General features: G+C 72.2%; 54 protein-coding genes and 1 tRNA gene (2 of these 55 running past the window's edge). 40 read left to right on the forward strand and 15 right to left on the reverse strand.

Annotated features, from left to right (window positions below):
• Nucleotides 1–357, forward strand: the end of a protein-coding gene (locus RB608_RS02460; RefSeq protein WP_308086186.1) for a glycosyltransferase family 1 protein. It extends 798 nt beyond the left edge of the window; only the last 357 of its 1155 coding nucleotides appear in the window; its start codon lies beyond the left edge, outside the window; the stop codon is at nt 355–357.
• Here RB608_RS02460 and RB608_RS02465 read toward each other — a convergent pair.
• Nucleotides 338–1294 (reverse strand): Rossmann fold nucleotide-binding protein, encoded by a 957-nt coding sequence (locus RB608_RS02465; protein ID WP_308086187.1) that lies wholly within the window; start codon nt 1292–1294, stop codon nt 338–340. The two genes, RB608_RS02460 and RB608_RS02465, sit on opposite strands and share 20 nt — an antisense overlap.
• 124 nt (nt 1295–1418) lie before the next feature.
• Here RB608_RS02465 and RB608_RS02470 point away from each other — a divergent pair, with 124 nt between their 5' ends.
• From RB608_RS02470 to RB608_RS02480, 3 genes are read left to right on the forward strand one after another with little or no spacing between them, the layout of a single operon-like run.
• A complete protein-coding gene (locus RB608_RS02470; protein WP_308086188.1) occupies nt 1419–2705 on the forward strand; it encodes a PLP-dependent transferase in 1287 nt (428 codons plus the stop codon).
• 31 nt (nt 2706–2736) lie between these two features.
• On the forward strand, nt 2737–3822 hold the full coding sequence (locus RB608_RS02475; RefSeq protein WP_308086253.1) for a homoserine O-acetyltransferase: 1086 nt from the start codon (nt 2737–2739) through the stop codon (nt 3820–3822).
• Between the two features lie 22 nt (nt 3823–3844).
• Nucleotides 3845–4891 (forward strand): maleylacetate reductase, encoded by a 1047-nt coding sequence (locus tag RB608_RS02480; RefSeq protein WP_308086189.1) that lies wholly within the window; start codon nt 3845–3847, stop codon nt 4889–4891.
• A 9-nt stretch (nt 4892–4900) separates the two neighbouring features.
• Here the strand turns inward: RB608_RS02480 and RB608_RS02485 are convergent, their stop codons facing one another.
• Complete coding sequence (locus tag RB608_RS02485) at nt 4901–5764, reverse strand: RIO1 family regulatory kinase/ATPase (protein ID WP_308086190.1); 864 nt, start codon at nt 5762–5764, stop codon at nt 4901–4903.
• 178 nt (nt 5765–5942) lie between these two features.
• Here RB608_RS02485 and RB608_RS02490 point away from each other — a divergent pair, with 178 nt between their 5' ends.
• The 7 genes from RB608_RS02490 to RB608_RS02520 all read left to right on the forward strand — a co-directional run bounded on the left by RB608_RS02490 (nt 5943) and on the right by RB608_RS02520 (nt 12191).
• A complete protein-coding gene (locus RB608_RS02490; protein ID WP_308086191.1) occupies nt 5943–7421 on the forward strand; it encodes a M1 family metallopeptidase in 1479 nt (492 codons plus the stop codon).
• Nucleotides 7422–7569: 148 nt separating this feature from the next.
• Nucleotides 7570–7740, forward strand: coding sequence for a hypothetical protein (locus tag RB608_RS02495; protein WP_308086192.1), 171 nt, complete (start codon nt 7570–7572; stop codon nt 7738–7740).
• 12 nt (nt 7741–7752) lie between these two features.
• Nucleotides 7753–8310, forward strand: a complete 558-nt coding sequence (locus tag RB608_RS02500) for a PH domain-containing protein (RefSeq protein WP_308086193.1) — start codon at nt 7753–7755, stop codon at nt 8308–8310.
• Between the two features lie 152 nt (nt 8311–8462).
• Complete coding sequence (locus RB608_RS02505) at nt 8463–9605, forward strand: LLM class flavin-dependent oxidoreductase (protein WP_308086194.1); 1143 nt, start codon at nt 8463–8465, stop codon at nt 9603–9605.
• Nucleotides 9606–9607: 2 nt separating this feature from the next.
• Complete coding sequence (locus RB608_RS02510; RefSeq protein WP_308086195.1) at nt 9608–10153, forward strand: flavin reductase family protein; 546 nt, start codon at nt 9608–9610, stop codon at nt 10151–10153.
• Entirely contained in the window at nt 10150–10740 is a 591-nt protein-coding gene (locus tag RB608_RS02515; RefSeq protein ID WP_308086196.1) for an NADPH-dependent FMN reductase, read from the forward strand. The genes RB608_RS02510 and RB608_RS02515 overlap by 4 nt, the downstream gene beginning before the upstream one ends.
• Complete coding sequence (locus RB608_RS02520; protein WP_308086197.1) at nt 10737–12191, forward strand: aldehyde dehydrogenase family protein; 1455 nt, start codon at nt 10737–10739, stop codon at nt 12189–12191. Before RB608_RS02515 ends, RB608_RS02520 begins: the two co-directional genes overlap by 4 nt.
• Here RB608_RS02520 and RB608_RS02525 read toward each other — a convergent pair.
• Genes RB608_RS02525 through RB608_RS02540 form a run of 4 tightly spaced genes read right to left on the reverse strand, consistent with a single transcriptional unit; the run spans nt 12163 to nt 15960 of the window.
• Complete coding sequence (locus RB608_RS02525) at nt 12163–13263, reverse strand: AraC family transcriptional regulator (protein ID WP_308086254.1); 1101 nt, start codon at nt 13261–13263, stop codon at nt 12163–12165. The genes RB608_RS02520 and RB608_RS02525 overlap by 29 nt on opposite strands.
• Before the next feature lie 53 nt (nt 13264–13316).
• Nucleotides 13317–13967: a maleylpyruvate isomerase family mycothiol-dependent enzyme gene (locus RB608_RS02530; RefSeq protein WP_308086198.1), complete on the reverse strand. Its 651-nt coding sequence runs from the start codon at nt 13965–13967 to the stop codon at nt 13317–13319.
• Nucleotides 13964–14800: a fumarylacetoacetate hydrolase family protein gene (locus RB608_RS02535; RefSeq protein WP_308086199.1), complete on the reverse strand. Its 837-nt coding sequence runs from the start codon at nt 14798–14800 to the stop codon at nt 13964–13966. The genes RB608_RS02530 and RB608_RS02535 overlap by 4 nt, the downstream gene beginning before the upstream one ends.
• Nucleotides 14797–15960 carry a cupin domain-containing protein gene (locus tag RB608_RS02540; RefSeq protein WP_308086200.1) on the reverse strand — a complete coding sequence of 388 codons (1164 nt, stop codon included), beginning with the start codon at nt 15958–15960 and terminating at the stop codon, nt 14797–14799. Before RB608_RS02540 ends, RB608_RS02535 begins: the two co-directional genes overlap by 4 nt.
• Nucleotides 15961–16052: 92 nt before the next feature.
• Between RB608_RS02540 and RB608_RS02545 the strand changes: the two genes are divergently transcribed.
• The 3 genes from RB608_RS02545 to RB608_RS02555 all read left to right on the forward strand — a co-directional run bounded on the left by RB608_RS02545 (nt 16053) and on the right by RB608_RS02555 (nt 18871).
• Nucleotides 16053–16820 carry an IclR family transcriptional regulator gene (locus tag RB608_RS02545; protein WP_308086201.1) on the forward strand — a complete coding sequence of 256 codons (768 nt, stop codon included), beginning with the start codon at nt 16053–16055 and terminating at the stop codon, nt 16818–16820.
• Between the two features lie 84 nt (nt 16821–16904).
• Complete coding sequence (locus tag RB608_RS02550) at nt 16905–17861, forward strand: tetratricopeptide repeat protein (protein WP_308086203.1); 957 nt, start codon at nt 16905–16907, stop codon at nt 17859–17861.
• 230 nt (nt 17862–18091) lie between these two features.
• Nucleotides 18092–18871 carry an EI24 domain-containing protein gene (locus RB608_RS02555; protein ID WP_308086204.1) on the forward strand — a complete coding sequence of 260 codons (780 nt, stop codon included), beginning with the start codon at nt 18092–18094 and terminating at the stop codon, nt 18869–18871.
• Between the two features lie 24 nt (nt 18872–18895).
• Here RB608_RS02555 and RB608_RS02560 read toward each other — a convergent pair whose 3' ends face one another.
• Complete coding sequence (locus RB608_RS02560; RefSeq protein ID WP_308086205.1) at nt 18896–19786, reverse strand: LysR family transcriptional regulator; 891 nt, start codon at nt 19784–19786, stop codon at nt 18896–18898.
• A 73-nt stretch (nt 19787–19859) separates the two neighbouring features.
• Between RB608_RS02560 and RB608_RS02565 the strand changes: the two genes are divergently transcribed.
• Nucleotides 19860–20843, forward strand: coding sequence for an EamA family transporter (locus tag RB608_RS02565; protein WP_308086206.1), 984 nt, complete (start codon nt 19860–19862; stop codon nt 20841–20843).
• Here the strand turns inward: RB608_RS02565 and RB608_RS02570 are convergent.
• Both RB608_RS02570 and glgB read right to left on the reverse strand, forming a co-directional pair.
• Entirely contained in the window at nt 20767–21561 is a 795-nt protein-coding gene (locus RB608_RS02570; RefSeq protein ID WP_308086207.1) for an NUDIX domain-containing protein, read from the reverse strand. The two genes, RB608_RS02565 and RB608_RS02570, sit on opposite strands and share 77 nt — an antisense overlap.
• Before the next feature lie 4 nt (nt 21562–21565).
• Nucleotides 21566–23503 (reverse strand): 1,4-alpha-glucan branching protein GlgB, encoded by a 1938-nt coding sequence (glgB, locus tag RB608_RS02575; RefSeq protein WP_308086208.1) that lies wholly within the window; start codon nt 23501–23503, stop codon nt 21566–21568.
• A gap of 197 nt (nt 23504–23700) precedes the next feature.
• On the opposite strand from glgB, the gene RB608_RS02580 reads away from it, so the two are divergent.
• Nucleotides 23701–24951 (forward strand): multidrug effflux MFS transporter, encoded by a 1251-nt coding sequence (locus tag RB608_RS02580; protein ID WP_308086209.1) that lies wholly within the window; start codon nt 23701–23703, stop codon nt 24949–24951.
• A 220-nt stretch (nt 24952–25171) separates the two neighbouring features.
• Here RB608_RS02580 and RB608_RS02585 read toward each other — a convergent pair whose 3' ends face one another.
• Nucleotides 25172–25552 carry a hypothetical protein gene (locus RB608_RS02585; protein ID WP_308086210.1) on the reverse strand — a complete coding sequence of 127 codons (381 nt, stop codon included), beginning with the start codon at nt 25550–25552 and terminating at the stop codon, nt 25172–25174.
• Between the two features lie 117 nt (nt 25553–25669).
• On the opposite strand from RB608_RS02585, the gene RB608_RS02590 reads away from it, so the two are divergent.
• Nucleotides 25670–26692, forward strand: coding sequence for a hypothetical protein (locus tag RB608_RS02590; protein ID WP_308086211.1), 1023 nt, complete (start codon nt 25670–25672; stop codon nt 26690–26692).
• A 4-nt stretch (nt 26693–26696) separates the two neighbouring features.
• Here RB608_RS02590 and RB608_RS02595 read toward each other — a convergent pair whose 3' ends face one another.
• The 4 genes from RB608_RS02595 to glp are packed head-to-tail and all read right to left on the reverse strand — an operon-like array spanning nt 26697 to nt 33094.
• Nucleotides 26697–28079 (reverse strand): hypothetical protein, encoded by a 1383-nt coding sequence (locus tag RB608_RS02595; RefSeq protein ID WP_308086212.1) that lies wholly within the window; start codon nt 28077–28079, stop codon nt 26697–26699.
• A complete protein-coding gene (gene treS, locus RB608_RS02600) occupies nt 28076–29797 on the reverse strand; it encodes a maltose alpha-D-glucosyltransferase (RefSeq protein ID WP_308086213.1) in 1722 nt (573 codons plus the stop codon). Before treS ends, RB608_RS02595 begins: the two co-directional genes overlap by 4 nt.
• Complete coding sequence (locus RB608_RS02605; protein ID WP_308086214.1) at nt 29794–31818, reverse strand: alpha-1,4-glucan--maltose-1-phosphate maltosyltransferase; 2025 nt, start codon at nt 31816–31818, stop codon at nt 29794–29796. The genes treS and RB608_RS02605 overlap by 4 nt, the downstream gene beginning before the upstream one ends.
• Before the next feature lie 34 nt (nt 31819–31852).
• Complete coding sequence (gene glp, locus RB608_RS02610) at nt 31853–33094, reverse strand: gephyrin-like molybdotransferase Glp (protein WP_308086215.1); 1242 nt, start codon at nt 33092–33094, stop codon at nt 31853–31855.
• Nucleotides 33095–33404: 310 nt separating this feature from the next.
• Here glp and glgP point away from each other — a divergent pair, with 310 nt between their 5' ends.
• The 8 genes from glgP (at nt 33405) to RB608_RS02650 (ending at nt 43631) form a co-directional block, all read left to right on the forward strand.
• Nucleotides 33405–35990: an alpha-glucan family phosphorylase gene (gene glgP / locus RB608_RS02615; RefSeq protein WP_308086216.1), complete on the forward strand. Its 2586-nt coding sequence runs from the start codon at nt 33405–33407 to the stop codon at nt 35988–35990.
• Between the two features lie 236 nt (nt 35991–36226).
• Nucleotides 36227–36700 carry a DUF3830 family protein gene (locus RB608_RS02620; protein WP_308086217.1) on the forward strand — a complete coding sequence of 158 codons (474 nt, stop codon included), beginning with the start codon at nt 36227–36229 and terminating at the stop codon, nt 36698–36700.
• A 4-nt stretch (nt 36701–36704) separates the two neighbouring features.
• Entirely contained in the window at nt 36705–37496 is a 792-nt protein-coding gene (locus tag RB608_RS02625) for an IclR family transcriptional regulator (RefSeq protein WP_308086218.1), read from the forward strand.
• Entirely contained in the window at nt 37493–38377 is an 885-nt protein-coding gene (locus RB608_RS02630) for an ABC transporter substrate-binding protein (protein WP_308086219.1), read from the forward strand. The genes RB608_RS02625 and RB608_RS02630 overlap by 4 nt, the downstream gene beginning before the upstream one ends.
• Before the next feature lies 1 nt (nt 38378).
• Complete coding sequence (locus tag RB608_RS02635; protein ID WP_308086220.1) at nt 38379–39326, forward strand: amino acid ABC transporter permease; 948 nt, start codon at nt 38379–38381, stop codon at nt 39324–39326.
• Nucleotides 39323–40102 (forward strand): amino acid ABC transporter ATP-binding protein, encoded by a 780-nt coding sequence (locus tag RB608_RS02640; protein ID WP_308086221.1) that lies wholly within the window; start codon nt 39323–39325, stop codon nt 40100–40102. Before RB608_RS02635 ends, RB608_RS02640 begins: the two co-directional genes overlap by 4 nt.
• 45 nt (nt 40103–40147) lie before the next feature.
• Complete coding sequence (locus RB608_RS02645; protein ID WP_308086222.1) at nt 40148–41302, forward strand: aminotransferase class I/II-fold pyridoxal phosphate-dependent enzyme; 1155 nt, start codon at nt 40148–40150, stop codon at nt 41300–41302.
• A gap of 4 nt (nt 41303–41306) precedes the next feature.
• On the forward strand, nt 41307–43631 hold the full coding sequence (locus RB608_RS02650; protein ID WP_308086223.1) for a pyruvate dehydrogenase: 2325 nt from the start codon (nt 41307–41309) through the stop codon (nt 43629–43631).
• Nucleotides 43632–43750: 119 nt separating this feature from the next.
• Here the strand turns inward: RB608_RS02650 and glgX are convergent, their stop codons facing one another.
• Nucleotides 43751–45871, reverse strand: coding sequence for a glycogen debranching protein GlgX (gene glgX, locus RB608_RS02655; protein ID WP_308086224.1), 2121 nt, complete (start codon nt 45869–45871; stop codon nt 43751–43753).
• A gap of 141 nt (nt 45872–46012) precedes the next feature.
• On the opposite strand from glgX, the gene RB608_RS02660 reads away from it, so the two are divergent.
• The 15 genes from RB608_RS02660 to RB608_RS02730 form a co-directional block, all read left to right on the forward strand.
• Complete coding sequence (locus RB608_RS02660) at nt 46013–46798, forward strand: enoyl-CoA hydratase-related protein (RefSeq protein WP_308086225.1); 786 nt, start codon at nt 46013–46015, stop codon at nt 46796–46798.
• A 5-nt stretch (nt 46799–46803) separates the two neighbouring features.
• Complete coding sequence (locus tag RB608_RS02665) at nt 46804–47187, forward strand: hypothetical protein (RefSeq protein ID WP_308086226.1); 384 nt, start codon at nt 46804–46806, stop codon at nt 47185–47187.
• Nucleotides 47188–47343: 156 nt separating this feature from the next.
• Nucleotides 47344–48144 (forward strand): electron transfer flavoprotein subunit beta/FixA family protein, encoded by an 801-nt coding sequence (locus RB608_RS02670; RefSeq protein WP_308086227.1) that lies wholly within the window; start codon nt 47344–47346, stop codon nt 48142–48144.
• A gap of 37 nt (nt 48145–48181) precedes the next feature.
• Entirely contained in the window at nt 48182–49144 is a 963-nt protein-coding gene (locus RB608_RS02675) for an electron transfer flavoprotein subunit alpha/FixB family protein (protein ID WP_308086228.1), read from the forward strand.
• A gap of 231 nt (nt 49145–49375) precedes the next feature.
• Nucleotides 49376–50599 carry a phospholipase D-like domain-containing protein gene (locus RB608_RS02680; RefSeq protein ID WP_308086229.1) on the forward strand — a complete coding sequence of 408 codons (1224 nt, stop codon included), beginning with the start codon at nt 49376–49378 and terminating at the stop codon, nt 50597–50599.
• Nucleotides 50600–50618: 19 nt separating this feature from the next.
• Nucleotides 50619–51869: a glutamate-5-semialdehyde dehydrogenase gene (locus RB608_RS02685; RefSeq protein WP_308086230.1), complete on the forward strand. Its 1251-nt coding sequence runs from the start codon at nt 50619–50621 to the stop codon at nt 51867–51869.
• 73 nt (nt 51870–51942) lie between these two features.
• On the forward strand, nt 51943–52590 hold the full coding sequence (locus tag RB608_RS02690; RefSeq protein ID WP_308086231.1) for a CDP-alcohol phosphatidyltransferase family protein: 648 nt from the start codon (nt 51943–51945) through the stop codon (nt 52588–52590).
• On the forward strand, nt 52587–53048 hold the full coding sequence (locus tag RB608_RS02695; RefSeq protein ID WP_308086232.1) for a hypothetical protein: 462 nt from the start codon (nt 52587–52589) through the stop codon (nt 53046–53048). The genes RB608_RS02690 and RB608_RS02695 overlap by 4 nt, the downstream gene beginning before the upstream one ends.
• 149 nt (nt 53049–53197) lie before the next feature.
• Complete coding sequence (locus RB608_RS02700; RefSeq protein WP_308086233.1) at nt 53198–53362, forward strand: hypothetical protein; 165 nt, start codon at nt 53198–53200, stop codon at nt 53360–53362.
• Between the two features lie 25 nt (nt 53363–53387).
• Entirely contained in the window at nt 53388–54017 is a 630-nt protein-coding gene (nadD, locus tag RB608_RS02705) for a nicotinate-nucleotide adenylyltransferase (RefSeq protein WP_308086234.1), read from the forward strand.
• Nucleotides 54014–54418, forward strand: coding sequence for a ribosome silencing factor (rsfS, locus tag RB608_RS02710; RefSeq protein ID WP_308086235.1), 405 nt, complete (start codon nt 54014–54016; stop codon nt 54416–54418). Before nadD ends, rsfS begins: the two co-directional genes overlap by 4 nt.
• Before the next feature lie 7 nt (nt 54419–54425).
• The gene (locus RB608_RS02715; protein ID WP_308086236.1) at nt 54426–55025 is read left to right on the forward strand and encodes a histidine phosphatase family protein; all 600 of its coding nucleotides are present in this window, start codon (nt 54426–54428) and stop codon (nt 55023–55025) included.
• An 83-nt stretch (nt 55026–55108) separates the two neighbouring features.
• Nucleotides 55109–55181, forward strand: a tRNA-Ala gene (locus RB608_RS02720).
• A gap of 164 nt (nt 55182–55345) precedes the next feature.
• Nucleotides 55346–55831 (forward strand): DUF1877 family protein, encoded by a 486-nt coding sequence (locus RB608_RS02725; protein WP_308086255.1) that lies wholly within the window; start codon nt 55346–55348, stop codon nt 55829–55831.
• A gap of 24 nt (nt 55832–55855) precedes the next feature.
• Nucleotides 55856–56341: the 5' end (the start) of an FAD-dependent oxidoreductase gene (locus RB608_RS02730; protein WP_308086238.1), read on the forward strand. It continues 897 nt past the right edge of the window; the window shows 486 of its 1383 coding nt (coding positions 1–486); the start codon lies at nt 55856–55858; its stop codon lies beyond the right edge, outside the window.

A 56341-nucleotide genomic window follows, 5' to 3' on the forward strand; every position in this document is an offset into this window, starting at 1 on the left:
GACCTGAGCCGGGCCTACGCCTCCCTCGACCTCTTCGTCCACACGGGTCGCTACGAGACCTACTGCCAGGCGGCCCAGGAGGCGCTGGCCTCGGGCGTCCCGGTGGTCGCCCCGGCGGCCGGCGGGCCGGTCGACGTCGTCGCGCACGGCGCCTCCGGCCTGCTCTACCGGCCCGGCGACGGCACGGACCTGGCCGCCGCGGTCGCTCGGCTGGCCGGCGACAGCGACCTGCGGGGCCGGATGGCCGCGACCGCACTGCGGGCGGTGCAGGACCGGTCCTGGTACGCGATCAACGAGCAGCTGGTCGCGCACTACCGCGCGGTGGCCGGGGGAGAGGTCAGCGCCCGCGCGGCGTGACCAGCGCCGCGGCCTCCTCGACCGTGTCGACGAGATGGACGTGCTGCTCCATCGCGCGGCCCCGGGCGAGGGCCCGCAGCAGCGGCCAGGCCGGGAGCTCCTCGGTCCAGTAGCGGCGCCCCACGAGCACCATCGGCGCCACGTCCTCGTCGGCGGCGTAGTAGTTCTCGCAGGCGTCCTGGAAGATCTCCTGCACCGTGCCGCCGGCACCGGGCAGGAACACGATCCCCGCGTCGCAGACCATGAGCAGGATCGCCTCGCGCAGGGCGTTGCGGAAGTACTTCGCGATCGCCGTCGCGAACAGGTTCGGCGGCTCGTGGCCGTAGTGCCAGGTCGGTACGCCGAGCGACGGGCTCGGGTCCGGCGCAAGGGCGAGTGCCTCCCGGGCGGCGGCGGCCCAGTCGTCCACGGAGGGCCGGAAGGACGGCACGTCGGCCACCCGGCGCAGGGCCTCGGCGAGGGCGGCCGGGGGAGCGGCGGCCATCCGGCCGCCGAGGTTGGCGGCCTCCATGGCGCCGGGCCCGCCGCCGGTGGCGACGACGTGGTCGCGGCCGAGCAGGGCTCCGAGGCGCGCGGCGTCGTCGTACGCCGGGGTACCGCGGTCGGCCGCGTGACCGCCCATCACGCCGACCAGCCCGCCCGTCCCGCTCGCGGCGACCCAGCTGCCGAGGGCGGTGTCGATCGCCTGGTCATGCAGCACCTCGGCGAGGGCGTCGGCGGGCCCCGAGGTCGCGAGCGCCCAGTGGTAGGCGCGGCTGTCGAAGGAGTCGGCGTACGCGGGCGCGTCGTAGAGCTCGCCGGGCGTGTAGAGCCGAGTACGGCCGATGTCGAGGCCGGCGACGTGTCCGGTCGCCACGGCGCCGGCCCCAGCCTCGAGGGCGCGGTCGTCGTCGGTACGGCACTCGACGACGACGCTCCGGGCGCGGGTGCTTCTCACGGCCCGGACGCTACCCCGGTGGTGTCTGCTCTGTGGGATGCCTTTTGTCTAGTGCCTAACATGACTTTAATCTTGGTGAGACATCCCCCCGTGTGATCGCAGGGGCCAGCGACAGGAGCCACCGATGACCTATCGTCCCGAGACCCTCGCCGTCCACGCCGGCCAGGAGCAGGCCGACCCCGCCACCAACGCGCGGGCGGTGCCGATTTACCAGACGACGTCGTACGTCTTCAACGACACCGAGCACGCCGCCAACCTGTTCGCGCTCGCCGAGCCGGGCAACATCTACACGCGGATCATGAACCCGACCCAGTCGGTCTTCGAGGAGCGGCTGACCCAGCTCGAGGGCGGCGTCGGCGCGCTCGCCACCGCCTCCGGCTCTGCCGCGACGACCTACGCCGTGCTCAACCTGACCTATGCCGGCGACAACATCGTCGCCCTCTCCACGCTCTACGGCGGCACCTACGCCCTCTTCGCGCACACGCTCCCGCAGTTCGGCATCGAGGTCCGCTTCGTCGACCCGGAGAAGCCGGAGGATCTCGCGAAGCACGTCGACGAGAAGACCAAGCTGGTCTTCGCCGAGACCGTGGGCAACCCGAAGATCAACGTGGTCGACGTCCGGGCCTGGGCGGACGCGGCCCATGCGCAGGGCCTGCCGCTGATCGTCGACAACACCGCGCCCACGCCGTACCTCGCCCGGGTCTTCGACCAGGGCGCCGACGTGGCGGTGCACGCCGCGACCAAGTACATCGGCGGCCACGGCACCTCCATCGGCGGCATCATCGTCGACTCGGGCAACTTCGACTGGGCGGCCCACTCCGAGCGGTTCCCCGGTCTCACCCAGCCCGACGGCGCCTACCACGGTGTGGTCTGGACCGAGGCCGTGGGCAACCTCGCCTACATCATTCGGGCCCGGACCGTGCTGCTGCGCAACACCGGTGCCGCCGTCGCGCCGCTCAACTCCTGGCTCTTCCTGCAGGGCCTGGAGACCCTCCACCTGCGCATGGAGCGGCACAGCGCCAACGCGCTCGCCGTCGCCGAGTACCTCCAGGGCCACGACGCGGTCTCCTGGGTGAGCTACCCGGGCCTGGCGGACAGCCCCTACAAGGCCGTCGCCGATCGCACCTTCACCGGCAAGGGGTACGGCGGCCTGGTCAGCTTCGGCGTGAAGTCGGGGCGCGACGGAGGCAAGCGGTTCGTCGAGGCCCTCGACCTGTTCAGCCACCTCGCCAACATCGGCGACACCAAGTCGCTGGCGATCCACAACGCCACGACGACCCACTCGCAGCTCACGCCCGACGAGCTCGAGGCGGCCGGCGTGCCCGAGGACATGGTCCGGCTCTCGATCGGCATCGAGAACGTCGAGGACATCATCGCCGACCTCGAGCAGGCCCTCGCCGCGTCCAAGTGAGGCGCCGGTAGGTTCATCGCCCGTGGGGACGATGGGATATGTCGAGACGCAGCGGGTCGTGCTCGCCACCGAGCGCGACCCGCTGGTCCTGACGGGCGGGTCGACGCTGGAGCACGTCGAGGTCGCCTACGAGACCTATGGCGAGCTCGACGCCGCGCGGGACAACGCGGTGATGGTGTGCCACGCGCTGACCGGCGACGCCCACGCGGCCGGGCTGCACCTCGGCGCCAAGCGGCGCGGCTGGTGGGACAACCTGATCGGCCCCGGCAAGGCCGTCGACACCGACCGGTTCTTCGTCGTGAGCGCCAACCTGCTCGGCGGCTGCTCCGGTACCACCGGGCCGTCCTCGATCGACCCGGCGACCGGACGCGCCTACGGGCCGGACTTCCCGGTCCTCGACATGGCCGACTTCGTCGCCGTCCACCGGCGGCTGCTCGACCACCTCGGCATCCACCGGTTGCACGCGGCGGTGGGCGGCTCGATGGGCGGCATGCAGATCCTCGAGTGGGCGCTGCGGGAGCCCGACCGGATCGACCGCGCGGTCCTGGTGGCCGCGAGCTCCCGGCTGACCACCGAGAACATCGCGTTCTCCTCCGTCGCGCGGGCCGCGATCATGGAGGACCCCGACTTCCACGGCGGCCGGTACGCCGAGCACGGCGTCACGCCGCGACACGGGCTCAAGATCGCCCGGATGATGGCCCACATCACCTACGTCTCCGACGGGTCGCTGGACACGAAGTTCGGCCACCGGCGCGACACCACCGGCCTGGACCGGCGCCTCGGCAGCGACTTCGAGGTGGAGCACTACCTCCAGCACCAGGGCGAGAGCTTCCTGGACCGGTTCGACGCGCTGTCGTATCTCCACCTGACCCGGCCGATGGACTACTTCGACCCGTTCGGCACCCACCCGGACGCCGTACCGGAGACGCGGTTCCGGCTGGTCTCCTTCGACTCCGACTGGCGCTTCCCGACCGCTCACTCGCTGCGGATCCGCGACCGGCTGGCGGCTCGCGGCGTCAGCGTGGACCACACCGAGCTGGCCTCGCCCTGGGGCCACGACTCGTTCCTCCTGGAGCCGCCCGGCTACCACGATCTGGTGCGATCCTTCCTCGACTGACGTCGTCCGGCAGACTGGCGACGTGTTCGTCCATGACGCCCAGCCCATGCGGGTGGTCTTCGGGGCCGGAGCCGTCGACCGGGTGGCCGAGGAGACCGATCGTCTCGGCCTGCGCCGGGTGCTCGTCCTCTCGACGCCGCGGCAGGGAGCCCTCGCGGCCCGGGTCACGGCGCTGCTCGGCGGCCGGGCGGCCGGCACGTTCGACGGCGCCCGGATGCATGTCCCGGTGACGAGCGTCGCCGCTGCCGAGGCGGCGGTCGCCGCGACCGGCGCGGACGGCTGTCTCGCGATCGGCGGCGGCTCCACGATCGGGCTGGCCAAGGCGCTGTCACTGCGCCTGGGCCTGCCGTCCGTGGTCGTCCCCACGACCTACGCCGGCTCCGAGATGACCCCGATCTGGGGGCTGACCGAGGACGGCCGGAAGACGACCGGCCGGGACCCGGTCGTGCTGCCGCGCGCGGTCGTCTACGACCCGGACCTCACCCACGCCCTGCCCGCCGCCGTGTCCGGGCCGAGCGGGCTGAACGCGATCGCGCACGCGGTCGAGGCGCTCTACGCCCCCGACGGCACGCCGGTCGTCAGCGCGCTGGCCGAGCGCGGTGTCCGCGACCTGGCCTCCGCGCTGCCCGTGGTCGTCGCGGACGGCACCGACGCCGACGCGCGGAGCCGGGCGCTGGAGGGCGCCTGGCTGTGCGGTGCCTGCCTCGGGGCGACCACGATGGGCCTGCACCACAAGCTGTGCCACGCCCTCGGCGGCATGCTCGACCTGCCGCACGCCGAGACCCACGCGATCGTGCTGCCCCACGTCGCCGCCTACAACCTGCCCGTCGTGCCCGAGGCGGACGCGGTGCTGCGCCGCGCGCTCGACACGGACGACGTCGCCGCCGCGCTGCGTGACCTCGCCCGTCAGGTCGGGGTCCCCGACGGCCTGCGCGCACTGGGGGTCGACCACGCCGACCTCGCCCGCGTCGTGGACGAGGTCCTGGCGGCGCCGTACCGCAACCCGCGCGCGCCGACCCGAGGCGACCTCGAGACGCTGCTCGAGGCCGCCTGGCGGGGCGGTTCCTGACCCGACGGCTCAGAACGCTTGGGCCATCAGCTCGCCGAACAGCTCCTGCGGATCGATCTCCAGGCCCCGGCGGGCGAACCACCCGCACACGTTGGTGCAGTCGCGCAGCAGGAAGTCGAAGCCCTGCGCGTTGCCGGCCAGGTCGACCAGCTGCGGCAGGTCGATGACGACCAGCCGTTCGCCGGCGGCCAGGATGTTGTAGGCGGACAGGTCGCCGTGCACGAGCCCGTCCTCGACCAGGGTGAGCAGGACGGCGCGCAGCTGGTCGAAGTACGACGCCAGCAGCGCCGGCTCCGGCCGGGTCTGCGCCAGCCGGGGGGCCGTCTCGCCGTCGACGGTGATCCACTCCATCAGGATCTCGGTGCCGTCGATCTGCACGGGATAGGGCACCGGCAGGCCGAGCGACCAGCAGCGGTTGAGCGCGGTCCACTCCGAGACCGCCCACTCGCCGGCGGCGACCTCGCGGCCGAAGGTGCTCTTGCGCTTGATGGCCCGCTCGTCGCGGGAGCGCTTCATGCTGCGGCCCTCGGTGTAGGTCGCCGACCGGTGGAAGGTGCGGTGCTCGGTGGAGCGGTAGCGCTTCGCCGCCATCACCACGCTCTGCGCCGGGTCGTGCGGGTCGGTGCGGTCGAGGAGGAAGACGTCGGCCTCCTTGCCCGTCTTGAGGATGCCGAGGTCGGTGTCGATCGCGCCCTGGGACGTGACGACCCAGTCGGGGCGCGGCTCGGGACCGCGGGACAGCGGCTCGACGTCGAGCCAGGTGGACCAGCGCTGGCCGTCCTCGAGGTCGTCGTAGGCGACGTAGTCGAAGACGAAGCGGGGGTCGAGATCGGGGTCGAGCTCAGAGTCGGGAGAGAGGTTCTCCTGGGACACGGTGGTTCCTTGGGGTCGAGAGGATGCGGTCTGAGGGCAGGCCGACGACAGCGATCGACATGTCACACTCCTCTCGACGGGTCCGCGGGATCGCGCGGACGGACAAGGACACCCTGGAGGACGCGCGGGCGGTCCCGCAAGTGGTTTACCGACGGGTCCCGCGGCGTACATTGACCCGGTGCGCCGACTCTCCGCTCCACTGGTCCTGCTCCTCGTCGTGTTGGTGGGCCTGACCGGCCTCACCACGATGTCCGGCCTCCCCGTCGCCCGGGCCGAGCAGCCCGACCGGTCCGAGCGCACCGCGCAGCCCGGGCCCGGCGCGGCTGAAGGCACCGACCCGTACTGGCCGCAGGACGGCAACGGCGGCACCGACGCCCAGCACTACCGGATCAAGGTGGGCTACGACTTCGCGAGCGGGAAGCTCACCGGTCGCACCGCGATCACCATGACCGCGACGGCCGACCTGAGCAGCCTCTCCCTCGACCTGCTGCTGCCGGCCACCGCGGTGTGGGTCGACAACCGGGCCGCGAAGTTCCGCCGGGCGGGCAAGCACGAGCTGCGGGTCACCCCCAAGCGGCCGATCGCGGCCGGCGCCCGGTTCAAGGTCGTCGTGAAGTACGCCGGGCGGCCGGCGCGCTTCGGCTACGCCGGTGAGCGCAACTGGCTGGCGAACGGCGCCGAGGTCGTCGCCATGAACCAGCCGCACATGGCGCCGTGGTGGTTCCCGTCCAACGACCACCCCAGCGACAAGGCGACCTTCGACATCCGGGTCACGGCGCCGAAGGGCAAGCAGGTCGTCAGCAACGGCGTGCGCGCGGGCCGCAAGGTCAAGGGTGGCCTGGCCACCACGCGCTGGCGGATGACCGACCCGATGGCGACCTATCTCGCCTTCTTCGCCGCCGGTTCCTACGCCATCGACCAGGGCACCACCGCCGCCGGCATCCCGTTCTACAACGCGGTCTCCAAGGGGATCGGCGCCGCAGAGCGCCGCCAGGTGCGCCGCACCCTCGCCCGCACCGCCGGCATCACCGACTGGCTGCAGACCCGGCTCGGGCCCTACCCGTTCGCCACCACGGGCGGTCTGGTGACCGGCCTCGACGTCGGCTTCGCCCTCGAGAACCAGTCGCGGCCGACGTACGGGCGCTGGATCTATCCCGGCGTCGTCGTCCACGAGCTGGCCCACCAGTGGTTCGGCGACAGCGTGGCCGTGCAGCGCTGGCGCGACATCTGGCTCAACGAGGGCTTCGCGACCTATATGGAGGCCGAGTACGCCGCCGCGCACGGCGGGGTGAGCGTCGAGACCTACCTCGACCGGATGTGGGCCCGCTCCTGCCGCACGCCCACGTCCCCGTTCTGGACCCTCGACCTCTCGAACCCCGGGCCGGCCCAGATCTTCGCGGAGCCGGTCTACGACCGGGGCGCCATGGTGGTGGCCGCGCTGCGCAACCGGATCGGCGTCGCCGACTTCGACGCGCTGCTGCGCCGGTGGGTCGCGGAGCACCACGACGGCAACGCGACCGTGGAGCAGTTCCAGGCCCTGGCGAAGACCGTGTCGGGTGAGAGCGACCTGGACGGCTTCTTCGACGCGTGGCTGCGCGGCGGCCGGGCGCCGGAGGCGACGCCGGCCAACGGGCTCGGCACCGCCGTCTGCCCCTGAGCTGCGCCGACCCGTCGCGTCCGAACGGGACGGGTCGGTCCTGAGAAGGCTCTGGCGCGCCTCCCCTGTGGCAGGTGGTGCCTTTGGTACGAATGTGGGGATCTGTGCCCTCGCGGGCACGCCCGCACCTGGATGGAGACGCCCGCACATGGACGCCAAGAAGCTGATCGCGCTCGTGGTGATCGTGTTCCTCGGGTTCTGGATGTTCACCGACCCCTCGGGCCTGGCCGACACCTCGAAGTCGGCGGCGACCAACGGCTGGGATCTCGCGACCAAGGCGTTCGACGGGGTCATCGACTTCGTCGGCGCGATGGACTGACGCGTCGCCGCCATGCCCTCCCTGCCCGCGGTCTCCGGGGCCGTCCCCGGCCTCGTGGCCCGGCTCGGCGACCCGAAGATCGGCAAGCACCTGCTGCGCGACGAGGGTGAGGTCGTCGTCGACGAGGTGACCCACCACTGGTTCGCCTACGTCCGGCCCGCCCTGCTCTCCACACTCGCGACGGTGCTGCTCGTCGCGAGCTGGTTCGTCTCGGTCCAGATCGCCTGGTTCCTCATCATCGTCGCGGTGATCCTCCTGACCCGCGCCGGCTGGGTCGCGCTCGGCGTGCTCCGCGACCGCTTCGTCATCACGAACATGCGCGTGTTCCGCGTGCACGGCGTGCTCTCTCAGAGCCTGGCGACCATGCCGTTGAGCCGGATCCTCGACATCTCGGTGAAGAAGCCGCTGCACGGCCGGATCCTGGGCTTCGGCCACTTCTGCTTCGAGTCCGCCGCCCAGGAGCAGGGCCTGCGCGACATCAGGTACGTCGGGCGAGCCGACGAGCGCGACCTCGCCATCCAGCGGGTCGTCCAGCGCTCCGGCCTGCGTGGCCCCCGGGTCCCCAACTGACGAGAGCCTCCTCCCGCTGCGCAAAGCGGCTATCCGCCGGGCGCGTTGACGGATAGTCCGGCCCGCCGGACCGCTCCTACTGTGGCGCGACCCGGTGAAGGTGACGGCTGTCATAGGCCACCTGGCCGGCGCCGTCAGACGAAGGAGGAGCAATGACCGTCAGCACCGTTCGCCCCGATCTCTCCTACGAGGAGCTGGTCGAGGCCCGACGAGCCAGTGGCGTGGCGATGTACAACCGGAACAAGATGAAGCTCGGCATCTTCGGTTCGAACTGCAGTCACGGCCTGATGGCCACCCATGCGGAGAGCAGCTACGAGCTGAGCTGGGAGCACACCCAGCGGATCGCCCAGATCGCCGACGGGCTGGGCTTCGAGGCGATGCTCCCGGTGGCGCGCTACCGCGGCATGGGCGGCGACACGAACTTCAACGGCGAGAACTACGAGACCCACACGTGGGCGGCCGGCATCGCGCAGGCGACCGAGCAGATCATGGTCTTCTCCACCACCCACGTGCCCACCAAGCACCCGATCGTGGCGGCGAAGGAGTCGGTCACGGTGGACCACATCTCGGGTGGGCGCTTCGGGCTCAACATGACCATGGGCTGGTACCAGGCCGAGATGGAGATGTTCGGCGGCACCCAGCGTGAGCACGACTCCCGCTACCGGTTCGGCTCGGAGTGGATCGAGATCGCCAAGCGGATGTGGACCCAGGACCGGGTCGACTTCTCCGGCGAGTTCTTCGAGATCAAGGACGCGATGTCGGATCCCAAGCCGATCCAGGAGCCGTGGCCGGTGCTGGTCAACGCCGGCAACTCGCCCGCCGGGCTGGAGTTCTGCGCCCGGGAGTGCGACTTCAACTTCATCGCGTTCGCCGATGTGGACGAGGCACGCACCACGGCGGCACAGGTGCGCGGGATCGCGCAGGCGCAGGGCCGGGACCTCGGCATCCTGGGCTACGGGAACATCATCTGCCGCGACACGGAGAAGGAGACCCGGCAGCTCCTCGACCACATCCTCGAGAAGGGCGACTGGGCCGTCGCGAAGATGGTCTCCGCCGGCCTGGGCTCCGAGAGCGGCTCGTTCGACAAGGTCAAGGCGCTCCAGGAGCGCTTCATCCTCGGGTACGGCGGCTATCCGCTCATCGGCACGCCGGAGCAGATCGTCGAGCAGCTCCTCGAGCTCGAGCAGGCGGGGATCGGCGGCATGATGGTCGGCTTCCTGGACTACGTCGAGGAGCTGCCCTACTTCGGCGAGGCCGTGCTCCCGCTGATGCGCGAGGCGGGACTGCGGGAGTGAGCATGGCCGGCGTACTGCGGGCCGGGCCGGAGCAGGACGTGCGCTCCGGCCGGGCCCCGGGTCGCGGTGCTCCGGACCCGGAGACGTACAAGGACGTGCTGGGACGCTTCTGCACCGGCCTGACCGTCGTCACCTCGCTCCACGACGAGGAGCCGGTCGGCTTCACCTGCCAGGCGTTCAGCGCGCTCTCCCTCGACCCGCCCGAGGTGCTGATCAGCGTCCAGCGGACCTCGACGACGTGGCCGAGGATCCGGCAGTACGGTCGCTTCGGGGTGGGCGTGCTGGCCGCGGGGCAGGACGAGCTGGCGCGGGCCCTGGCCCGCAGCGGCACCGACAAGCTCCGTGACGTCGCCTGGCGGCCGTCCTCGACCGGTCTGCCGCGCCCCGAGGGGCTGCTCGCATGGATCGAGTGCGAGCTGGTCCGGGAGGTGGACGCGGGCGACCACCTGCTGGCGATCGCCGCGGTCAGCACCCTCGAGGCGGGGCCGGCCACGACGCCCTTGCTCTACTTCCGCGGCGACTTCCTCGCCACCGGAGGTGCGTCGTGAAGACCCTCCTCACGATCTACGGGAGCCCGACGCCCCCGGGGAAGCTCGCCCGGGCGCTGGACGCGGCCGAGGAGCACGCGACCGGCCACCCCGGGTGGCGGGCGGTCCGGCTGAGCCCGCTGACCCCGACCGTGTGGCCCGAGGACGCCGCCGAGCAGGTCGCGGCGGCGTCCGGCGTACTGGTGGCGAGCCCGGTCTTCCGGGCCTCGTTCCCGGCGACGCTCAAGCTGCTCTTCGACCAGCTCCCCGTGGCGGCCTTCGGGACGCGGCCGGTGGCGATCCTGACAGTGGCGGCCGCTCCCGAGCACGCGCTGGCCGCCGAGCGGCACCTGCGCGACGTCCTGGCCTGGTTCGGCGCGCTGACCGCACCCCACCCGCTGTTCCTCGCCGACCGGCTGCTGTCCGGCGCGCCGCTGGACGCCGACGTCCGTGCGGATCTCGGCGCCCTGGTCGACCAGGTCGTCTCGCTCACGGCCCTCCCGGAGGGGACCCGGCTGGGTCCCACCCCGCTGGCCGCTCGGCGAGGGCCCCGGACCGGTCGGCCCCCGCACCCGCACACCGATTCCCGAAAGGAACCCACGACATGAGCCTCACCCTCGAGCACGTGCCCGCCGCCCACCTCGTCGACGGACGGTGGCTGACCTCCGGCGTCACGGCCACCTCCCACGCACCCGCGGACGGATCGATCCTGGGGGAGTACGACGACGCCCAGCTGCCCCTCGGCGAGCAGGCCGTCGCCGCGGCGCGCCGCGCCTTCGCCACCACCGACTGGACGCGGGACCGACAGCTCCGGGCGAAGGTCCTCAACGAGATGGCCGACGCGGTCGAGGCCGCGACCGACGAGCTGGCCCTGGCGCTGGCTCTGGAGAACGGCAAGATCCTGCCGGAGGCGCACTTCGAGCTGAGCCTGACGCCGTCGAAGCTGCGCTACTACGCCGCGATGGCGCTCACCGGGAGCGGACGGGGCGACCAGGCGAAGGCCGGCGTGCTGTCGACATTGGTCCCCGTGCCCGTCGGTGTCGCCGGGGTGATCGTGCCCTGGAACTCACCGGTGGTGCTGGCCGTGCGCTCGTTCGCCCCGGCGCTGGCGGCCGGCTGCACCGTCGTGGTCAAGATGGCGGCACAGACGGCACTCGTCAACGCCCGCCTGGCCGAGATCCTGGCGGGCTGCCCCTCGCTGCCGCCGGGCGTCCTCAACATGGTGACCGAGTCGGGCAGCGACATCGCGAAGCACCTCGTCGACTCCCCGGAGGTGGACGTGATCAGCTACACCGGGAGCACCGCGGTCGGCCGCCAGATCATGGCGGCGGCCGCGCCACGGCTCAAGCGGGTCTCCCTCGAGCTCGGCGGCAAGACGCCCATGATCGTCTTCGACGACGCCGACCTCGACCGGGCGGTCGGCACCATCGTCGCCGGCATCACCACCTTCAGCGGGCAGTTCTGCATGACCGGGAGCCGCGTGCTGGTGCAACGCGGGGTCGCCGACGAGGTGCGGTCCCGGCTCGCGGGGGCGCTCGCCGCGGTACGGGTCGGCCCCGGCGACGACCCGGAGTCCCAGATGGGCCCGATGATCGACCGGGCCAGCCGGGACCGGCTGGCCGCCCTCGTCGAGGACCACCTCGGGGACGCCACGGTGCTGGTGCCCGGCGGGGTGCCGGACGAGCCGGAGCTGGCCGACGGTGCCTACTGCCGGCCGGTGCTGCTGGAGGTCGCCGACGTGGACTCGCCGCTGGTCCAGCGTGAGCTGTTCGGGCCGGTCGCCACCTTCGAGGTGTTCGACGACGAGGCGGACGCGGTGGCGCGGGCCAACGCGACCGAGTTCGGCCTGGCGGCCTCGGTCTGGACGGCCGACGGGCAGCGCGGGCTCCGGATGGCTGACGCGCTGGAGGCGGGGACCGTGTGGCTGAACGCCTGGGCGCTCGTGCTCGACCAGTTCGAGGAGGGCGGCGTCAAGCAGAGTGGCCTGGGCCGGCTCAACGGGCACCGTGCGATGGAGGAGTTCCAGGAGGTCAAGCACCTGGTGCAGGTGCTGGGCTGAGCAGCGCGACGTCGCGGGGCGGCCGGTCGTCGTCGACCGGCCGCCCCGGCACGTGTCCGCGCAGGCCGCGCTCCAGGGTCTGCGAGGGCAGCTCTCCGAACGTCGCCCGGTACGTCGAGGAGAACCGGCCGAGGTGGTAGAACCCCCAGCGGGTGGCCACGTCGGTGACCGTCGCGGTGGCCGACCGCGGGGCGTCCAGCTCCGCCCGGACGCGGCGCAGCCGCTCCTGGCGCAGGTACTGGATCGGTGTGCAGCCCATCGTGGCGCGGAACTGGCTCTGCAGGGTGCGGGCTCCGACGCCCGCGACGGCGACGAGGTCCGCCAGGGTCGGGAGGTCCGCGGCGCGGGCGTCGATGTGCTCGCAGACCGCACGGACCACCTCGGGCCGGCTGGTGGACTCCTCCTCCAGCACGCTCTGGTGCGGGCCGGTCGAGGCCAGCACGAGACTGCTGAGCACCAGCGACTCCAGCTGTCGGCGGGCCAGGGCGTTGTGCGCCATCAGGCCGTCGGCGTCCCACTCGGAGACGACGAAGTCCAGCGCCCGGAGCAGTCCGCGTCCGGCCGGCGTGGTGAGGTCGACGTTCAGCCCGAGCTCCAGTGGCCCGTCGACGGGCCGCTGGAGCAACGTGGCCACCTGCGCCTCGAGCGCCTCGCGGGGGATGCGTACGGCGAGCTGCTCGGTGTCGGCGTTCCAGGCGATGGCCTGGCGGTGGTGCGGCAGGAGCACCGCCGCGCTCCTGCGGCCCGTCGTGGCGGTCGTGGAGCCGTCCGAGCGGGTCACGGTGCTGTCGCCGCGCAGGGTGACGTTGATGTGGTACCAGCTGTCGTTCGGCGGGAGGTCGATGCCGGCTGCGAGCCCGTAGGTCAGGTACCCGATCGTCAGCTCGCCGCTCTGGACGGCGTTCATCCGGGCCCGGAGCGTGGTCGAGCGGTCGGGGGTGAGCACGTGCGGCTCGTACACGTCGGCGACGACGTGCTGCGCCTCGTCGGGATCGCTGGTCCGCAGCCGCCCGTACTGGTGGAGCGGCTCGTGGTCCGGTGCGGTGGCCTGCGCCTCCACGATCTGGTGCATCACCGGGATCTCCTCTCAGCCCGTGCCTCGTGCGGTGCGCACAACAGGCAGTGTCACAGCCACGGCCCCAGGTCGGGTGCCGGCGTGCCGTCCGGTCGGCTCAGCCCGCCCGGACGGTGCGGCCGGCCGGTCAGCCAGGCGACCCGGTCGGCGAGCGGGCCCGTCACCTCGGGCAGATCCGGGCCGCGGCGGGCGCTCACCTCCGCGTCCAACGCCGCCAGGACGTCCGCCGGCAGGTCCGCGAAGGTCGTTCCGAGGTCGAGGTCGACGGCGTGCACCATGACCTCTCGGGTTCGCAGCCAGGGGATCTCGGTCGCGGGCACGGTCCGGCCCTGGGCGGTGCGCACCTCGCGGCACCACTGCTCGTCGGTGAGCTCGCCCAGCGCGGCCGCCAGGGCGTCCGCCGAGCGGGCCTGCCAGCCGGCGAGCCGCGCCGGGGGCAGCACGCCGCCCCGGGCGATGCCCGCGGCCCGCTCCTCGGGGGAGGCGTACATCGGGATCTCGGTCCCGCTGCTCGCCCAGCGGGCCAGGTTGAGCAGGGCATCGGCATTGGCGGCGACATGGGCGAGCACGTGGCCCCGGGTCCAGGTCGGCAGCGTGCTGGGGGCGGCGCAGGCCGCGGCGTCGAGCCGCGCCGCGGTCGCGTCGAAGAGCTCCTGCCCCTCGCGCATCCAGCGCAGGAGGTCGGCCGGCGTCCTGGTCATTCCTTCACGATCCGATTGCGGCAGGCGCCGAGGCCCTCGATGTGCGTGGTGACGGTCTCGCCGCCGACGAGGTAGACCTTCGGGTCGCGGGCGTGGCCGACGCCGGCAGGGGTGCCGGTGGCGATGAGGTCGCCGGGGTTGAGCCGGGTGATCGTCGAGACGTACCGGACGAGGTGGACCGGGTCGAAGAGCAGGGTGGCGGTGTCGTCGGACTGCATGGTCCGGCCGTCCACGGTGGTGGTGACCGCCAGGGCGGGGCGGACACCGCCGGGGAGCTCGTCGGGGGTCACGAGGTAGGGGCCGACCGGGGTGCTCGAGTCCCAGATCTTGCCCTGGGTCCATTCGATGGTGCGGAACTGCCAGTCGCGGACCGAGATGTCGTTCATCACCGTGAAGCCGGCGATCGCGGCCTCGGCCTCGGCCTCGGTGGCCCGTCGTACCTGCTCGCCGATGACGACGACGAGCTCGACCTCCCAGTCGAGGGCGTCGGTCTCGGCGGGCTTGACGATGTCGTCATGCGCACCGACGAGGGTGTCGGCGAACTTCGGGAAGAGCGTGGGATAGGCCGGGAGGTCGCGGCCCATCTCCTTGATGTGGTTGGTGTAGTTGTGTCCGACGCAGATCACCTTCGACGGGTGCGGTACGACGGGCGCGAAATCCGCGCCCGCGACGTCGTACGTCGCGGCGTCGGGGAGCGGGTCGGGCGATCCCGCCGCCAGATAGGTGCCGAGGTCGCCGTGGCCGAGATCGACCAGCACGTCGCGTCCGTCGCGACGGTCGAGGCGGACCGCGCGGGTGCCGGCGGCGGTGCGGATGGTGGCGAGCCTGGTCATGAGGTGAGGTCCTGTCGGTTGAGCCGGAGCGCTTCGAAGACGGGTGCGTCGCAGAAGCGGAAGAGGTCGAGGGTGCCGCCGCCGACGCCGGTGTCGGAGTCGGTGGTGCCGGCCTCGGAGCGGGCGGAGAACGGCTGCCAGGAGGGGACGACGAAGAGGTCGCCGCGGATGACGGTCCAGGCGTGGTCGCCCACGGTGACGGTGCCGGAGCCGTCGAACACCTGGTAGACCGACGATCCGGTCTCGCGCACGGGTGCGGTCTCGTGACCCCGGACGATGCGGTGCATCTCGGCCCGGATGGTGGGCAGGACGTCGGCGCCGGTGGCGGGGTTGGTGAACCGGACGGCCGCGTGTCCGGGCTCGACGGTCCCACCGTGGCCCTCGCTCTCGACGGCGAGCTGGTCGTTCAACGCCCGGTCGGTGTGCTCCCACCGGTAGGCGAGCAGCGGCGTACCCGGACCGGCCGGGGGCGCGGGCGTGGCGCCGAGGGGCCGCAGACCCGGGTGCGCCCAGAGCCGCTCGGAGCGGGACCGGTCGGGCGTGGTCCGTTCGGCGGCGGAGACGGTGTCGCGCCCGAACTCGAAGAACTGGGTCTCGGTGGCGTACTGGAACGGGATGTCGAGGCCGTCGATCCAGGCCATCGGCTCGGCGGTGGCGTTGTGGTGGGCGTGCCAGTTCCAGCCGGCCTGGGGCAGGAAGTCGCCCCGGCGCATGGGGACGGGGTCGCCGCCGACGACGGTCCACACGCCCTCGCCCTCGACGACGAAGCGGAAGGCGTGCTGGGTGTGCCGGTGCTCGGGCGCGTCCTCGCCGGGCATGAGGTACTGGATCGCGGCCCACAGGGTCGGGGTCGCGAACGGTCGCCCGTCGAGCCCGGGGTTGGCCAGCGCGATCGCGCGGCGTTCGCCGCCTCGACCGACGGGGACGATGTCGCCTGCCTGGGCGGCCAGGGCGCGGAGGGTGTCCCAGCGCCACCGGTGGGGGACCGCGCGGGACCGCGGCTGGGCGGGCATGAGGTCGCCGATCTCGGTCCACAGGGGCACCAGGAGCTCTCGCTCGAAGCCGCGGTACAGGGCCTCCAGGGCGGGTGTCACGTCCGGTTGGTCGGGACCGTCGACGGCGGTGAGCCGGACGGGAGTGGGGGCATGGGTCGCACTCATGTGTGCAAGAGTTCTCCATCGCCGAACACAGGCTCGCCATGTTCTGCTGACCAGAACAAGTGCGGTATGTCGCCACCCGAGGAGAGATGCGCGTGTCGTCGGATCCCGAGATGCGGACCCCGCCGCCCTATGCGGTGTCCAGCGTCGACCACGCGCTGCGGATCGCGGTGATGCTGCAGATGGAGGGCAAGGTCAGCGTCACCCAGGTCGCGGCGCGGCTCGGGGTGGCCCGGTCGACGGCGCACCGGCTGCTGGCGATGCTGGTCTACCGGGACTTCGCGATCCAGGACGAGAGCCGCACCTACCGGGTGGGGCCGGTGCTGCGGCTGCCGGAGCACTCGCGCTCCCTCACCGCGCGGATGCGCGAGGCCGCCTTCCCGCACCTGCGGCAGGTGGTCCGGGACCTGGGCGAGTCGGCCAACCTGTTCATCCGCGCGGGCGCCACGTCCCGCTGCATCGCGAGCGTCGAGTGCGGCCGTGCCCTGCGGGTCAGCTCACGGGAGGGCGTGGTCTTCCCCGTGCACCGCACGTCGGCCGGTCTGCTCCTCCTCGCCGAGCTCGCGCCGGAGGACCTCCCGTCGGTCTTCGCCGACGAGGACCCCGAGGACCGGCCCGACCTGGCGCGGCTCGGCGCCGAGCTGGCCCGGATCCGGCGCGCCGGGTTCGCCGTCAACCGAGGGCGCTCGGAGCGCGGCATCGTCGCGGTCGGCGTACCGCTGCGTGCTGCGGACGGCGAGGCCGTCGCCGGCCTGTGCGTCTCGATGCCGAGCGTGCGCTACGCCCGCGACGCGCTGCCGCGGATCGTCCAGGTGCTGCGCGACGCCGCGCACGCCTGCGCCGCCGACCTGGGCTATCGATGAGGGCACGGGCGTCGACAGCACGATCCGGCACGTCCCCGTCCCCTCCGGATGAGACGCCTCGGTCGCTTTCGTAGGATTGCCCCCATGACGCAGCAGCCGTTCTCCCGTCCCGGCGCGATCGACCTGTCCGCCCTCAAGCGGACCCCGCCGCCCGCGGGTGGCGCGCCGGGTGCGCCCGCCGGCGGTGGCGGCGGGTCCACGTCGGCCTACTCCGTCGCGGTCGACGAGGCCAACTTCCAGTCGGTGCTCGAGGCGTCGATGACCGCCCCGGTCGTGCTGGTCTTCACCTCGCCGTCCCAGTCTCCGGAGAGCGCCCAGCTCGCACTCGACGTGGCGACCGTCGCCGACGAGTACGACGGCCGGTTCCTCGCGGCGACGATCGACGTGGACGCGGTGCCGCAGATCGCCCAGGCGATGCAGATCCCGCAGGTGCCGCTGATGCTGGTGCTGCTCGACGGTCGCCCGGCGACGCAGCCGATCCCCGGCGCGGCGCCCATCGACGACATCCGGGCCCTGTTCAACCAGCTCGCGCAGCAGCTGACCGCCCAGGGCATCACCGGCCGGCACCAGCCCAACGCCTTCGGTGCGGCTCCCGGTGGCGAGGTGGCCGAGGGCGAGGAGGCCGACATCGATCCCCGCTACGTCCCGGCACAGGACGCGCTCGCGGCCGGCGACATCGACGCCGCCGTCGCGGAGTACCAGAAGCTCGTCGACGCCAACCCGGTCGACCACGAGGCGGCGGCCGGACTGGCGATGGCGAAGGTGCTGCAGCGCACCCAGGGCGCCGACCTCAACGCGGCCCGCGCGGCGGCCGCCGCGAACCCCGACGACGTCGACGCCCAGACCCTGGTCGCCGACCTCGACATGCTCGGCGGCCACGTCGAGGACGCCTTCGCGCGCCTCGTCGAGCTGGTCCGGCGCACGGCCGGCAAGGAGCGCGACAAGGCCCGCGAGCACCTGGTCGGCCTGTTCGGGGCCGTCGGCAACGACGATCCGCGGGTGCTCAAGGGCCGTCAGGCCCTCGCCTCCGCGTTGTTCTGAGTTGATGAGCCGAGCGTGTCGCAGACGCCGCTTGCCGCACGGACCTCGCTCCGCTCGGCCCGCGGGCGGCGCACCGTGCCGCTGCGCGGCCGTGCGCCACGCTGCCGGCCGACGTGACCTGATGGGCCGAGCGTGTCGCAGACGCTGCTTGCCGCACGGACCTCGCTCCGCTCGGCCCGCGGGCGGCGCACCATGCCGCTGCGCGGCCGTGCGCCACGCTGCCGGCCGACGTGACCTGGCTGCGTGGTGACATGGGGTTCGGGCGCGGTGCCGGGTTCCTGCTCCGCGGGCTGCGTCTGTGGCGGGAGCGGCCGCGGCTGATGCTGCTGGGCATCCTGCCCGCCCTGGTCGTCGGCGTCGTGGTGCTGGCGCTCCTGGTCACCCTGGTCTTCGTCGCCGACGACGTCGTCGGCTGGGCCACCCCGTTCGCCGACGACTGGGACGAGTCGGTGCGCGGCCTGTTCCGCGGCGCGCTCTACCTGCTGGTGCTCGCCGGTGCGTCGATGCTCGCCATCGTCACCTTCACCGGCCTCACCCTCGCCGTGGGCGACCCCTTCTACGAGAAGATCTGGAAGGAGGTCGAGCTCTCGCTCGGTGGCGAGGTCCCGGACCGGGGTGTCGGCTGGGGCCGCGGCGCGATCGACGGGCTGGTGCTCGTCGTCCTCGGCCTGCTCACCGCGATCGGGGTCTTCGTGATCGGCCTGCTGCCCGTCGTCGGCACCGTCGTCGGCGCGGTGCTCGGCCTGGTCGTGGCCGGGCGCCTGCTCGCCGGCGAGCTCGTGTCGCGTCCGCTCGAGGCGCGCGGCATGGACCGGGCCGCCCGCGCCGCGCTGATGCGACGCCACCGCGGCGCGATGCTCGGGTTCGGCGTGTGCGTCCAGGCCTGCTTCCTGGTGCCGCTGGGCGGCATCCTGGTGATGCCCGCGGCGGTCGCCGGCGCGACGTACCTCGCCCGGGCCGCCCTGGACGGCGGTTCACCTACCGAAATTGTCGAGAACCGGCCGCTCTGAGGACAAATTCGGTAGGTGCGTGGCTCAGATCCGGGCGAACGCGTCCAGCACCGCCCGCACGGCAGGCGAGTCGGCCATCGTGCGCCGGTGCAGGGCGTCGATGAGGCGCACCGGCTCCGGCTCGGCCACCGGTACGGCGACCAGGTCGTCGCCGAGCCCCGCGCGTCCCATCCGGGGGATCAGCGCGACCCCGAGCCCGGCGCGGACCAGGGCCAGGTGGGACTCGAACTCCGCCGAGACATGCGCGATCCGCGGCGGACGGCTGGTGCCGTCGTACATCCGGGAGAGCCACTGGCGGCAGATCGTGCTCTCGGGGGTGGCGATCCAGCCGACATCGAGGAGGTCGTGCGGCGTGACCCGGTCGCGCCGGGCCAGCGGGTCGTCGCGGTGGACGATCAGGTCGGCGACGTCGCCGGGCAGGGGAGTGGCGGCGACGTGGTCGGGCACGGCGAGCGGGACCCCGCCCCAGCGGTGCACGATGCCGAGCTCGACCTGGCCGCTGGCGACGAGCTCGACGACGTCCCAGGGCTCCGCCTCGCGCAGGGTGAGGGCGAGACCGGGGTGGGCGTCGCGCAGGCTGCGCGCGATCGGGGCGACCAGGCCGCGCATCGCGGTGGAGAAGGCGGCCAGCCGGATCCGGCCGGTGACGACGCCCGCCCGCTGCTGCAGGGACGTCTCGAGCAGCTCGAGGTCGGCGAGGACCCGTTCGCCGGCGTCGACCAGGTGGCGACCATGGCTGGTCAGCATCACCCCGCGACCGACCCGCTCCAGCAGCGGGACGCCGGTCTGCCGCTCGAGTCGCTTGACCTGCTGCGAGATCGCGCTCGGGGTGTAGCCGGTCGCCGCCGCGGCGCCGACCACGGAGCCGTGGGTGGCGACCGCGCGGAGGGAGACGAGCGCATCCAGGTCGATCATGCAACGACGCTACATCATCCAGTGCACTTCTCTTCGCTGGTGCTTCAACGTTGTGACGGGGATGCTGGACGGCGTGAGCCGCCGCGACCAGTCCCTCGCCGCCCTCGTGGCCGTGATCTGGGGCTTCAACTTCGTCGTCATCGACTGGGGCATGGGCGAGGTGCCCCCGCTGCTGTTCCTCGCCGCCCGCTTCCTCGCCGTGGTCCTCCCGGCGGTCTTCCTGCTGGACCCGCCGCCGGTGCCGTGGCGCACGGTGGCGGCGGTCGGCCTGTTCATGTCGCTGGGCCAGTTCGCGTTCCTGTACGTCGCGATGGACGCCGGGATGCCGCCCGGGCTGGCCGGCCTGGTGCTGCAGGCCCAGGTGGTGCTGACCATCCTGCTGGCCGCCGCGGCGCTGCACGAGCGGCCGACCCGGCCTCAGGTCCTCGGGGTCGTGCTCGGCGTCGTCGGGCTGGTGGTCGTCGGGCTCGGTCGCGGCGGCCACGTCCCGGCGCTCGCGCTGGCGCTGTGCCTGGCCGCCGCGCTGATGTGGGCGATCGGCAATGTCGTCTCGCGGGCCTCGGGCGCGACCGGCGGGCTCTCGCTCACGGTGTGGTCTGCGCTCGTCGTACCCGTGCCGCTGGTGCTGCTCTCGCTCGTGCTCGACGGCCCGGCCGCGGTGGCCGACGGGATCGCCGCCTTCGGCGGCCGCGCCGCGCTGTCGACCCTCTACACCGCCGCTCTCGCGTCGCTGGTGGGCTACGGCATCTTCAACGGCCTGCTCTCCCGCAACCCGTCGGCGGCCGTCGTGCCGTGGATCCTGCTCGTCCCTCCGGTCGCCATCGGCTCGGCCTGGGCGCTGCTCGACGAGGTGCCCTCGGCCGGCGAGCTCGTCGGGGGAGCGGTCCTCGTGCTCGGGGTGGCGGTGTCGTCGCGCACCTACCGGAATCGTCGTGGATCCGCTGGATCCGCGACGATTCCGGTAGGTGAACCGTCGACCCTCAGCGACCCGACTCGGTGTACGCCGGACCCGTCCCGGCCAGGCTCGCCAGGGCGGCCCGCACCCGCCGGGCGGTGAAGTCGGCCGCGCGCTCGTCGATCTCGGCGAGGGTGAGGAAGTCGGCGGTCTTGATCTCCCGGGCCTGTGGCACGACCTGCTGCACGATCGAGGCGGGGTGCACGCCGCCGTCGAAGACCAGGCAGAGCGCGTCGTCCCAGCCGCCCCAGGGCGGCAGCCAGTCGGTGAGCAGGAGGGGACCCGCCTCGATCGTGAGGTCGAGCTCCTCCTCGACCTCACGGGCCACCGCGACGCACGGCGACTCGCCCACCTCGACCACGCCGCCGGGCAGGTCCCAGTCGGCCTTGTAGGTCAGGTTGCACATCAGCACCCGCGGCGCGGGGCCGTCCGCGCCGGCCAGCTCGGCGTCGCGGATCAGCATCTGGCCGATCCCGCGCTTGCGCGGCAGGAACGAGTTGAGCAGAGCCCGGAAGCCACCCGGCTCGTGCACGGGAGTGTCGTCGACCAGGCGGGCGTAGACCACGACGTCACCGGCCCGCCCCCGCTGCACACCCTCGCGCCGCAACCCCGACCAGGTCGCGATCCGCTGCGCGTCGGTGTCGTCGATCGCGACCTTGACCTCGACCCGCTCGTGGTCGGTCAGGGCGTCGGCCACCTGGCGGCGCACCACGTCGACGGCGGCCTGCCAGCCGCGCTCGGTGAGGTCGGAGGTCCAGGTCAGCCGGGCGGTGCCGTCGTCGACCGTCCGGTGGCTGATCTCGGGCTCGGGCGCGGGCACGGGGTCACCCTACGGGTGAGCGCAACCACAGGGTGGCGAGAGGGGGCACCACCAGGTCGGCGTACGCGGGACTGCCGCCGGGGGCGCCGGACTCCAGCGGCCCGGCCGCCCGCGCGTGGACGACCCCGAGGTTCCCGACCCCGCTGCCGCCGTACGCCGTGGCGTCGGTGTTGAGCAGCTCGACCCACTCGCCGGCGACCGGCAGCCCGAGCCGGTAGTCGTGGGGGACCGCCGCGAAGTTGGTGACGCAGACCAGGTCCGGCGTCCCGGCGTCCCCGGAGCGGCGGACGAAGGAGAAGACGTTGTGCCCGGCGTCCTGGGCGTCGATCCAGGCGAATCCCGCCGGGTCGTTGTCGAGGCGCCACAGGGCGGGCTCCTCGCGGTAGCGGGCGTTGAGATCGCGCACGAAGTCGCGGATGCCCGCGTGCTCGGGCTTCTGCAGCAGCCACCAGTCGAGCTCGCGGGCCTCGGCCCACTCGGTCTCCTGGCCCAGCTCGGTGCCCATCATCACCAGCTGCTTGCCGGGATGGGCCCACATGGAGGCGAGATAGGCGCGCAGCGTGGCGAGCTGCTGCCAGCGGTCGCCGGGCATCTTGCGCACCAGCGAGCCCTTGCCGTGGACCACCTCGTCGTGGCTGAGGGGGAGCACGTAGTTCTCGGAGAAGGCGTAGACGAGCGAGAAGGCCATCTCGCCGTGGTGGTACGCGCGGTGCACGGGGTCGTGCGCGAGATAGCGCAGGCTGTCGTGCATCCAGCCCATGTTCCACTTGAACCCGAAGCCGAGCCCGCCGCCCGACGTCGCTCCCGTCACACCCGGCCACGCGGTCGACTCCTCGGCGATCGTGACGATGCCGGGCACCCGCTTGTAGGCGGTGGCATTGAGCTCCTGCAGGAACTGCACCGCCTCCAGGTGCTCGTGGCCGCCGTACCTGTTGGGGGACCACTCGCCGTCCTTGCGGCCGTAGTCGAGGTAGAGCATCGAGGCGACCCCGTCGACGCGCAGGCCGTCGACGTGGAACTCCTCGAGCCAGTAGAGAGCGTTGGCGACCAGGAAGTTGCGGACCTCGGGACGGCCGAAGTCGAAGATGTGCGAGCCCCACTCGGGGTGCCAGCCGCGCTGCGGGTCGGCGTGCTCGTAGAGAGGGGTGCCGTCGAAGCGGACCAGCGCCCATTCGTCCGTCGCGAAGTGGCCCGGGACCCAGTCGAGGATCACGGCGATGCCGGCGGCGTGGAGGGCGTCGACGAGGCGGCGGAAGCCGTCGGGGTCGCCGAAGCGCGCGTCCGGTGCGAAGTAGCCGGTGACGTGGTAGCCCCAGGAGCCGCCGAACGGGTGCTGCATGACCGGCATCAGCTCGACGTGGGTGAAACCGAGGTCGGCGAGATAGGCGGGGAGATCCGCGGCCAGCTCGTCGTAGGTCCAGAAGGAGCCGTCGGGGTGGCGCTTCCACGAGCCGAGGTGCAGCTCGTAGGTCGCCATCGGCTCGCGCACGGGTTGCCGGTCCGCGCGGGCGGCGAGCCAGGCGTCGTCCTGCCAGACGTGGCGGCTGGTGAACACGCGTGACGCGGTCGCGGGAGGGACCTCGGCGTGGGAGGCCATCGGGTCGGCCTTGTGGCGCCAGATCCCGTCGGCGCCTTCCACGACGTACTTGTAGGAGGCGCCCGAACCGACCCCGGGGACGAAGATCTCCCAGAGGCCCGAGCCGACGGCCGTCATCCGGTGGGCGTTGCCGTCCCATCCGTCGAAGTCGCCGACGACGCTCACGTTGCGGGCGTTCGGGGCCCAGACGACGAAGTTGGTCCCGGGCTCCCCGCCGTCCTCGCCGGCGTCGTGGACATGGGCGCCGAGGACCTGCCACAGGAGCTCGTGTCGACCCTCCGCCACCAGGTGGAGGTCGACCTCCCCGAGTGTCGTTGCGGACGTGCTGCGCTCAACGGGCGGCATCTCCCCGAGTCTAGGCCGTGTCTCCCAAGTCCGCGCCTGCTGCGCGACGTTTCCGACTCGATCTGGCTGCGTTGGGGCCGCTCGACGTGCGACCCGGCATGCCTTCGCGTCCCCGCCTTGCCAGATCGGCCGCAAACGCCGCTCGCGACGGCGCCGCCCTGGGAGACACGACCTAGTCGGTAGGGAATGATGCGCGAGTGAGCGAACGCATCGGCTGGCGATACGCCGTCCTCGTCCCGGCGGTCCTGGCGGCGCTCTCGATGATCGGTCCGTTCAGCATCGACACGCCGTTCCCGGCGTTCCCCGAGATGGGCCGCGAGCTCGGGGCCGGCACCGAGGCGCTCCAGCTGATCGTCACCGTCTACCTCGGGTCCTTCGCCCTGATGAGCGTGTTCCACGGCCCGCTCTCCGACGCCGTCGGGCGCCGGCCGGTGATGGCGGCCGGGATCGTGGTCTACGTCCTCGCCTCGCTCGGGTGCGCGCTTGCCGACAGCCTGCCGGTGCTCCTCGTGTTCCGGGCACTGCAGGGGCTGAGCGCCGGTGGCGCCACCATCGTGAGCCGGACCGTGATCCGTGACCTGTTCGACGGACCGCAGGCACAGCGGCTGATGAGCCGGGTCGCGATCATCTTCGGCCTCGCTCCCGCGATCGGTCCCCTGCTCGGCGGGGTGCTGCTCCAGGTCGGCCCCTGGCCGCTGATCTTCGCCTTCCAGGCCGGACTCGGCGTCCTCCTGGTGCTGGCCGTCGTCTTCCTGCTGCCCGAGACCCACCCACGTGAGCGGCGGGTGCCGCTCCGGGTCGGTGCGGTGCTCGGCGGCCTGGTCCAGGTCGTGCGCGAGGGCGCCTTCCACCGGCTCGGCTGGGCGACGGCCCTGATCTTCGGTGCCCAGTTCCTCTACATCGGCGGCGCCGCGGTGTTCGTCGTCGACGTCCTCGGGCAGGGCGAGCTCGACTTCTGGAAGCTGTTCGTCCCGATGATCGGCGCGATGATGGTCGGCTCCTGGCTGTGCGGCCGCGCCGCCGGCCGGATCTCCGCCCGCCGCCTGATCTCCTGGGGATGCACCACCTCGTTCGCGGGCGGGGTGGTCGCCGTGGTCGTCGCCGCGACGCCGCTCGGGGACCGGATGCCCTGGGCCGTCATCGGCGTCTCGCTCATCTCACTCGGCAACGGCATCACCTACCCGACCCTCCAGCTGATGCTGCTCGACCGCTTCCCCGGCCGGCGGGGTGCCGTGGTGTCGATGGCCACCTTCATCACGCTGGTCCTCAACGCCGTCACGGCCGTCGCCGTCGTCCCCGTCATCGGCGGCTCCGCCCTCGGGTTCGCCGTCGCGGCGCTGGTCGGCGTCGGTGCCGGGCAGCTCTGCTGGGCCTGGCACTGCGCGGTCGAGGACCGCGACTGCGCGGTGCCGGGTGTCGGTGACCGGGAGCCGGTGGACCTGTTGTGACCGGCTGCAGGAATCGCCGGTCGACCGGCGATTCCTGCACTTGTCGGGCATTGCAACGCCCGACAGGTGCAGGAAGTGCCCGCCCGGTGTGACGTGTGGGACGAAGGGGGCGACGGCGTACGACGACCCCGGCCCTCACCGACGCCAGGTTCTGGCTCGCGTGCATCCGCGGCCGGTGATCTGCCGGGTCCGATCGGGCGGCTCGCTCGCGCGGCGCCCGTCACCTCGGTCGGGCGACGTGCCGTGCGCCGTCCGACCGCTCGAACGCCCACGCGGCGAGGCCGAAGAGTCCGGCGAAGCCGGCGCTGAGCCAGAATACGTCGAGTGTCTGGTCGTCCTCGGCGAGCCCCGCGGCCACGGCGACCGCCCCGGCGAGGAGGACGGCGACGGCGGTGGCGCCGAGCGCCAGCGCCATGCCGTGCGGCCGCAGCCTGGCGACCGCGACGCCCACGGCGCCGACCGCGAGCGCGCCCGCGTACAGCAGGTCGGGCGGGCCGCCGTCCCCGACGATGCCGAGGGCGGCGATGCCGAAGCCGATGACGAGCGTCGTGCCGAGCGCGACGACCAGCCCGACGGCGTACCAGGTGGGTGAGGTCCTCATGTCCCGCACGCTAGGCCGCCGGCCGGGCGGGAGGTGGGCGGGAGACGTGCAGATCCCGTGCAGGTGCCCGGTGCCACGAAACCCGGCGCCCGGCCCCGACAACTGGGAGGATGCGTCATGGCCTCCTGCTCCCGGGTCCGTTCCCTCACCATGCTCACCGGTGCCCTGGCGCTCGCCTCCGTCCTGGCGGCCTGTGGTGTTCCCGAAGCGCTCACCGACGAGCTGAGCGCAGGCAAGGCGGGTCGGCTCGAAGACCGGGCCGGAGGCGGAGCCGATCAGGCCAGCGACGGCGAGGGGGACGACGGGGCCGGCGTACAGGTGGTCCCGGGGACCAAGCGCGAGGCCCAGGCGCTGGTGGACGCCGCCGAGCAGCGGCTGCTCGAGGAGCCGGATGCCGACTTCGACGTGTCCTGGACCGGCGGAGGCTTCTGGGAGACGCCGATCGAGGGACGCTTCGACGCCGAGCAGCTGGCGGCGGAGGTCACGATCGAGATGGGCGAGGACGACCGCTATGAGCTGCGCCTGCTCGGCGAGGACACCTGGGTACGGGCGACGGTGGACGGCAGGCCGATGGACTGCTGGATGCATATGACCGGCGGCCCCGAGGAGGGCGGCCCGATGGGGCTGCCCTATCAGGCGTTGCTGCTTCTCGAGCCGGTCGCTCTCGGCTTCCTGGAGCTCCCCGCCGGCGCCACTGGGCCGCAGGGCTTCGGCGACCAGGTGGTGGTCGAGCTCCGGCTGGACGAGGCGCTGCCGGCGGCCCTCCCGCAGCTGGGTGGACCAACGAGGAAGCCGCTCGATCCCCGAGCACGGGTCCGTGCGGTGGCGGATGTCGGAGCGGGGCCGCGCTATAGGTCCATCGAGTACGAGGCTGCCGACCTCGTGGACGCGCTCGCGGCATCCAAGGGCGGTGTGCCGCGCGAACTGCGCCGGCTCGTGGCGGAGCCGACCATGCGTGCGATACGCGTGCAGATCGACTACCGCAACTATGGCAGCGGCCAGGTCCGGATCGCGGTGCCACCGCGCGCCAAGGTGGCCGACTTCGGCAGCTGGAGCGACCTGCTCGCCGGCCTCGAGGATCCGGCCGCCCGCGAGCCGGGCGGCGCCCCGTCGTGCGACGCCGCGCTCCGCGGCGCCTGACGCGTCAGCCCGCGGTCAGCCGAGCCACGCCCGCCAGCGGGATCGGCAGCCAGGTCGGTCGGTTCCGCGCCTCGTAGACACACTCGTAGACGGCCTTGTCGACGACGTACGCCGTCAGCAGCGCCCGGTCCGCGGGGCCCAGGCCACCGTCGCCGCAGTACGCCGCCAGGAAGGCCTTGCGGTTGCGGCGGGCCCATTCGTCGGCCCGGACACCGCGCTGGTGCAGCACGTCGGGATCCTCCTCGGGCATCGACTCGGCGACCGCGTGCGGCGCGTAGTCGAACGAGCGGAGCATGCCGGCCACGTCGCGCCAGGGGGAGTCGGGCAGCAGGCGCTCGGCGAGCGGGCGGGCCGGCTCGCCCTCGAAGTCGACCAGCTTCCAGCCGACCACGGTGCGCAGGGTCTGGCCGAGATGGAGGTCGGCATGGATCCGCTGGACGGACACGACCTCCAGGCGCGCGACGGCGGCGAAGATCGAGCGCGCGGCGTCGGCGTACCCGGCGAGCTCGGGGACGACCTCGACCGCGGCGTCGAGCCGGGCGGCCATGGGCGCGGCCAGGTCGGCGCCCGGCACGTCGGCGACGGGGAAGGACGCGGCCAGCTGGGCGTGCACCTCGGCCAGGGCGGTGCCGAGACGGGCAGCCTCGCCGGCGAAGTCGCCGCCGACCTCCTCGGCGTGCAGGTCGGCCTCGGCGAACAGGTCGCGGACGCTGGCCAGCGCGAGGTCCCAGCCGTCGCTGGCGGTGCGCAGGAACTGCTGGAGCATCCCGAGCTGGAGGTCCTCGACCTCGATCCAGCCGTAGAGCTGGGCGATGTGCGGCGACCCGACCTCGGTGAGCACCCGGTGCGTGGTGATGTCGGGGTTCTCGCCGGGTGTCACCTTGCGGAACAGCTTGAGCACGGAGTCCTCGCCGAACAGCACCGACGAGTTCGACTGCTCGCCGCTGAACAGACTGCCCGGGGCGTCCAGGTCGAGATCGTGGCCCGGCAGCCGCACGAAGCCGGGCCGCTCGCCGAACGCCCGCAGCAGGTGCGCCATCGCGGCCCGGTCCTGCGGCGCGTCGTACGCCGGGAGCCCGGTCCGGGCCGACTCGCCGGCCGACTCGCCGGCCTCCGTGGCGGAGCGCCCGGCGGGCCAGCGGCCCACCAGGGCGTGCTCCAGCCGGCCCTGCGGCTCGTCGTACAGGGCGAGCGGGAGCTGGTAGAGGTCGCGCTCGCCCGTGCCGTCGTAACTCACCTCGACCAGCAGCATGACGACCTCGGGGGAGCTGCCGAGCCGGAGCAGCTCCCGGGTGCCGGTGACGGTGAACGCGCGTCCCTTGCCACCGAACCAGCGGCTGCGCTCGAGGAACGGGGCGAGGAACACGGGGACATCGGCTGGGCTCACAGCACCGGCCTCCCTGTCGTCTCCGGATCCGTCAGTCGGAACCAATAGAAGCCGTGCCCGCTGAGCGTCAGGAGATACGGGAGCTCGCCGATCGGGGGGAACGGCACGCCGCCCAGCAGCTCGACCGGGACCCGTCCCTCGAACCGGCGCAGGTCGAGCTCGACCGGCTGCGGGAAGCGGGAGAGGTTGTTGACGCAGAGGATGACGTCGTCGCTGCGGGCGGAGTCGTGCTCGCGGACGTACGACAGCACCGTCGGGTTGGAGCCACCGAGGTCGCTGAAGGTGCCGAGCCCGAAGGCGTCGTGCTGGCGGCGGATGTGGATCATCCGGCGGGTCCAGTGCAGCAGCGAGGACGGGTTCTCCAGCTGCGCCTCGACATTGACGCTCTGGTAGCCGTAGACCGGGTCCTGGATGGCGGGCAGGTGCAGCTTGCCGGGCGTGGCCGAGGAGAAGCCCGCGTTGCGGTCGGGGGTCCACTGCATCGGCGTGCGGACGCCGTCGCGGTCGCCCAGCCAGATGTTGTCGCCCATCCCGATCTCGTCGCCGTAGTAGAGGACGGGCGAGCCGGGCAGCGAGAGCAGCAGCGCGGTGAACAGCTCGATCTGGTTGGTGTCGTTGTCGAGCAGCGGCGCGAGCCGCCGGCGGATGCCGATGTTGGCCTTCATCCGCGGGTCCTTGGCGTACTCGCCCCACATGTAGTCGCGGTCCTCGTCGGCGACCATCTCGAGGGTCAGCTCGTCGTGGTTGCGCAGGAAGATGCCCCACTGGCAGCCGGCCGGGATGTCCGGCGTCTGGTCCATGATCTCCGAGATCGGGAAGCGCGACTCGCGGCGCACCGCCATGAAGATGCGCGGCATCACCGGGAAGTGGAAGGCCATGTGGCACTCCGTGCCGACGACGTCGCCCGCCTCGTCCTCCTCCGGGCCGAAGTACTCCACCACATCGGTCGGCCACTGGTTCGCCTCGCACAGCAGCACCCGGCCCGGGTAGTTGTCGTCGACGAAGCGGCGCACCTTCTTGAGGAACGCGTGCGTCTCGGGGAGGTTCTCGCCGTTGGTGCCGGGGCGCTCGTAGAGATACGGCACCGCGTCGAGCCGGAAGCCGTCGAGGCCCATGTCGAGCCAGAACGCCATCGCCTCCAGCATCGCGTCGTGGACCTTGGGGTTGTCGAAGTTCAGGTCCGGCTGGTGGTGGAAGAAGCGGTGCCAGTAGTACTGGTTGCGGGTCTGGTCCCAGGTCCAGTTCGACGGCTCGGTGTCGACGAAGATGATCCGCGCGTCCTGGTAGAGCTCGTCGGTGTCGGACCAGACGTAGAAGTCGCCGTACGGGCCGTCGGGGTCGGTGCGGGACGCCTGGAACCACGGGTGCGCGTCACTCGTGTGGTTCATGACGAAGTCGATGATCACCCGGATCCCGCGCTCGTGGGCGGCGTCGAGGAAGGCGTGGAAGTCGTCGACCGTGCCGATCTCGGGGAGGATGCCGGTGTAGTCGGCGACGTCGTACCCTCCGTCGCGCAGCGGCGAGGTGAAGAACGGCGGCACCCACAGACAGTCGACACCGAGCCACTGCAGGTAGTCGAGCTTCTCGGTCAGGCCCCGGAAGTCGCCCGTCCCGTCGGCGTCGGAGTCGCGGAACGAGCGGACCAGGACTTCGTAGAACACCGCCGTCCGGAACCACTCCGGCTCCTCGTTCAAGACGATCGACTCGGCCGTGGTCATGCGGTGTGTCCCTTCACGGTCAGGATGTGCGCCGGCTGGGCAGGATCGAGCCGGACGTAGTTGTGCTCGCCCCAGGTCCACTCGCTGCCCGTCAGCTCGTCGCGGACGGCGAACGAGGTGCCCGGCTCGAGGCCGAGCGCGGCCAGGTCGAGGTGGACCGTCGACTCGCGGACCTGGTGGGGGTCGAGGCTGAGGACCACGATCACCCGGTCACGGGTCCCGTCGGGGAGGGCGTCGGTCTTGGACCAGCAGACGACATGGTCGTCCTCGGCAGCGTGCAGGCGCAGGTTGCGCAGCAGCTGGAGGGCGGGGTGCGCCCGCCGGATCGCGTTGAGCCGGGTGACGTACGGCGCCAGCTCGCTCGGGGCGCTCCAGTCCCGGACCCGGATCTGGTACTTCTCCGAGTCGAGGTACTCCTCGCTGCCCGGCCGCACCGCGACGTGCTCGCCGAGCTCGTACCCGGCGTACATGCCCCAGCTGGGGGAGGACATCGCCGCCAGCACGGCCCGGATCCGGAAGGCGCCCGCGCCGCCGTACTGCAGGAACTCGTGGAGGATGTCGGGGGTGTTGACGAAGAAGTTCGGCCGGATCCGGTGCGCCGACTCCTGGGACACCTCGCGCAGGTAGTCCTCGACGTCGGCCTTCTCGGTGCGCCACGTGAAGTACGTGTAGGACTGGTGGAACCCGATCGCCCCGAGGGTCTGCAGCATCGGCGGCTTCGTGAACGCCTCGGCGAGGAAGAGCACGTCGGGGTCGGTGCGCCGGACCTCGGCCAGCAGCCACTGCCAGAACGCGACCGGCTTGGTGTGCGGGTTGTCGACCCGGAAGATCCGCACGCCGTGAGCCATCCAGTGGCGTACGACGCGCAGCACCTCGGCGGAGATGCCGGCCGGGTCGTTGTCGAAGTTGACCGGGTAGATGTCCTGGTACTTCTTCGGTGGGTTCTCGGCGTAGGCGATCGACCCGTCGGCCCGGGTGGTGAACCACTCCGGGTGGGTCGCCACCCAGGGGTGGTCGGGCGCGCACTGCAGGGCGAGGTCGAGGGCGACCTCGAGGTCGAGGGCCTTCGCCGCGGCGACGAAGGCGTCGAAGTCCTTGATCGTGCCGAGGTCGGGGTGGACGGCGTCGTGGCCGCCGTCCTTGCTCCCGATCGCCCACGGAGAGCCCTTCCAGTCCGGGGGAGTGGCCTCGCCGTCGGGCAGCACGGTGTTGTTGGGGCCCTTGCGGTTGACCTGGCCGATCGGGTGGATCGGCGGCAGGTAGACCACGTCGAAGCCCATCGCGGCCACCGCGGGCAGCCGCTCGGCGGCGGTGCGGAAGGTGCCGCTGGCGATCTCGCCGGTCGCCGGGTCGTAGGTCGCTCCCTCGGAGCGGGGGAACAGCTCGTACCAGCTGCCGAAGAGCGCCCGCGAGCGGTCGACGAACACGGGGAACGGTCCCTCGACGGTGAGCAGGTCGCGCAACGGGTGGGCCTCGAGCGCGGTGACCACCTCGGGCGACTCGAGTTGCGCGAGCCGGGCCTCGACCGGCCGGGCCTCGTCACCGGCCGCGGCGATCGCGGCCTGCACGGTCTTCTGCTCGGCCTTCGTGAGCCCGCCCCCGGCGAGGGCGCGCTCGAACAGCAGCCGGCCCTCGGCGAACATCAGCTCGACGTCGACACCGGCGCGGATCTTGATCCCGGCGTCGTGGAACCAGGTGCCGAGCGGGCTCGACCAGGCGTGGATCTCGAACGACCATGGCCCCTCGGCGTCGGCGCTCACCCACGCCTCGTAGCGGTCCACGGTGAACCGGTCGCGGGCCGGCAGCGCCTGCATCCGCACCGGTGGTCGTCGTACGCCGTCCGGCCCGGTCAGCACCACCTCCGCACCGAGGCGGTCGTGTCCCTCGCGGAACACGGTCGCGCGGACCGGGAACGGCTCGCCCAGGCCGGCCTTGACCGGCAGGTGGGCGTTCTCGGTGGGGTTGCTGGTTCCGGCCGCGAGGACCGGCTCGACGTCGATCACGGGGATGCGTCCGACCATGGCTCGAACCTATCGAGTCCGTGATGGGTCGCGTCTAGTCGGAGGTCAGGTCCCAGACGTCGACCGGGTCGCCGGCCGCCAGGGGAGCGCCGTCGGCGGGCAGGTCGATGAGGGCGTCGGCGCCGGCGAACCAGCCGAGGAAGCCGGAGCCCGGCGGGCCCCACGGTGCGACCGTCCCGGTGGCGCGGTCGAGGCGGGCGCGCCGCAGCTGGCGCTTGCCCCGCAGCGGCTGGAGCGGCTCGGCGAGCGTGGCCCGGACCACGGTGCGCCGCGGGCGCGGGTGCCCGAAAGCCGACCGCAGTGCGGGGCGGACGAACACCTCCCACGAGGTGAGCGCGCTGACCGGGTTGCCGGGCAGGCAGACCACCGGCGTCTGGTCGACGAGACCGGATCCCTGGGGCATGCCGGGCTGCATCGCGACCTTCACGAACTCGATCCCGCGCGGCCCCAGGCCGTCCTTGACCACCTCGTAGGCCCCGGCGCTGACGCCGCCCGAGGTGATCACGAGGTCGACGTCGCCCGCCGCCAGCTCGCCGTCGAGGAGAGCGAGGAAGGTCGGGACGTCGTCCTCGACCCAGAGCTTGCGCACCGCGACGCCACCGGCCTCCTCGACCGCTGCCGCGAGCAGCGCGCCGTTGGCGTCGCGGATCTGGCCCGAGCCGGGCGCCGGGTCCTCGGCGAGCTCGGAGCCCGTCGACACGACGAGCACCCGCGGGCGGCGCCGGACGACGACCTCGCGGACGCCGAAGGCGGCGAGGACGCCGAGCTGGGCCGGTCCGAGCGTCGTACCCGCCGCCAGCACCTCCGTCCCGGCGGCGACGTCGGAGCCCGCGGTGCGCACGAAGCTGCCGACGGGGCGTGCCTCGCGGATCTCGACCGTCTCCGTGCCGCCGTCGGTCGCCTCCACCTCGACGACCGCGTCGGCGCCGGCGGGGACGGCGGCGCCGGTCATGATCCGGCGGACCTGGCCGGGCGCGAGCTCGCCGACCGGGGCGCCGGCGGGGATGTCCTCGCCGACCGGCAGGCGCACCGGGGTGTCCGGGGTCGCGGCGGCGACCTCGGCCGCGCGCACGGCGTACCCGTCCATGCCGGAGTTGTCGAAGGCCGGCAGCGGCTCGGGGGCGGTGACCGTCTGGCCGAGCACCCGTCCGCGCGCCCGGTCGAGCGGCACCGGCTCGGTGGGCCAGGGCCGGTCCGGGCCGCGGCCGGCGGCGAGGAGGGCGGCGACGTGGCGCTGGTGCTCGGGGACCGGGCGGAGGGGGGCTGGCGTGCTCATTCCCGCCAGCCTAGGCCCCGCTCACCTCCGCGACTCGAGGCCCGCGACGTCTGGCCGCCAGGCCAGCCCAGCCACGGCAACTGCGCAGCGCGGCAGCGGTGCGCCTCGATCTGCGACACGCTCGCGCCATCAAGGAGGCCTACGACGGGCAGGGCGGCCCCCATGACTCCACCCCGCCCGTCTGTACCGGCACAACGGAGATGGGCCGCCCGGCGTTACGCGCAACCGGGGGTCGCGTCTACCGGGCTCTCGGCGAGTCCGGGGCGGCGCGCTCTTGGATCGTTCAAGTCCGATTGGCTAACGTCGGTCCATGCGTGCGATCCGGAGGTTCACGGTCCGCCCCGTCCTGCCCGACGCGCTCGCCTCGCTGGGCGAGCTCGCGGCCAACCTGCGCTGGTCGTGGCACCCGCCCACCCAGGCGCTGTTCGAGGCGGTCGACGCCCAGCTCTGGCAGGAGGTCGGGCATGACCCGCTGCGGCTGCTGGGCGAGGTGAGCGCCGAGCGGTGGTCCGAACTGGTGGCCGACGACGACTATGTGCGGCGGGTGGCCGAGGTGCGGGCCGACCTGGCGTCGTACCTCGCGGAGGACCGGTGGTACCAGCGCGCCCGGGCCGCCGCCCCGGACGGCACCTGGCCCCGCTCCATCGCGTACTTCTCGCCCGAGTACGGCATCACGGCGGTGCTGCCGCAGTACTCCGGTGGTCTCGGCATCCTGGCCGGCGACCACCTCAAGGCCGCGAGCGACCTGGGCGTGCCTATCGTCGGCGTCGGCCTGCTCTACCGCCACGGCTACTTCAAGCAGGCCCTGTCCCGCGACGGCTGGCAGCAGGAGAGCTACCCGGTCCTCGACCCCGACGGGCTGCCGCTGTCGTTGCTGCACGAGCACGACGGCAGCCGCACCACGATCGCGATCCGGTTGCCGGACGGCCCCGACCTGCTCGCCCGCGTCTTCGTGGCCAGCGTCGGCCGGGTGCCGCTGCTGCTGCTCGACACCGACGTCGAGGAGAACCCGGAGGCCTACCGCCTCGTCACCGACCGGCTGTACGGCGGCAACACCGAGCACCGGCTGCGCCAGGAGTTGCTGCTGGGTGTCGGCGGCGTCCGGGCGCTGCGCGCCTTCGCCCGGATCACCGGGGCGCCGGAGCCCGAGGTCTTCCACACCAACGAGGGCCACGCGGGCTTCCTCGGCGTCGAGCGGATCCGCGAGCTGACCGCCGAGAGCGATGTCGACTTCGCGACCGCGCTCGAGGCCGGCCGCGCGTCCACGGTCTTCACGACGCACACCCCGGTGCCCGCGGGCATCGACCGGTTCCCGCGCTCCCTGGTCGAGCAGTACCTCGGCGAGCACGGCGCCACGCCCGGCGTACCCGTCGACCAGGTGCTCGCCCTCGGCGCCGAGGACTACGACGGCGGCGACCCCGGCGTCTTCAACATGGCGGTGATGGGCTTCCGGCTCGCCCAGCGCGCCAACGGCGTCTCGCAGCTGCACGGTCACGTCAGCCGCGGCATGTTCAACGGCCTGTGGCCCGCCTTCGACGAGGCCGAGGTGCCGATCACCTCGATCACCAACGGCGTGCACGCGCCCACCTGGGTGGCTCCCGAGGTCGCGGCCCTCGCCGAGGCGCAGGGAGCCGACTATCACGGCGACGACGCCGCCGCGTTCTGGGCGGCCTTCGACAAGGTGCCCGGCCCCGACGTGTGGCGCACCAAGCGACGGTTGCGGGAGCGTCTCGTCGAGGATGCCCGCCGCCGGCTGCGCAGGTCCTGGGAGAAGCGCGGCGCCTCGCCGGCCGAGCTCGGCTGGATCGAGGAGGCCCTCGACCCCGACGTGCTGACGATCGGCTTCGCGCGGCGGGTGCCGTCGTACAAGCGACTCACGCTGATGCTGCGCGACCCCGACCGGCTCAAGGCGCTGCTGCTGCACCCCGAGCGCCCGGTCCAGCTGGTCGTCGCCGGCAAGGCGCACCCCGCCGACGACGGCGGCAAGCGGCTGATCCAGGAGCTGGTCCGGTTCGCCGACGCCGAGGACGTGCGGCACCGGATCGTGTTCCTGCCCAACTACGACATCGCGCTCGCGCAGCCGCTCTACCCGGGCTGCGACGTGTGGCTCAACAACCCGCTGCGCCCCTACGAGGCGTGCGGCACGTCCGGCATGAAGGCCGCGCTCAACGGCGGTCTCAACCTGTCGATCCTCGACGGCTGGTGGGACGAGTGGTACGAGCCGGAGTTCGGCTGGCCGATCCCGTCCGCCGACGGTCTGGCGGACTACTCCGACCAGCGCGACGACCTGGAGGCGACCGCGCTCTACGACCTGATCGAGAACGAGGTCGCGCCGCGCTTCTACGACCTCGACCACGAGGGCGTGCCCGCGGGGTGGGTCGAGATGCTCCGAGCGACCTGGGCCAACCTCGGGCCCAAGGTGCTCGCCACCCGGATGGTGCGCGACTACGTCGAGAAGCTCTATGCGCCCGCGGCCCGCAACGCCCGCGCGCTCGCGGCCGTCGAGAACGGCGCCCGCGACCTCGCCGGCTGGAAGGCCCGGGTGCGCGGTGCCTGGGACGGCGTCCGGGTCGAGCACGTCGAGGCCGAGGGCATCGGCGACGTCGCCGAGGTCGGCGCGGTGCTGCACGTCCGTTCCTACGTAGCCCTCGGCGAGCTGTCGCCGCAGGACGTCGAGGTGCAGCTCGTCCACGGCCGGGTCGACGCCGAGGACGACATCGTCGCCGCGTCCGTCGTACCGCTGGCGCTGGTGGAGTCGTACGACGGCGGGCGGCACCGCTTCGACGGCGAGGTCGCGCTCGGCCGCTCGGGCCCGTTCGGCTACACCGTCCGGGTCCTCCCCGCGAACCCGCTCCTGGTCGCCCCCGCCGAGCTCGGGGTCGTCGCCCTGGCCTGACCGACCCGGCGCATCTGAACCTCTGAGAGCCACCGACCCGTCGCGTTCGAACGCGACGGGTCGGTGGCGTTTTCGACCGGCCAGCGGGCCATGTTTCGGCGCCGTGACTTTTCCCTTACGGGCGATGGCGACTTGCCGCGAGGCCCTTCCGCTGGCGGTCGTCGAGGTCTATGGTCCAGATCACATCGTGCGCATATCGCACAGGTGTTTCGCACAGTGAAACGAGGGCTAGATCCATGACGCTGATCGACATCGAGTTCACGGGCCAGGGCAAGACCTTCCAGGCCGCGCTGCTCGAGGAGTCCGCACCGCAGACGTGTACGGCGCTGCGGGCGATGCTGGGGGAGTCCGTCACCGGCGCGAGCTACCACTCGATCTACTCGGGCCAGGAGTTCTACGTGTACTGCCCGCCGGTCGACCTGCCCCTGGAGAACCACGTGGTGTGGCCCAAGCGCGGACAGATCGTCTACTACTTCTTCCCCGAGAACATGTACTCCGGGATGCATGTCCACCAGGACCGGATCCAGGGCGACGGCGCCGAGATCGCGCTCTGGTACGGGCACGGCGACCTGCGGATCGTGACCGAGACGGGCATCCGCGGGAACCTGTTCGCCGAGGTGCTCCCCGAGCAGCTGGACGACTTCTACGCGGCCGGCGACCACATCCTGGCCCACGGTCGCGAGGACATCGTGATCCGGATGGCGGGCTGACCCGATGCCGCGCTACGAGGTCGAGGGCGTCCAGAAGGCGATCTCGCTGCTGCGCGCTCTCGCCCGGGCCGACCGCCCGCTGGGCGCCTCGGATCTCGGTCGCGAGCTCGGACTCGGGCGCTCAACGGTCTTCCGGCTGCTCTACACCCTCCAGCTCGACGGCATGGTCCGCCAGGACGAGGAGACCAAGAAGTACCGGCTCGGTCCCGACCTCGCCGCCCTCGGCCGCGCCGCCAGCGACGACTTCGACCTGCGGCGCGAGGCGCGGCCCGCGATGGAGAAGCTGGCGGCGGCGGTCAACCTGCCGGTCTTCCTCAACGTCCCGGGCGCGGCCGACGTCATCTGCCTCGAGCACGTCGCGAGCCTGAACGTCGTCGAGCTGTACGGCCGGGCCGGGTCGACGCTGCCCTACCACGCCTGCCCCTCCGGCTATGTGCTGTTGGCCTTCGGACCGGCCGAGCGCCTCGAGCAGGTGCTCGCGGGCCCGCTGCCCCGGCACGCCTCGGCCACCCCGGACGCCGACGCGCTGCGCACCGTCGTGGAGGAGGTACGCCGCACCGGCGTCGCCTACGGCCGAGACGACCTCGACGAGGGCGTCTCCTCCCTGGCGGTCCCGCTCCTCGACAGTCACGGCCACCCGCTGGCCTCCCTCGGCCTCGCCGGGTTCTCGGTCGCCTTCGACGACCGCCTCGATGACCTCACGGCGAGCCTGAGGGCCGCCGCCGCCCAGATCTCGGAACACCCATCCCCGGCAGTTGGACACGGCCGACCGACACCACCTGGAGATCCGCAATGAACCGAAGCCGCACTCGTCTCCCCGCCGCTCTCGCCGTCGCGGCGCTGCTCGCGCTCGCGACCGCCTGTGGCTCCTCCGACGCGAAGCAGGACGAGCCCGATCCGTCCGCGGTCGTCGCCGCGCTGCGCGACAAGCTGCCGGACGCGGTGCAGAAGTCGAACAAGCTCAAGGTGGCCACCTCGATCTACCCGCCCGTCGACTTCTACGAGAAGGACGGCAAGACGCTCACCGGGTTCGACCACGACCTGATGGAGGAGGTCGCGAAGCGCCTCGGCGTGACGATCGAGTGGAACGTCATCGACTTCGCCGCCATCATCCCCGGCATCCAGTCCAAGCAGTACGACTTCGCCACCGACCTCAACGACACCGCGGAGCGCGAGGCGATGGTCGACTTCGTCACCCAGTTCCGCGACGGCACCTCGATCCTGGTGAAGAAGGGCAATCCCGAGGAGATCGGTGATCTGGACAGCCTGTGCGGGAAGACGGTGGCGGTCACCAAGGGCAGCACCCAGATCGCCCTGGTGACGACCCAGAACGCCACCTGCTCCACGCCGATCGAGATGCTCCAGCTCCCCGACGATCCCGACGCCATGCTCGCGATGCGCAACGGGCGTGCCGACGCCTATCTCGTCAACACCCTGGCCGGCTCGTACGCCGTCAACTCAGCGGGGCAGGACGGCTTCGAGATCCTCGAGGGCGTCTACGACGAGGTCTTCGCCGGCCTGGCCTTCCCGAAGTCCTCGGCCGAGCTGCGAGACGCGATCCAGGCCGCCCTGCAGTCGCTGATCGACGACGGTACCTACGGCGAGGTGATGAGCGAGTACGGCCTGGACAACAACGTGATCGACAAGAGCGTGGTCAATGCTGTCGGCAGCCAGTGAGATGAGCACCCCGACGGGTACGCCGGCGGGCGGGCCGAGCGGCGCGTCCGGAGACGTCGACGAGGCGATCCGCGCGGTTCCGGTGCGCCATCCGGGCCGGATGGTGGCCGGCGCCGTGCTGGTGCTGCTGCTCGTCTGGCTGGCGATCACGGTCGCGGGCAACGAGGAGTTCGACTTCGGGGTGATCCCCGACTACCTCTTCGACCCCGTGATCCTGGACGGGGTCCGGCTGACCCTGGTGCTGACGGTCGTATCCATGGCCTTCGGCCTGGTCATCGGCGTCGTCGCCGCGATCGGCCGGCTCTCCGACAACCCGGTGCTGCGCTGGACCGCCGGCGCGTACATCTGGCTCTTCCGCGGCACTCCGGTCCTGGTCCAGCTGGTCTTCTGGTTCAACATCGGCATCGTCTTCCCGACTTTGGGCCTCACGATCCCGTTCACCGACGTCAGCCTCTTCTCGGTCGAGTCGAACTCCGTGGTGACCCCGCTCAATGCGGCGATCCTCGGGCTCGGCCTGAACTCGGGTGCCTATATCGCCGAGATCGTGCGCGCCGGGATCACCTCGGTCGGGCGCGGCCAGGTGGAGGCGGCGTCCGCGCTCGGTCTGGAACCGCGCCGGACCATGCGCCGCATCGTGCTCCCGCAGGCGATCCCGGTCGCCGTACCGCCGTTGGGCAACGAGTTCGTGAGCATGCTGAAGTACTCCGCCCTGGCCAGCGTCATCGCGGTACAGGAGCTGCTCGGCTCGGTGGAGACGATCTACTCCGTCAACCTGCGCACGCTCGAGCTGCTCGTCGTGGCCAGCATCTGGTACCTCGCCCTGACCACGCTGTTCTCCTTCCTGCAGTCCCTGCTGGAGCGTCGGCTCGGCCGGGGGCGCAGCGGGATCGCCACCGTGCGCGCCCGCCGCGGCCGAGCGCCGCGGCGGGTCCGGAAGGCGGTCCGATGAGCACCCCGACCGCCCCCGTGCCGGCCGTCTCGGCGCGCGCGATCCGCAAGAGCTACGGCAACAACGAGGTGCTGTGCGGGATCGACCTCGAGGTCGATGCCGGCCAGGTGCAGGTCATCGTCGGTCCGTCCGGCAGCGGGAAGTCGACCTTCCTGCGCTGCATCAACCACCTCGAGCGCATCGACAGCGGACGCCTGTACGTCGAGGGCGATCTCGTCGGCTACCGGGAGCATCGCGGCCGGCTCCACGAGCTGCGCCCGCAGGAGGTCGCCCGGCAGCGTGCCCGCACCGGCATGGTGTTCCAGCACTTCAACCTCTTCGCGCACATGACGGTCACCCAGAACATCGTCGAGGCACCCCGGCACCTGCGGGGGCTGACGAAGCGCGACGCCGTCGAGCTGGCCCACGGCCTGCTGCAGCAGGTCGGCCTCGGCGACAAGGCGAACGCCTACCCGGCCGAGCTGTCCGGCGGCCAGCAGCAGCGGGTCGCCATCGCCCGGGCACTGGCGATGGAGCCGCGGCTGATGCTCTTCGACGAACCGACCAGTGCGCTCGACCCGGAGCTGGTCGGCGACGTCCTCGACGTCATGCGCGGCCTCGCCGAGGGCGGCATGACCATGGTCGTGGTGACCCACGAGATGGCGTTCGCCCGCGACGTCGGCGACGCGCTCGTCGTGATGGCCGACGGCCAGGTCATCGAGCAGGGCCCGCCGCGCGACGTGCTGGCGAACCCGGCGACCGAGCGCGCCGCCAAATTCCTCGCCCGGGTCCACTGACCCGGCGCCTCCGCACCCCGACCCACGCTAGGAAGTAGTCACTCCATGACCACCGCATCACTCGGTCCGAACACGCTCTCCATCCACGCCGGCGAGGCGACCGATCCGACCACCCATGCCCTGAACACCCCGATCTACCAGACCGCGACCTTCGCCTTCGACAGCGCGGCGGAGAAGGAGGACGCGGTCGACCGCGCGCTGGAGTGGGATCCCGGCGTCTTCTTCTACAGCCGCACGGGCAACCCGACGACGTACGCGCTGGAGCAGAAGCTCGCCGCGCTGGAGGGGGCCGAGGACGCCGCCGTCGGCGCCTCCGGCATGGCCGCCTGCGCCACGGCGCTGCTCTCGGTGCTCGAGACCGGCGACCACTGCGTCGCGTCCGCCGACCTCTTCGTCATCACCCGGGTGCTGCTCGACGACGTCCTGAAGGCCCGCGGCATCGAGGTCACCCACGTCGACGTCACCGACCTCGACGCCGTCGCCGCGGCGGTGCGCCCGAACACGAAGGCACTCTTCATCGAGTCGCTGTCGAACCCGCACATGGACGTCGCCGACCTGCCTGCCCTGGCCGCGCTCTCACGGGAGCACGACCTGGTCTTCGTGGTCGACAACACCTTCCTCTCACCGCGGTTGCTGCGTCCGCTCGAGCACGGCGCGGACCTGGTGGTGCACTCCGCCACGAAGTGGCTCGGCGGCCACGGTGACGCGGTCGCGGGCGTGGTCGCCGGCCGCAAGAGCCTGGTCGACAAGGTCCGGTTCCACCTCGACGCGCTCGGCGCCGCCGTCAGCCCCTTCAACTCGTGGCTGATCCTGCGCGGCATGAGGACCCTCGGCCTGCGGATGAACGCGAGCAGCACGAATGCCCTGGCCGTGGCCCAGTTCCTCGAGTCGCGGCCCGAGGTCGCCCTCGTCAGCTACCCCGGCCTGCCCTCGCACCCGCACCACGATCTCGCCCGCAAGCTCCTGCCCGACGGGTACGGCGGCATGATGGCGATCCGGCTGCACGGCGATGTCGACACCATGGGCCGGTTCGCTGCGGCGCTCGAGCTGTCGGCGATCGCCGTCAGCCTCGGCGACGTGCACACGCTCGTCTATCCGATGCCGAAGCGGGACAACCTGATCCGCCTCTCCATCGGCTGCGAGGACGTCGCCGACCTGATCGCCGACTACGCCCAGGCGCTGGACGCGAGCGCCGGGTGATCCGATGACCGCCGCGCCCCTCGCCGACAGCGCCGCCGCCGATGCCGCCGAGCTGGACCCCCTGCGCGAGATCGCGCGCCGGGTGCTCTGGCTCTCGGCGGCGATGGTCGACACGGCCAACCACGACAGGCCGGATCCGTCCGGCCTCAAGGTCGGCGGTCACCAGGCGTCGTCCGCCTCGATGGTCGACATCATGGTCGCCCTCTGGTTCCACGAGCTGACCGCGCTCGACCGGGTCTCGGTCAAGCCGCACGCCTCACCGGTGCTGCACGCGATCAACTACCTGCTCGGGCAGCTGGACCCGTCGTACCTGCCCCGGCTGCGGGCGAAGGGCGGACTGCAGAGCTACCCGAGCCGGCTCAAGGACCCGGACCCGGTGGACTTCTCCACCGGCTCGGTCGGGATCGGCGCGACCGCACCGCTGTGGGCGGCGCTCGCGCACCGCTACCTGAGCTCGCACTCGGCCGCGACGCCGCCCGCCGGACGGTTCATCAGCCTCCTCGGTGACGCCGAGCTCGACGAGGGAGCGGTGTGGGAGGCGATCGCCGACCCCGCCGTGGGCCGGCTCGGCGAGGTGCTCTGGATCGTCGACCTCAACCGGCAGTCCCTGGACCGAGTGGTGCCGGACATCCAGGCCGAGCGGCTGCGGGGCATGTTCGCCGCCGCCGGCTGGCAGACGATGACCCTCAAGTGGGGGCGGCGGATCTCGGCGCTGTTCGAGCGGCCCGGTGGGGCCGACCTCCGGGCCCGGCTCGAGGCGATGCCCAACGAGGAGTACCAGCGACTCCTCCGGGTCCCGTCCGGGGAGCTGGCTGACCGGGTCGCCGGCCCGGACGCGTCGCCCGCCCTGCGCACCCTGGTCGCCTCGCTCGCCCCCGAGGAGCTCGCCGCCGCCGTCCGCGACCTCGGCGGCCACGACCTCGGTCTGCTCGTCGACGCCTTCGCCGAGGTCGACAGCCGATGCCCGACGGTGATCTTCGCCTACACGATCAAGGGGCGAGGGCTGCCCACCGAGGGGCACCCCGCCAACCACTCGGCCCTGCTGACGCGCGAGCAGATGCTCGCCCTCGCCCGCTCCTGCGGGGTCGACCCGGAGGGCCGGTGGGCCCGCCCGGCGCCGGAGTCGCCAGCCGGCCGGCTGGCCGCCGAGCGGGGGCGCGCGCTACGGCGTACGGCGGTCGAGATCGGGGAGCCCGCCGCCCTCCCCGTCGAGCTGGGCCGTCCGTTCCGCAAGCCGATCTCCACCCAGGCCGCACTCGGCCGGATCCTCGCCGACCTCGGCCGCGACGCGCCGGAGACCGCCGAGCGGATCGTGACGTGCAGCCCCGACGTCGCCTCCTCCACCAACCTCGGCGGCTGGATCAACAAGCGCGGCGTCTGGGCGCCGCACGACCGCCAGGACTGGTTCTCCGACGACCCGGAGCGCCTGCTCCGCTGGGCCGAGGCGGACACCGGGCAGCACATCGAGCTGGGGATCGCCGAGGTCAACCTGGTCTGCCTGGCCGCCGAGCTGGGCACCACGTGGAGCCGGTGGGGGCGGCCGCTGATCCCGATCGCCACGCTCTACGACCCGTTCGTCGCGCGGGCGCTGGAGCCGTGGTCCTACGGCATCTACGCGGGCGGGCAGTCGATCCTCGTCGGCACGCCCTCCGGCGTGACGCTCGCCCCGGAGGGCGGCGCGCACCAGTCGATCACCACGCCGTCGATCGGACTCGAGCAGCCGGGCTGCGTCGCGTGGGAGCCGGCGTTCCCGCAGGATCTGGAGTGGTGCCTGCTGCACGCCATGGGCCAGGTCGGCCGCCCGGGCGGGACGTCGTCGTACTTCCGGCTGTCGACGCGGCCGCTCGACCCGGCCGGTGCCGAGCTCCCCGACGACCCCGCACTGCTCGCGCGCCGGCGGCGACAGGTGATTGCGGGCGGCTACCGGATCGGCGCCGCGCACGCGGACGGTGACGAGGTCACCCTCGTCGGCGTCGGCGCGATCATGCCCGAGGTCATCGCCGCCGCCGCGACGCTCGAGCGGCTCGGCCGGCGCGTGGGCGTGGTCTGCCTGACGAGTCCCGACCTGGTCTTCCGCGCCTTCCAGGACGGCCCGGACAGCGGCATCCTCGGCGAGCTCCTGCCCGCGGCCCATCCGGCTCCGCTGGTCACGGTGCTCGACGGCCACCCGCACACCCTCGCCTTCCTCGCGGGCGTGCGCGGCGACCGGACTCGGAACCTCGGCGTGGTCGAGTTCGGCCAGTCCTCGAGCCTCGCGGACGCCCAGGCACTCCACGGCATCGACGCGCACGCGATCGTGGATGCCGCACTGACGCTCGTCGGGGCCTGAGGCGGCAGCGGGCTGCGGCTTCATCACGGTATGTAGGCGAAGGGCCGCTTCTGTAGCGGAGCTCCGCAGGGGAAGCGGCGGCTCGGCTACATACCGTGATGCACCAGCGCGCCCGGCGCTCAGCCCGCCGCCCGCTCCGACTCCTGCATGACGACCACGCTGCGCGCGCCGATGCGCACCGTCGCGCCGACGGCGACCTCGGTGCCGGCGGGCAGGCCGGGATCGGTCGAGAGGACGACCGAGCCCGCACGGACCCAGTCGTTCTCGGGCAGGTGCACCTCGACGTCCTCGGCGCCGGCGTGGAACCAGATCAGGAAGGACGTGTCGATCTGCTGCTCGCCGCGCGGCCCGGGCTCGCGCAGGGGCTTGCCGGACACGAACATCCCGATCGTCCGCAGCCCGGCATCGTGCCAGTCGTCGTCGGTCATCTCGCGACCGGAGGGGTGCAGCCAGGCGAGGTCCTTGGGGCCGCCGACGATGGCGGGCCGGCCCTCGAACCAGTGCCGCTGGCGCAACGCGTGGTGCTCGCGCCGTAGCTGCAGGGCAGCCCGGGTGACCTCGTAGACGTCGAGCCAGGCACCGGGTTCGCCGTCGGCGCGCCAGTCGACCCAGGAGATCTCGTTGTCCTGGCAGTAGGCGTTGTTGTTGCCGTGCTGGGTGCGTCCGCGCTCGTCGCCGGCAGTCAGCATCGGCACGCCGTTGGACAGGCACAGCGTGGCCATCAGGTTGGCGACCTGCCGGCGCCGCAGCGCCACGACGTCGGGGTCGGAGGTCTCGCCCTCGACGCCGTGATTCCACGAGCGGTTGTTGTCGGTGCCGTCGCGGTTGTCCTCCCCGTTGGCCTCGTTGTGCTTCTGGTCGTACGACACGAGGTCGCGCACCGTGAAGCCGTCGTGGGCGGTGATGAAGTTGACCGAGTTGTACGCCGAGCGGCCGTCGTCGGCGTAGAGGTCCGAGGAGCCGGCGAGCCGGGTGGCGACGGCGTGGAGACCGTCGGAGTGGCCGCGCCAGAAGTCGCGGATGGTGTCGCGGTACTGGTCGTTCCACTCGACCCACGGCGGCGGCATGCCGCCGACGAGGTAGCCGTCCATCGAGGTGTCCCACGGCTCGGCGATCAGCTTCACATGCCGCAGCACCGGGTCCTGGCCGATGGCGATGAGCAGCTTGCAGGCCATGTCGACCGAGACCGCGTCCGGCCCGGCGGTGCGGGTCAGCGCCGACATCAGGTCGAACCGGAAGCCGTCGACGTGCATCTCGGTGACCCAGTACCGCAGCGAGTCGAGGATCAGCCGCAGCGCCAGCGGGTCCTCGGCGTTGACCGTGTTGCCGCAGCCGGTGACGTCCCAGTACGTGTCGTCGTACCCGTCGGGCGTCGGCACCCGCCGGTAGAAGCCGCGGTCGTCGAGCCCCCGGAAGGAGTACGTCGGCCCGTCGGCCCCGGCCTCCGCGGTGTGGTTGTAGACGACGTCGAGGATCACCTCGATGCCGGCGGCGTGCAGGGAGCGCACCATCTGCTTGAACTCGGTGACCTGGCCGCCCCGGTCGCCCGTCGAGCAGTACGCCGCGTCGGGGGCGAAGTAGCTGATGGGGTTGTAGCCCCAGTAGTTGACCGTGCCGCGCTCGAGCAGCGCCGGCTCGGAGAAGAACTGCTGGACCGGCAGCAGCTCGACGGCGGTGACGCCGAGGTCGCGGAGGTACTCGGTCACGACCGGATGCCCGAGTCCGGCGTACGTCCCCCGGAGCTCCTCGGGGATCCGGTCGTGGAGCCGGGTGAACCCCTTGACGTGCAGCTCGTAGATCACGGTGTCGCGCCAGCGCCGCCGCATCGGGGCGTCGTCGCCCCAGTCGAAGGACGGGTCGACGACCACGCTCTGCGCCGCGCCCTCGGTGCCGGCGACCGCGCGGCCGTACGGGTCGAGCAGCAGGGTGCGGGCATCGAAACGCAGCCCCTCGTCGGGCTCCCACGGCCCGTCGACCCGGAAGCCGTAGCGGGTGCCGGGCGCGACGTCGGGCACGGCCCCGTGCCAGATGCCGAGGGACTGCTCGGTGAGCGGCAACCGCCGCTCGCCGCCGGTCCCGGCGCCGTCGTCGTCGAGGAGGCACAGCCAGACCTCGGTGGCGGCGGGGGAGTAGACGGCGAAGTTGGTCGACTCCGGGGACCAGGTCGCCCCGAGCGGCCAGTTGCGGCCCGGCCACAGGGGGGCCTGCTCGCCGAGGGTGCGCCAGAGGCCGGGGGTCACCCGGCCCATTGTGCCCAAGGCCCTCGACACGCCCACGGCGCGCCCAGGTGGCGGGTTCAGGTGACCGCGCGGTCCGGACGCGGCAGAATGCGGGACGGGGCCCAGGGCCGGAGGGCCGGATCCGATGACGAGAGGGAGCAGATGACTGCGGAGTTCGTACGCCTGGAGGTCTCCGACGGGGTCGGGACGATCCGGCTCGACCGGGCCAAGGCGATGAACGCGATCAGCATCCAGGTCCAAGACGAGCTCACGCTCGCCGCGGCCGAGGCCACCGACCGCAGCGACGTCCGCGCCGTCGTCGTCTGGGGCGGGGAGAAGGTGTTCGCCGCCGGCAACGACGTCAAGGAGATGGCCGACATGTCCTATCCGGACATGGTCGACCGCGTGGAGAAGCTGCAGCACGCCGTCAACGCGATCGCGCGGATCCCGAAGCCGGTCGTCGCCGCGGTCAACGGGTACGCCCTCGGCGGTGGCTGCGAGCTGGCGCTGGCCGCCGACATCCGCATCGCCGCCGACAACGCCGTGCTCGGCCAGCCGGAGGTCCTCCTGGGCATCATCCCGGGCGCGGGCGGCACCCAGCGGCTGCCCCGCCTGATCGGTCCGAGCAAGGCCAAGGACCTGCTCTACACCGGCCGCTTCGTGAAGGCCGAGGAGGCGCTCGCGATGGGACTGGTCGACCGTGTCGTCCCCGCCGCCGACGTGTACGCCGAGGCGGTGGCCTGGGCGTCGAGGTTCGCCACCGCGGCGCCGTACGCGCTGCGCGCGATCAAGGAGACGGTCGACCGCGGTCTGGAGACCGATCTGGAGACCGCTCTCCAGATCGAGCGGCACAGCTTCGCCGCGATCTTCGCCACCGAGGACAGCCGCACCGGCATGCAGTCCTTCATCGAGAACGGCCCGGGCAAGGCCACCTTCGAAGGGCGGTGAGGGCGGTGAGCTCGAGCGACGACCGGCCCGCTGCGCCCGACGCGGCCGCCGAGCAGCCGTCGGCGGCGCGGCCGAGCCGCTCACTGACCGTGGCGCGGGTTCGTGACAACATCGCGCGGGTCGTGTGGATCGTCTGCATGGTGCTGGCCCTGATCCTGGCCGTCGCGGCCTTCACCTACGCGCTCGAGGCCAACCAGGACAACGGGCTGGTCAAGCTGGTCCGCGACCTGGCCGACATCTTCGACCTGGGCTTCTTCGACCTCGACAACCCGGTCAAGGCGTTCGAGGGCAAGAACGCCGTGGTGAAGACCGCGCTGTTCAACTACGGCCTCGCCTCGGTCGTCTACCTCGTGATCGGGCGGGTGCTCGAGCGGATCGTGCGCCCGTGAGGGTGCCGTGATCGACGCCACGTGGACGAGGTCCCCGGCCGCGGTGACCGGACGGTAGCCTGCGAGACGCTGTCCTCAACGGACCACAGGTTGTTCCCTGCCCGGCCAACGCGGTAGGGCTCACGTTGCACAGGAAGGGGCCGGTCCGGCCACACCATGACTCTCTCCAACATTGTCGTTCTTGTGAAGTACGTCCCCGACGCCACGGGTGACCGGAAGTTCGAGGCGGACAACACCGTCGACCGCGTCGGCGTCGACGGACTCCTCTCGGAGCTCGACGAGTACGCCGTCGAGCAGGCGCTGCAGATCAAGGAGAAGCGCGCCGACGAGGAGATCACCGTCACCGCGCTGACCGTCGGCCCGGCCGAGGCCGAGGCCGCCGTGCGCAAGGCCCTGCAGATGGGGGCCGACAAGGCCGTCCATGTGCAGGACGACGCGATCGCCGGCTCCGACGCCGTCGCCACGTCCCTCGTGCTCGCCAAGGCGATCGAGAAGATCGGCGTCCCGGAGCTCGTCGTCGGTGGCCTCGCGTCGACCGACGGCGGTCTGAGCGTCGTCCCGGCGATGCTTGCCGAGCGTCTCGGCCTGCCGCAGGTCACCCTCGCCGCCGTCGTCGAGACCCAGGGCGACCAGGTCCGGATCAAGCGCGACGGCGACACCGCGACCGAGGTCGTCGGCGGCACCCTGCCGCTCGTCCTCTCGGTCACCGACCAGTCGGGCGAGGCCCGCTACCCGTCCTTCAAGGGCATCATGGCCGCGAAGAAGAAGCCGCTGGAGTCGCTCACTCTCGCCGACATCGGCGTGGACGCCTCCGAGGTCGGCCTCGACGCCGCGTGGACGAAGGTCGACAACGTGACCGCTCGCCCGCCGCGGACGGCCGGCGAGATCGTCAAGGACGAGGACGGGTCGGGCGCCACGGCGTTGGTCGAGTTCCTCGCGTCCAAGAAGTTCATCTGAGAAGCGCCGACCGAGATTTGCACAGGAGCGAATAGACATGTCTGAAGTTCTCGTTCTGGTCGACCACGTCGACGGCGCGGTCCGCAAGCCCACCTACGAGCTGCTCGCGATCGCCAAGCGCATCGGCTCTCCCTCGGCCGTCTTCATCGGCGGTGCCGACCAGGCCGCCGCGGCCGCCGACGCGGTCAAGGCCTACGGCGCCGACAAGGTCTACGTCGTCGACGACGCCGAGATCAAGGGCTACCTCGTGGCCCCCAAGGCCGAGGTGCTTCAGCAGCTCGCCGAGAAGTCCTCGCCCGCCGCGATCCTGATCCCGGCCTCGGCCGAGGGCAAGGAGATCGCCGGCCGCCTCGCGATCAAGCTCTCCTCGGGCCTGATCACCGACGCCGTCGACGTCAAGGTCGACGGTGGCGAGATCGTCACCACCCAGTCGGTCTTCGCCGGCAACTTCACCGTCGACGCCAAGGTCGTCAAGGGCACGCCGATCATCGCGGTCAAGCCCAACGCCGCCGCCCCCGAGGAGGGTGCGGGCGCGGGCGCCGTCGAGCAGTTCGCCGCCACGATCTCCGACGCCGCCAAGACCGCCCAGATCGTCGCCGCCCAGCCGCGTCAGGCCACCGGCCGCCCCGAGCTGACCGAGGCCGCGATCGTGGTCTCCGGCGGCCGTGGCACCGGCGGTGACTTCACCGCGGTCGAGGGTCTCGCCGACGCGCTCGGTGCCGCCGTCGGCGCCTCGCGTGCCGCCGTCGACTCCGGCTGGAAGCCGCACACCTTCCAGGTCGGTCAGACCGGCAAGGTGGTCTCGCCGCAGCTGTACGTCGCCAACGGCATCTCCGGCGCGATCCAGCACCGGGCCGGCATGCAGACCTCGAAGACCATCGTCGCCGTCAACAAGGACGAGGAGGCGCCGATCTTCGAGCTCGTCGACTTCGGCGTCGTGGGCGACCTGCACGCCGTCCTCCCGGCCGTGACCGCGGAGATCGAGAAGCGCAAGGGCTGAGTCGTCGGGCCGAGCGTGTCGGATACCGGGCTCGCCGCCCGGGGCCTCGCACGCTCGGCCCCACGGGCGTCGCCCGGTGCGGCTTCGCCGCCGTCCGCCACGCTGCCGGCCGTTGACCGCGGCGACGAGGTGAGCGTTGTTGCGCGGGACGTCGTACTCCGGTACGGCGCCCCGCGTTGCTTTTCCCCGAGAACTTTTGTCGATTAAATCCAGTGGCTTAGTGTTCTTCGCGTGAAGACCGTCGCCGCGCTGCTCTTGGTGCTCGCCACCCTCCTCGTCGGCCCCGCCCCGGCGGCCACCGCCGACGAGACCTGGCTGCCGACGACCGGGCCGACCTTCAACAACCCGATGGGCGGGTCCAAGGCGCGCACCAAGGTGGTCCGGCGGGTGCACGCCGCGATCCGGCACGCGCCGCCGGGATCGACGATCCGGATCGCGACGTACAACATCGACCGCAACGACACCGCGCGGCTGCTGCTCAAGGCGCACGGCCGCGGGGTGCACGTCCAGATCGTCGTCAACGACAACATCGTCGGGAGGACCATCCGCGGGCTGCAGGCGCGGCTCGGCGGCAACCGCAAGGCGGAGAGCTTCCTCCACATCTGCACGAGCGCCTGCCGCAACGGCTCGCGCAGCGGCAACCTGCACATGAAGGTGTACTCCTTCAGCCAGACCGGCGCCGCACGCTCGGTCGTGATCAGCAGCTCCAGCAACCTCGGGTACGGCGCCGCCGCGGGCCAGTGGAACGACGCCCTCACCATCAGCGGGGACGACGCCCTCTTCGCCGCGTGGACCACGGTCTTCGAGCAGCTCAAGAGGGACAGGACCGCCACGCCGCGCCACCTCGAGTACGACAGCGAGACCGTCGGCGCCGACTTCCAGCGAGTCCGGGTCGAACGCGCCGCCACCCGCGACCCGCAGCTCCGGCGACTGCGCCGGGTCGACTGCACGGCGCCGGGCGGCTTCGGCGACGGTCAGGGGCACAGTGTGGTCCGGGTCAACATGTACGCCTGGTACGCCGGCCGCGGCGAGGCACTGGCCCGAGAGCTGTCCTCGATGCGCGCCGAGGGCTGTGACATCGCCGTCGTCGGCTCCGTGGTCAGCGGGCCGGTCGTCCGGATCCTGCGGAAGGCCGGCATCCCGGTCCGGATCGCCGACTGGGACTGGGGCGAGAAGCTGTCCACCGCCGGCGACGACATCGTGTTCGGCTCCCGCTGCTACTCCCACCTCAAGTACGTCACCGTCGACGGCACCTTCCGCGGCGCCGCCACCCAGGTGGTGTGGACCGGCTCGGAGAACTGGTCGCCGCCCGGCCTGAGCAGCGACGAGGTGACCTTCGAGGTGCACGACCCCGCCGTCGTCGCGGCCTACGACGCCCAGTGGCAGAAGATGTTCGCCAGCACCCGGATCACTCACAAGCCCGGCATCCAGCCCCAGAGCCGCCCCTGCGCGTGACGCTCCTATCCTTGGTGTCATGACTGCCGAGGTCGAGGTCCGTGAGGCCGCCCAGCGCGCCCGGGTCGCCAGCCGTGCGCTGGCCCTGGCGACCCGTGCCCAGAAGGACGCCACCCTGCATGCCATGGCCGATGCCCTGGTGGCACGCGCCGACGAGATCCTCGCCGGCAACGCCGAGGACGTCGCCCGCGCCGAGGGTGACGGCACCCCGCCCAGCATCATCGACCGGCTGCGGCTGACGACCGAGCGGCTCGAGGGCATGGCCCAGGGCCTGCGCGACGTCGCCGGCCTGGCCGACCCGGTCGGCGAGGTGGTGCGCGGCAGCGTCCTGGCCAACGGCCTGGAGCTGCGTCAGGTGCGGGTCCCGTTCGGCGTCGTCGGCATGATCTACGAGGCCCGGCCCAATGTGACCGCCGACGCGGCCGGCATCTGCCTGAAGTCCGGCAACGCCGTGCTGCTGCGCGGCAGCTCGTCGGCTCGGTCGAGCAATGCGGCCATCGTCGCGGTGCTGCGGGACGCGGTCGCCGCGTCGGGTCTCGAGGCCGACGTCGTCCAGCTCGTGCCCGGCGACACGCACGACAGCGTCAAGGCGCTGATGCGCGCCCGCGGCCAGGTCGACGTGCTCATCCCGCGTGGGGGAGCGGGCCTGATCCAGTCGGTCGTCAACGAGTCCACGGTCCCCGTGATCGAGACCGGGGTCGGCAACTGCCACGTGTACGTCGACCGCGCGGCCGACCTCGACAAGGCACTCGCCATCGTCCTCAACGCCAAGACCCACCGCACCTCGGTCTGCAACGCCGCCGAGTCCCTGCTCGTCCACGCCGACGTGGCCGAGGCCTTCCTGCCCCGCGTGGTCGCCGCGCTGCAGGAGGCCGACGTGACGATCCACGGCGACGACGCGTTCGCCGGGTACGACGGCGTGCTCGCGGCCACCGACGACGACTGGGCGCGGGAGTACCTCTCGCTCGACATCGCCGCTCGCGTCGTACCCGACCTCGACGCGGCGCTGGACCACATCCGGGCCTGGTCCAGCGGTCACTCCGACGCCATCGTGACCGAGGACCAGGGAGCGTCGCGCCGGTTCGTCGCCGAGGTCGACTCCGCGGCGGTGCTCGTCAACGCCTCGACCCGGTTCACCGACGGCGGCGAGTTCGGCTTCGGTGCCGAGATCGGCATCAGCACCCAGAAGCTGCACGCCCGGGGCCCGATGGGCCTGCCGGAGATGACCTCGACCAAGTACGTCGTCATCGGCGACGGTCACGTGCGCTAGCGGCATCGCGCCGCCCCTCCCCGTTCACCTCCCGATACCCGGATCCGCGAGGGTCCCGCGATAGGTTGCGCCCATGGCAGGCTCTCCGGACCGGATCTACGCCGATCCGTCCGACGAACGGCTCTTCACCGGGGCCACGATCATCACCTTCGTCCGCACCGTGATCACGATCGCGATCGCGGTCTGGGCGGCGTACGACGAGAGCCTGACCTGGATCGTCATCGGTCTGATCACCTACTGGGTCGGCGACAGCATCGACGGGGAGTGGGCGCGCTGGCGCGACTGCGAGACCCGGATGGGTGCGGTCATCGACATGATGTGCGACCGGCTCAGCTGCGGGGTTCTCTACGTCGGCCTGATCTGGCTCCAGCCCGGCGGCTGGATCAGCGAGGAGCCGATGACCTGGATCGGGATCCCGATCGCGATCTACCTCTTCGAGTTCATGGTCATCGACATGTACCTCTCGCTGGCCTTCCTCGCCTGGCCGATCCGCAGCCCCAACTACTTCCACGTGATCGACCGCCGGATCTACCTGTGGAACTGGTCGCGTGTCGGCAAGGCCGCCAACTCGGGCGCCTTCGCCGTCATCCTGCTCGTGAGCGGCTGGGTGTGGCTCGGGATCGTGATCGCGGTCGGGCTGCTGGTCCTCAAGTGCGTCTCGCTGCGCTGGCTCCTGCAGCTCGGGATGCCGGTGCCGGCACGTGAGGTGCCGTCGGCATGATCCTGTGGCTGACGACGTTCGCCTTCAGCATCGCGTCCGCCCTGCTCCCGTTCCTGCCCATCGAGGTCTACATCCTCGGTGCCGGGGCCGCCGAAGGTGGTACGGCGGCCGCGATCTCGCTCGGCATCGCCGCCGGCGCCGGCGCGACCGTCGGCAAGGTGATCGTCTACGAGGCCGCCCGTCGCGGCTCGGAGTCGAGGTGGGCCCAGAAGAAGCTCTCCGGGCCGAAGATCAAGGCCAGCTACGACAAGTGGATGGGCCGGATGCAGGGCCGCCCCTGGTATGCCGCGGCGATCATGTTCCTGGCCGCGTCCGTGGGCGTCCCCCCGCTCCTGGCCATGGCGGCCATCGGCGGCATCCTGAAGATGCCGATGTGGGCCTTCGTGCCCACGGTCTTCGTCGGCCGCACCATCCGCTTCACCCTGCTGTTCCTCGGCGTCGACTTCGCGATCCACTGAACACGGCCGAGCATGTCGCCGATCGAGGGCGGCGCGGACCTTCCCGGCCCCCGCCGATCTCCGCTGCGTCTTCGCGCCGGGCCGCCGCGCTAACGGCCTGAAGTCCGGCCGAGGCGGGGATCCGGCCGCGGGTTGGATACGATGCCGCCATGCTCAGCCAGATCAGCCAGCCTGCCCTCGCCGTCGTCCGCGCCGCGGAGGAGCACAGCGAGGCCGCCGTGAACCCGTGGCTCGTCGGTGGCGCTGTGCTGGCCTTCCTCCTCCTCCTGCTGCTCGGCCTGGTGTGGTTCGGCGGCGGCCGCGAACACAGCTGAGCTCGGGACAGACAGTCGTGGGCCGGTGACGGGCGCGTCACGCCGTACCCGGATCGGGGTGATGGGCGGCACCTTCGACCCCATCCACCACGGCCACCTCGTCGCGGCCTCCGAGGTCCAGGGCTGGTTCGACCTCGACGAGGTCGTCTTCGTGCCCACCGGCCAGCCCTGGCAGAAGGCGGACCGGCAGGTCTCGCCCGCCGAGCACCGCTACCTCATGACCGTGGTGGCCACCGCGGCCAACCCGAGGTTCACGGTCAGCCGGGTCGACATCGACCGGGCCGGACCGACGTACACCGGGGACACCCTGCGCGACCTGCGCGCGGAGCGGCCCGACGCGGATCTCTACTTCATCACCGGTGCCGACGCGCTGACGGACATCTTCAGCTGGCGCGACGCCGACGAGCTCTTCGAGCTGGCCCACTTCGTCGGCTGCACCCGGCCGGGGGCGGAGATGGACCCGGCCACCCTCGCCCGGATCCCGCACGACCGGGTCACCATGGTCGAGATCCCCGCCCTGGCGATCTCGTCCACCGACTGCCGTGAGCGACAGCGGGCCGGCCAGCCGGTCTGGTACCTCGTCCCCGACGGCGTCGTCCAGTACATCACCAAGCACGGCCTCTACCCGGCCGCATCCGGAACGGAAACCCCATGACCGCCACCGACCACGCCGTCCGGCTCGTCCACGCTGCCGCCCTCGCGGCAGCCGACAAGCTGGCGACCGACCAGCTGGCCTTCGACGTCAGCGAGCAACTCGCCATCACCGACGCCTTCCTGCTCGCGACGGGCGCCAACGACCGACAGGTCCGCGCCATCGTCGAGGAGATCGAGGACAAGCTGCGCGAGCTCGACGCCAAGCCGATCCGCCGGGAGGGCCACCGCGACGGCCGCTGGGTGCTGCTCGACTACGGCGACGTCGTGATCCACGTCCAGCACTCCGAGGAGCGCGAGTACTACGCGCTGGAGCGGCTCTGGCGCGACTGCCCGACCATCGACCTCCCCGCCGAGGTCCGCGGGCCGGTCCTGCCCCCGGCCGGGGAGTCGGCGGGGGAGTGAGCGCCGAGTGAGCCGTCGCATCGTCCTGCTCCGCCACGGCCGGACCGCCTGGAACGCCGAGCGCCGCATCCAGGGCCAGCTCGACGTCGAGCTCGACGCCGTCGGTGTCGAGCAGGCGCAGGCCGTCGCCCCCCTCGTCGCGGCCCTCGACCCCGTCCTCGTGTGGTCCAGCGACCTCGCCCGGGCCCGGCTGACCGCCGAGACCGTCGCGAAGGAGGCCGGGCTCGAGCCGTCGTACGACGAGCGGTTGCGCGAGTTCCGCCTCGGCGACTACCAGGGCCTCACCCACGCCGAGCTCGATGCCCGCGATCCTGCCGCCTTCGCCCGCTTCCAGCGCGGCGAGTGGGACGACATCCCCGGCGCCGAGACCACACGCGAGGTGGCGGACCGCTTCGCCGCTGCGGTCACCGACCTGGCCGCTGCCCTCGGCCCCGGCGAGACCGGCGTCGCCGTCTCCCACGGCGCCGCCACCCGCTCCGGCCTGGTGGCCTTCCTGGGCTGGCCCGCCGAGCTGGCCCACGACCTGCGCGCCCTCGGCAACTGCGCCCGCGTCGTACTCGAGCAGCGCTCCACGGGCACCTGGGCGATCGCCGCGTACAACCTGTGAGGCACCCCGATTTCACCTCGGTGGGGTCCGTTGGCTAGTATTCCGGACGTTGCTTCGGCCCCCAGGGCGGAAGCGATGGCCCCGGGGGTGTGGCGCAGCTGGTAGCGCACCTGCATGGCATGCAGGGGGTCAGGGGTTCGAGTCCCCTCACCTCCACCGAAGGCATCAGCGATAGAAGGCCGGATCCGACAGGATCCGGCCTTCTGCGTTCGCGGAGGCGCCGAGGACGACGTGGTGACCTCGAGATCCCCCGACCGCGATGCCCTCCCCTTCGGCCCGCGCCCGGGCCCCAGTCGTCTCGTACCCTCGGCGTCGTGGGCATGCAGGCGGCGTACACGCTGGTCAACGAGGCGACCCTCGACCGCCTGGTGGCCTCGGCTCCGGACGAGCTCGGGGCCGCCCTGGAGGCGCTGGAGGCCGGGGGAGCGCCCACGGTCTATCTCGACAAGCTGTGGGACGGTCTGCACTTCCTGCTGACCGGGGCTTCCGCGAGCTCCCCGATCGCCGGAGACCCGCTCAGCGAGGCGGTGGTCGGCGTGCACGTCTTCGAGGCCGAGGACTACGTCGGCTGCACGGAGCACGGCGAGCTGCCGGCGGTCGTGGCGGCGCTGGAGGCGATCGACCTCCCCTCGGTCCTGACGGGTGCGGACTTCGCGTCGTTCGCCGCGGCGGACCTCTACCCGCGGATCTGGTCCGGCGACGCCGCCGCCCTGCGTGCCGAGCTGGCCGAGGCGTTCGTGGGCCTCCTCGAGGTGCACCGTGCCGCGCAGGCCGGCGGGCAGCACGTGGTGGTCAGCATCCTCTGAGACCGAGATGACTAGGCTCGCCCGGTGACCAGCGCGCGCAGGACCGGCGGGGTGTCGTACTGGTGGGCCGACCTCGGCCTGCCCGAGCCGAGGGACCCGCTCGGCGGCGACGAGGAGGTCGACGTCGTCGTGGTCGGCGCGGGCTACACCGGGCTGTGGACCGGGTACTACCTCCGCGCGCTGCGGCCCGACCTCGACATCCGGGTGGTCGAGCAGCAGTTCGCCGGGTACGGCGCGTCCGGGCGCAACGGCGGGTGGCTCTCGGCGTCGGTGACCGGCGGGCTGGACGGCTACGCGGGCACCCACCCGCGGGCCGAGGTCGTGCGCTTCCAGCTCGCCATGAACGACGCCGTCGACGAGGTGATCCGGGTCGCGGAGCGGCACGGCATCGACGCCGAGGTGCGCCGCGGCGGCACCCTGCTGGTCGCCCGCAACGCCGCGCAGGCGACCCGGGCCCGCGCCGCCGCCGAGACCGCGCAGCGGTGGCCGGAGACGGGCGCGCGGCTGCTG

It is taken from the genome of Nocardioides sp. LHD-245 (assembly GCF_030929495.1).
Classification (GTDB): domain Bacteria; phylum Actinomycetota; class Actinomycetes; order Propionibacteriales; family Nocardioidaceae; genus Nocardioides.

What these genes read in the sequence shown, in the direction of transcription:
- RB608_RS02470 (WP_308086188.1), top strand. Translation starts at nt 1,419, where the DNA reads ATGACCTATCGTCCCGAGACCCTCGCCGTCCACGCCGGCCAGGAGCAG.
- RB608_RS02475 (WP_308086253.1), top strand. Translation starts at nt 2,737, where the DNA reads ATGGGATATGTCGAGACGCAGCGGGTCGTGCTCGCCACCGAGCGCGAC.
- RB608_RS02495 (WP_308086192.1), top strand. Translation starts at nt 7,570, where the DNA reads ATGGACGCCAAGAAGCTGATCGCGCTCGTGGTGATCGTGTTCCTCGGG.
- RB608_RS02500 (WP_308086193.1), top strand. Translation starts at nt 7,753, where the DNA reads ATGCCCTCCCTGCCCGCGGTCTCCGGGGCCGTCCCCGGCCTCGTGGCC.
- RB608_RS02505 (WP_308086194.1), top strand. Translation starts at nt 8,463, where the DNA reads ATGACCGTCAGCACCGTTCGCCCCGATCTCTCCTACGAGGAGCTGGTC.
- RB608_RS02510 (WP_308086195.1), top strand. Translation starts at nt 9,608, where the DNA reads ATGGCCGGCGTACTGCGGGCCGGGCCGGAGCAGGACGTGCGCTCCGGC.
- RB608_RS02520 (WP_308086197.1), top strand. Translation starts at nt 10,737, where the DNA reads ATGAGCCTCACCCTCGAGCACGTGCCCGCCGCCCACCTCGTCGACGGA.
- RB608_RS02525 (WP_308086254.1), bottom strand. Translation starts at nt 13,263, where the DNA reads ATGCACCAGATCGTGGAGGCGCAGGCCACCGCACCGGACCACGAGCCG.
- RB608_RS02530 (WP_308086198.1), bottom strand. Translation starts at nt 13,967, where the DNA reads ATGACCAGGACGCCGGCCGACCTCCTGCGCTGGATGCGCGAGGGGCAG.
- RB608_RS02535 (WP_308086199.1), bottom strand. Translation starts at nt 14,800, where the DNA reads ATGACCAGGCTCGCCACCATCCGCACCGCCGCCGGCACCCGCGCGGTC.
- RB608_RS02540 (WP_308086200.1), bottom strand. Translation starts at nt 15,960, where the DNA reads ATGAGTGCGACCCATGCCCCCACTCCCGTCCGGCTCACCGCCGTCGAC.
- RB608_RS02550 (WP_308086203.1), top strand. Translation starts at nt 16,905, where the DNA reads ATGACGCAGCAGCCGTTCTCCCGTCCCGGCGCGATCGACCTGTCCGCC.
- RB608_RS02560 (WP_308086205.1), bottom strand. Translation starts at nt 19,786, where the DNA reads ATGATCGACCTGGATGCGCTCGTCTCCCTCCGCGCGGTCGCCACCCAC.
- glgB (WP_308086208.1), bottom strand. Translation starts at nt 23,503, where the DNA reads ATGCCGCCCGTTGAGCGCAGCACGTCCGCAACGACACTCGGGGAGGTC.
- RB608_RS02585 (WP_308086210.1), bottom strand. Translation starts at nt 25,552, where the DNA reads ATGAGGACCTCACCCACCTGGTACGCCGTCGGGCTGGTCGTCGCGCTC.
- RB608_RS02590 (WP_308086211.1), top strand. Translation starts at nt 25,670, where the DNA reads ATGGCCTCCTGCTCCCGGGTCCGTTCCCTCACCATGCTCACCGGTGCC.
- treS (WP_308086213.1), bottom strand. Translation starts at nt 29,797, where the DNA reads ATGACCACGGCCGAGTCGATCGTCTTGAACGAGGAGCCGGAGTGGTTC.
- RB608_RS02605 (WP_308086214.1), bottom strand. Translation starts at nt 31,818, where the DNA reads ATGGTCGGACGCATCCCCGTGATCGACGTCGAGCCGGTCCTCGCGGCC.
- glp (WP_308086215.1), bottom strand. Translation starts at nt 33,094, where the DNA reads ATGAGCACGCCAGCCCCCCTCCGCCCGGTCCCCGAGCACCAGCGCCAC.
- glgP (WP_308086216.1), top strand. Translation starts at nt 33,405, where the DNA reads ATGCGTGCGATCCGGAGGTTCACGGTCCGCCCCGTCCTGCCCGACGCG.
- RB608_RS02620 (WP_308086217.1), top strand. Translation starts at nt 36,227, where the DNA reads ATGACGCTGATCGACATCGAGTTCACGGGCCAGGGCAAGACCTTCCAG.
- RB608_RS02625 (WP_308086218.1), top strand. Translation starts at nt 36,705, where the DNA reads ATGCCGCGCTACGAGGTCGAGGGCGTCCAGAAGGCGATCTCGCTGCTG.
- RB608_RS02630 (WP_308086219.1), top strand. Translation starts at nt 37,493, where the DNA reads ATGAACCGAAGCCGCACTCGTCTCCCCGCCGCTCTCGCCGTCGCGGCG.
- RB608_RS02635 (WP_308086220.1), top strand. Translation starts at nt 38,379, where the DNA reads ATGAGCACCCCGACGGGTACGCCGGCGGGCGGGCCGAGCGGCGCGTCC.
- RB608_RS02640 (WP_308086221.1), top strand. Translation starts at nt 39,323, where the DNA reads ATGAGCACCCCGACCGCCCCCGTGCCGGCCGTCTCGGCGCGCGCGATC.
- RB608_RS02645 (WP_308086222.1), top strand. Translation starts at nt 40,148, where the DNA reads ATGACCACCGCATCACTCGGTCCGAACACGCTCTCCATCCACGCCGGC.
- RB608_RS02650 (WP_308086223.1), top strand. Translation starts at nt 41,307, where the DNA reads ATGACCGCCGCGCCCCTCGCCGACAGCGCCGCCGCCGATGCCGCCGAG.
- RB608_RS02660 (WP_308086225.1), top strand. Translation starts at nt 46,013, where the DNA reads ATGACTGCGGAGTTCGTACGCCTGGAGGTCTCCGACGGGGTCGGGACG.
- RB608_RS02670 (WP_308086227.1), top strand. Translation starts at nt 47,344, where the DNA reads ATGACTCTCTCCAACATTGTCGTTCTTGTGAAGTACGTCCCCGACGCC.
- RB608_RS02675 (WP_308086228.1), top strand. Translation starts at nt 48,182, where the DNA reads ATGTCTGAAGTTCTCGTTCTGGTCGACCACGTCGACGGCGCGGTCCGC.
- RB608_RS02685 (WP_308086230.1), top strand. Translation starts at nt 50,619, where the DNA reads ATGACTGCCGAGGTCGAGGTCCGTGAGGCCGCCCAGCGCGCCCGGGTC.
- RB608_RS02690 (WP_308086231.1), top strand. Translation starts at nt 51,943, where the DNA reads ATGGCAGGCTCTCCGGACCGGATCTACGCCGATCCGTCCGACGAACGG.
- RB608_RS02695 (WP_308086232.1), top strand. Translation starts at nt 52,587, where the DNA reads ATGATCCTGTGGCTGACGACGTTCGCCTTCAGCATCGCGTCCGCCCTG.
- RB608_RS02700 (WP_308086233.1), top strand. Translation starts at nt 53,198, where the DNA reads ATGCTCAGCCAGATCAGCCAGCCTGCCCTCGCCGTCGTCCGCGCCGCG.
- rsfS (WP_308086235.1), top strand. Translation starts at nt 54,014, where the DNA reads ATGACCGCCACCGACCACGCCGTCCGGCTCGTCCACGCTGCCGCCCTC.
- RB608_RS02725 (WP_308086255.1), top strand. Translation starts at nt 55,346, where the DNA reads ATGCAGGCGGCGTACACGCTGGTCAACGAGGCGACCCTCGACCGCCTG.